53 protein-coding genes and 3 tRNA genes (1 of these 56 cut by a window edge) are annotated in these 57,475 nt (G+C 60.8%); 12 read left to right on the forward strand and 44 right to left on the reverse strand.

The annotated features are described in order from the left end of the window. From J9893_RS00765 to J9893_RS00865, 21 genes are all read right to left on the reverse strand, one after another. A partial coding sequence (locus J9893_RS00765; protein WP_231721118.1) for a GTP-binding protein occupies positions 1-194 on the reverse strand: 194 nt, incomplete at its 3' end. Between the two features lie 54 nt (positions 195-248). Next, positions 249-2,354 carry an elongation factor G gene (gene fusA, locus J9893_RS00770; RefSeq protein WP_010675948.1) on the reverse strand — a complete coding sequence of 702 codons (2,106 nt, stop codon included), beginning with the start codon at positions 2,352-2,354 and terminating at the stop codon, positions 249-251. A gap of 75 nt (positions 2,355-2,429) precedes the next feature. Beyond that, positions 2,430-2,900, reverse strand: a complete 471-nt coding sequence (rpsG, locus tag J9893_RS00775; RefSeq protein WP_010675949.1) for a 30S ribosomal protein S7 — start codon at positions 2,898-2,900, stop codon at positions 2,430-2,432. Between the two features lie 93 nt (positions 2,901-2,993). Beyond that, the gene (gene rpsL, locus J9893_RS00780) at positions 2,994-3,368 is read right to left on the reverse strand and encodes a 30S ribosomal protein S12 (RefSeq protein WP_005306278.1); all 375 of its coding nucleotides are present in this window, start codon (positions 3,366-3,368) and stop codon (positions 2,994-2,996) included. 181 nt (positions 3,369-3,549) lie between these two features. Then, positions 3,550-3,828, reverse strand: coding sequence for a sulfurtransferase complex subunit TusB (tusB, locus tag J9893_RS00785; RefSeq protein ID WP_128273695.1), 279 nt, complete (start codon positions 3,826-3,828; stop codon positions 3,550-3,552). Positions 3,829-3,835: 7 nt separating this feature from the next. Further along, complete coding sequence (gene tusC, locus J9893_RS00790) at positions 3,836-4,192, reverse strand: sulfurtransferase complex subunit TusC (protein WP_029314860.1); 357 nt, start codon at positions 4,190-4,192, stop codon at positions 3,836-3,838. A gap of 9 nt (positions 4,193-4,201) precedes the next feature. Continuing rightward, entirely contained in the window at positions 4,202-4,594 is a 393-nt protein-coding gene (gene tusD / locus J9893_RS00795) for a sulfurtransferase complex subunit TusD (protein ID WP_010675952.1), read from the reverse strand. 86 nt (positions 4,595-4,680) lie between these two features. Next, a complete protein-coding gene (locus J9893_RS00800; protein ID WP_010675953.1) occupies positions 4,681-5,061 on the reverse strand; it encodes a RidA family protein in 381 nt (126 codons plus the stop codon). 26 nt (positions 5,062-5,087) lie between these two features. Next, complete coding sequence (locus tag J9893_RS00805) at positions 5,088-5,804, reverse strand: transcriptional regulator (protein WP_143236954.1); 717 nt, start codon at positions 5,802-5,804, stop codon at positions 5,088-5,090. A 197-nt stretch (positions 5,805-6,001) separates the two neighbouring features. Further along, entirely contained in the window at positions 6,002-10,306 is a 4,305-nt protein-coding gene (rpoC, locus tag J9893_RS00810; protein ID WP_010675955.1) for a DNA-directed RNA polymerase subunit beta', read from the reverse strand. A gap of 91 nt (positions 10,307-10,397) precedes the next feature. Continuing rightward, entirely contained in the window at positions 10,398-14,426 is a 4,029-nt protein-coding gene (gene rpoB / locus J9893_RS00815) for a DNA-directed RNA polymerase subunit beta (RefSeq protein ID WP_010675956.1), read from the reverse strand. A gap of 223 nt (positions 14,427-14,649) precedes the next feature. Then, entirely contained in the window at positions 14,650-15,015 is a 366-nt protein-coding gene (gene rplL, locus J9893_RS00820) for a 50S ribosomal protein L7/L12 (RefSeq protein ID WP_010675957.1), read from the reverse strand. A gap of 51 nt (positions 15,016-15,066) precedes the next feature. Further along, complete coding sequence (gene rplJ / locus J9893_RS00825; protein ID WP_005339895.1) at positions 15,067-15,567, reverse strand: 50S ribosomal protein L10; 501 nt, start codon at positions 15,565-15,567, stop codon at positions 15,067-15,069. Between the two features lie 256 nt (positions 15,568-15,823). Next, positions 15,824-16,525, reverse strand: a complete 702-nt coding sequence (gene rplA / locus J9893_RS00830; protein WP_010675958.1) for a 50S ribosomal protein L1 — start codon at positions 16,523-16,525, stop codon at positions 15,824-15,826. Between the two features lie 4 nt (positions 16,526-16,529). Continuing rightward, the gene (rplK, locus tag J9893_RS00835) at positions 16,530-16,958 is read right to left on the reverse strand and encodes a 50S ribosomal protein L11 (protein ID WP_005306313.1); all 429 of its coding nucleotides are present in this window, start codon (positions 16,956-16,958) and stop codon (positions 16,530-16,532) included. Positions 16,959-17,092: 134 nt separating this feature from the next. Next, positions 17,093-17,644, reverse strand: coding sequence for a transcription termination/antitermination protein NusG (gene nusG, locus J9893_RS00840; protein ID WP_010675959.1), 552 nt, complete (start codon positions 17,642-17,644; stop codon positions 17,093-17,095). A gap of 9 nt (positions 17,645-17,653) precedes the next feature. Continuing rightward, complete coding sequence (gene secE / locus J9893_RS00845) at positions 17,654-18,025, reverse strand: preprotein translocase subunit SecE (protein ID WP_010675960.1); 372 nt, start codon at positions 18,023-18,025, stop codon at positions 17,654-17,656. 60 nt (positions 18,026-18,085) lie between these two features. Further along, positions 18,086-18,162: transfer RNA gene (locus tag J9893_RS00850), tRNA-Trp, on the reverse strand. 52 nt (positions 18,163-18,214) lie between these two features. Then, positions 18,215-19,399, reverse strand: a complete 1,185-nt coding sequence (gene tuf / locus J9893_RS00855) for an elongation factor Tu (RefSeq protein ID WP_005306325.1) — start codon at positions 19,397-19,399, stop codon at positions 18,215-18,217. A gap of 172 nt (positions 19,400-19,571) precedes the next feature. Beyond that, positions 19,572-19,646 (reverse strand) — tRNA-Gly (locus J9893_RS00860). Between the two features lie 38 nt (positions 19,647-19,684). Beyond that, positions 19,685-19,769, reverse strand: a tRNA-Tyr gene (locus J9893_RS00865). Between the two features lie 263 nt (positions 19,770-20,032). On the opposite strand from J9893_RS00865, the gene coaA reads away from it, so the two are divergent. Next, positions 20,033-20,971, forward strand: coding sequence for a type I pantothenate kinase (gene coaA / locus J9893_RS00870; protein WP_029314861.1), 939 nt, complete (start codon positions 20,033-20,035; stop codon positions 20,969-20,971). 76 nt (positions 20,972-21,047) lie between these two features. Here the strand turns inward: coaA and birA are convergent, their stop codons facing one another. Both birA and murB read right to left on the reverse strand, forming a co-directional pair. Then, positions 21,048-22,013, reverse strand: coding sequence for a bifunctional biotin--[acetyl-CoA-carboxylase] ligase/biotin operon repressor BirA (gene birA / locus J9893_RS00875; protein WP_010675963.1), 966 nt, complete (start codon positions 22,011-22,013; stop codon positions 21,048-21,050). Beyond that, a complete protein-coding gene (gene murB, locus J9893_RS00880; protein ID WP_143236953.1) occupies positions 22,010-23,047 on the reverse strand; it encodes a UDP-N-acetylmuramate dehydrogenase in 1,038 nt (345 codons plus the stop codon). Before murB ends, birA begins: the two co-directional genes overlap by 4 nt. Before the next feature lie 125 nt (positions 23,048-23,172). On the opposite strand from murB, the gene J9893_RS00885 reads away from it, so the two are divergent. Together J9893_RS00885 and J9893_RS00890 are read left to right on the forward strand one after the other, a co-directional pair. After that, on the forward strand, positions 23,173-23,826 hold the full coding sequence (locus J9893_RS00885; protein WP_010675965.1) for a TrkA family potassium uptake protein: 654 nt from the start codon (positions 23,173-23,175) through the stop codon (positions 23,824-23,826). Further along, entirely contained in the window at positions 23,823-25,178 is a 1,356-nt protein-coding gene (locus tag J9893_RS00890) for a TrkH family potassium uptake protein (protein ID WP_041211921.1), read from the forward strand. Before J9893_RS00885 ends, J9893_RS00890 begins: the two co-directional genes overlap by 4 nt. A 73-nt stretch (positions 25,179-25,251) precedes the next feature. On the opposite strand, the gene J9893_RS00895 is transcribed toward J9893_RS00890, so the two are convergent. Continuing rightward, entirely contained in the window at positions 25,252-27,261 is a 2,010-nt protein-coding gene (locus J9893_RS00895; protein WP_210600545.1) for a DNA topoisomerase III, read from the reverse strand. Positions 27,262-27,559: 298 nt separating this feature from the next. Between J9893_RS00895 and J9893_RS00900 the strand changes: the two genes are divergently transcribed. Both J9893_RS00900 and torA read left to right on the forward strand, forming a co-directional pair. Continuing rightward, a complete protein-coding gene (locus tag J9893_RS00900) occupies positions 27,560-28,690 on the forward strand; it encodes a NapC/NirT family cytochrome c (protein WP_210600544.1) in 1,131 nt (376 codons plus the stop codon). A 22-nt stretch (positions 28,691-28,712) separates the two neighbouring features. Beyond that, positions 28,713-31,193: a trimethylamine-N-oxide reductase TorA gene (gene torA, locus J9893_RS00905; protein ID WP_210600542.1), complete on the forward strand. Its 2,481-nt coding sequence runs from the start codon at positions 28,713-28,715 to the stop codon at positions 31,191-31,193. Positions 31,194-31,341: 148 nt separating this feature from the next. Here the strand turns inward: torA and J9893_RS00910 are convergent, their stop codons facing one another. The 4 genes from J9893_RS00910 to J9893_RS00925 form a co-directional block, all read right to left on the reverse strand. Next, positions 31,342-31,803: a hypothetical protein gene (locus J9893_RS00910; RefSeq protein ID WP_210600540.1), complete on the reverse strand. Its 462-nt coding sequence runs from the start codon at positions 31,801-31,803 to the stop codon at positions 31,342-31,344. Between the two features lie 101 nt (positions 31,804-31,904). Continuing rightward, entirely contained in the window at positions 31,905-33,251 is a 1,347-nt protein-coding gene (locus tag J9893_RS00915; protein ID WP_052816185.1) for a sensor histidine kinase, read from the reverse strand. Between the two features lie 31 nt (positions 33,252-33,282). After that, the gene (locus tag J9893_RS00920; RefSeq protein ID WP_201985307.1) at positions 33,283-33,939 is read right to left on the reverse strand and encodes a response regulator transcription factor; all 657 of its coding nucleotides are present in this window, start codon (positions 33,937-33,939) and stop codon (positions 33,283-33,285) included. Positions 33,940-34,026: 87 nt separating this feature from the next. Then, positions 34,027-34,359 carry a hypothetical protein gene (locus tag J9893_RS00925; RefSeq protein WP_210600538.1) on the reverse strand — a complete coding sequence of 111 codons (333 nt, stop codon included), beginning with the start codon at positions 34,357-34,359 and terminating at the stop codon, positions 34,027-34,029. A gap of 63 nt (positions 34,360-34,422) precedes the next feature. Here J9893_RS00925 and J9893_RS00930 point away from each other — a divergent pair, with 63 nt between their 5' ends. Next, positions 34,423-34,671 carry a PepSY domain-containing protein gene (locus tag J9893_RS00930; RefSeq protein WP_010675973.1) on the forward strand — a complete coding sequence of 83 codons (249 nt, stop codon included), beginning with the start codon at positions 34,423-34,425 and terminating at the stop codon, positions 34,669-34,671. Between the two features lie 10 nt (positions 34,672-34,681). Here J9893_RS00930 and J9893_RS00935 read toward each other — a convergent pair whose 3' ends face one another. Beyond that, positions 34,682-35,335: a protein-methionine-sulfoxide reductase heme-binding subunit MsrQ gene (locus J9893_RS00935; protein ID WP_139736490.1), complete on the reverse strand. Its 654-nt coding sequence runs from the start codon at positions 35,333-35,335 to the stop codon at positions 34,682-34,684. A gap of 91 nt (positions 35,336-35,426) precedes the next feature. Then, positions 35,427-36,437 (reverse strand): protein-methionine-sulfoxide reductase catalytic subunit MsrP, encoded by a 1,011-nt coding sequence (msrP, locus tag J9893_RS00940; protein WP_143236949.1) that lies wholly within the window; start codon positions 36,435-36,437, stop codon positions 35,427-35,429. Positions 36,438-36,808: 371 nt separating this feature from the next. Between msrP and J9893_RS00945 the strand changes: the two genes are divergently transcribed. Further along, the gene (locus J9893_RS00945; RefSeq protein WP_210600537.1) at positions 36,809-37,282 is read left to right on the forward strand and encodes a DUF1097 domain-containing protein; all 474 of its coding nucleotides are present in this window, start codon (positions 36,809-36,811) and stop codon (positions 37,280-37,282) included. A gap of 96 nt (positions 37,283-37,378) precedes the next feature. Here J9893_RS00945 and J9893_RS00950 read toward each other — a convergent pair whose 3' ends face one another. The 4 genes from J9893_RS00950 to J9893_RS00965 all read right to left on the reverse strand — a co-directional run bounded on the left by J9893_RS00950 (position 37,379) and on the right by J9893_RS00965 (position 40,936). Then, the gene (locus J9893_RS00950) at positions 37,379-38,659 is read right to left on the reverse strand and encodes a sigma 54-interacting transcriptional regulator (protein ID WP_010675978.1); all 1,281 of its coding nucleotides are present in this window, start codon (positions 38,657-38,659) and stop codon (positions 37,379-37,381) included. Between the two features lie 54 nt (positions 38,660-38,713). Next, positions 38,714-39,223, reverse strand: a complete 510-nt coding sequence (locus J9893_RS00955) for a hypothetical protein (RefSeq protein ID WP_039039694.1) — start codon at positions 39,221-39,223, stop codon at positions 38,714-38,716. Between the two features lie 105 nt (positions 39,224-39,328). Next, positions 39,329-40,741: an ATP-binding protein gene (locus J9893_RS00960; protein WP_010675980.1), complete on the reverse strand. Its 1,413-nt coding sequence runs from the start codon at positions 40,739-40,741 to the stop codon at positions 39,329-39,331. Positions 40,742-40,843: 102 nt separating this feature from the next. Further along, a complete protein-coding gene (locus J9893_RS00965; protein WP_010675981.1) occupies positions 40,844-40,936 on the reverse strand; it encodes a YnhF family membrane protein in 93 nt (30 codons plus the stop codon). 125 nt (positions 40,937-41,061) lie between these two features. Between J9893_RS00965 and folK the strand changes: the two genes are divergently transcribed. Continuing rightward, positions 41,062-41,607 carry a 2-amino-4-hydroxy-6-hydroxymethyldihydropteridine diphosphokinase gene (gene folK, locus J9893_RS00970; RefSeq protein ID WP_010675982.1) on the forward strand — a complete coding sequence of 182 codons (546 nt, stop codon included), beginning with the start codon at positions 41,062-41,064 and terminating at the stop codon, positions 41,605-41,607. Between the two features lie 58 nt (positions 41,608-41,665). On the opposite strand, the gene J9893_RS00975 is transcribed toward folK, so the two are convergent. Next, positions 41,666-42,370 carry an SDR family oxidoreductase gene (locus J9893_RS00975; protein ID WP_183149039.1) on the reverse strand — a complete coding sequence of 235 codons (705 nt, stop codon included), beginning with the start codon at positions 42,368-42,370 and terminating at the stop codon, positions 41,666-41,668. Between the two features lie 159 nt (positions 42,371-42,529). On the opposite strand from J9893_RS00975, the gene J9893_RS00980 reads away from it, so the two are divergent. Both J9893_RS00980 and J9893_RS00985 read left to right on the forward strand, forming a co-directional pair. After that, complete coding sequence (locus tag J9893_RS00980) at positions 42,530-42,934, forward strand: CBS domain-containing protein (protein WP_210600535.1); 405 nt, start codon at positions 42,530-42,532, stop codon at positions 42,932-42,934. 248 nt (positions 42,935-43,182) lie between these two features. Then, complete coding sequence (locus J9893_RS00985) at positions 43,183-43,947, forward strand: transporter substrate-binding domain-containing protein (RefSeq protein WP_042015628.1); 765 nt, start codon at positions 43,183-43,185, stop codon at positions 43,945-43,947. A 101-nt stretch (positions 43,948-44,048) separates the two neighbouring features. Here the strand turns inward: J9893_RS00985 and asnC are convergent, their stop codons facing one another. Further along, complete coding sequence (gene asnC, locus J9893_RS00990) at positions 44,049-44,510, reverse strand: transcriptional regulator AsnC (protein ID WP_005306422.1); 462 nt, start codon at positions 44,508-44,510, stop codon at positions 44,049-44,051. Between the two features lie 154 nt (positions 44,511-44,664). Between asnC and asnA the strand changes: the two genes are divergently transcribed. Then, positions 44,665-45,657 carry an aspartate--ammonia ligase gene (gene asnA, locus J9893_RS00995; RefSeq protein WP_210600533.1) on the forward strand — a complete coding sequence of 331 codons (993 nt, stop codon included), beginning with the start codon at positions 44,665-44,667 and terminating at the stop codon, positions 45,655-45,657. A gap of 228 nt (positions 45,658-45,885) precedes the next feature. On the opposite strand, the gene J9893_RS01000 is transcribed toward asnA, so the two are convergent. From J9893_RS01000 to rluD, 4 genes are all read right to left on the reverse strand, one after another. Continuing rightward, positions 45,886-46,710 (reverse strand): MBL fold metallo-hydrolase, encoded by an 825-nt coding sequence (locus J9893_RS01000; RefSeq protein ID WP_210600531.1) that lies wholly within the window; start codon positions 46,708-46,710, stop codon positions 45,886-45,888. Between the two features lie 60 nt (positions 46,711-46,770). Further along, positions 46,771-49,344 carry an ATP-dependent chaperone ClpB gene (clpB, locus tag J9893_RS01005; protein WP_210600530.1) on the reverse strand — a complete coding sequence of 858 codons (2,574 nt, stop codon included), beginning with the start codon at positions 49,342-49,344 and terminating at the stop codon, positions 46,771-46,773. Positions 49,345-49,594: 250 nt separating this feature from the next. Then, complete coding sequence (gene pgeF, locus J9893_RS01010) at positions 49,595-50,332, reverse strand: peptidoglycan editing factor PgeF (RefSeq protein WP_210600528.1); 738 nt, start codon at positions 50,330-50,332, stop codon at positions 49,595-49,597. Positions 50,333-50,451: 119 nt separating this feature from the next. After that, positions 50,452-51,432, reverse strand: a complete 981-nt coding sequence (rluD, locus tag J9893_RS01015; RefSeq protein ID WP_010675991.1) for a 23S rRNA pseudouridine(1911/1915/1917) synthase RluD — start codon at positions 51,430-51,432, stop codon at positions 50,452-50,454. Positions 51,433-51,548: 116 nt separating this feature from the next. Between rluD and J9893_RS01020 the strand changes: the two genes are divergently transcribed. Beyond that, entirely contained in the window at positions 51,549-52,304 is a 756-nt protein-coding gene (locus J9893_RS01020) for an outer membrane protein assembly factor BamD (RefSeq protein ID WP_039039695.1), read from the forward strand. Positions 52,305-52,376: 72 nt separating this feature from the next. On the opposite strand, the gene J9893_RS01025 is transcribed toward J9893_RS01020, so the two are convergent. From J9893_RS01025 to J9893_RS01040, 4 genes are all read right to left on the reverse strand, one after another. Then, a complete protein-coding gene (locus tag J9893_RS01025) occupies positions 52,377-53,684 on the reverse strand; it encodes an L-serine ammonia-lyase, iron-sulfur-dependent, subunit alpha (RefSeq protein ID WP_210600526.1) in 1,308 nt (435 codons plus the stop codon). Between the two features lie 26 nt (positions 53,685-53,710). Continuing rightward, positions 53,711-54,382, reverse strand: a complete 672-nt coding sequence (locus J9893_RS01030; protein WP_041211936.1) for a PAS domain-containing protein — start codon at positions 54,380-54,382, stop codon at positions 53,711-53,713. A 347-nt stretch (positions 54,383-54,729) separates the two neighbouring features. Beyond that, the gene (gene pntB / locus J9893_RS01035; RefSeq protein WP_010675995.1) at positions 54,730-56,214 is read right to left on the reverse strand and encodes a Re/Si-specific NAD(P)(+) transhydrogenase subunit beta; all 1,485 of its coding nucleotides are present in this window, start codon (positions 56,212-56,214) and stop codon (positions 54,730-54,732) included. Positions 56,215-56,225: 11 nt separating this feature from the next. After that, positions 56,226-57,475, reverse strand: partial view of a Re/Si-specific NAD(P)(+) transhydrogenase subunit alpha gene (locus J9893_RS01040; RefSeq protein ID WP_210600523.1) — the 3' portion only. The gene runs 277 nt beyond the window's last position; only the last 1,250 of its 1,527 coding nucleotides appear in the window; the start codon falls outside the window, past its right edge — the gene reads right to left on this strand; the stop codon is at positions 56,226-56,228.

Consider the following 57,475-nt stretch of genomic DNA (forward strand, 5'->3'; position numbering starts at 1 on the left):
GTGTTGATGGTGATACCACGCTCACGCTCTTCCGGTGCCTTGTCGATCTGGTCGAAGGCGAAAGCTTTACCACCGAAGTGCTTGGCCAGCACGTTGGTGATGGCGGCGGTCAGGGTGGTTTTACCGTGGTCAACGTGGCCGATGGTGCCGACGTTTACGTGCGGTTTATTACGCTCAAATTTTTCTTTAGACACGACGTAGTCCTTCTAGGTTAAACCCGCCTACCGTCGTAGGCGGGGAATCTTAAATTACTTGGATTTGCGCTCTTCGATCACGGCCTGGGCGACGTTGGTCGGGGCATCGTGATACTTGGCGAATTCCATGGCGTAGGAAGCACGACCCTGGGTAGCAGAACGCAGGGAGGTGGCGTAACCGAACATTTCGGCCAGCGGCACCAGCGCACGTACGATCTTGCCGGACGGGCCATCTTCCATGCCTTCGATCAGGCCGCGACGACGGTTCAGGTCACCGATCACGTCGCCCATGTAGTCTTCCGGAGTCTCGACTTCGACCTTCATGATCGGTTCGAGCAGTACCGGGTTGGCCTTCATGAAGCCAGCCTTGAACGCCAGAGAAGCAGCGATCTTGAACGCCAGTTCGGAAGAGTCGACATCGTGGTAGGAACCGAAGTGCAGACGCACACCCAGATCCATTACCGGATAGCCTGCCAGCGGGCCGGACTTCAGCTGCTCGCGGATACCCTTGTCAACACCCGGGATGAATTCACCCGGAATCACGCCACCCTTGATGTCGTTGACGAATTCGTAGGCTTTGCCTTCTTCCAGCGGGTACATGTCGATAACGACGTGACCGTACTGACCACGACCACCGGACTGCTTGGCATGCTTGCCTTCGATGTCCTTGACGGTGTTGCGGATGGTTTCACGGTAGGCAACCTGCGGCTTACCTACGTTGGCTTCTACCTTGAACTCGCGACGCATACGGTCAACGATGATGTCCAGGTGCAGCTCACCCATACCGGCGATGATGGTTTGACCAGATTCTTCGTCGGTCCATACGCGGAAGGACGGATCTTCCTGAGCCAGACGGCCCAGAGCCAGACCCATCTTCTCCTGGTCAGCCTTGGATTTCGGCTCAACGGCGATGGAGATTACCGGCTCCGGGAATTCCATACGCTCCAGGATGATCGGTGCGCTTTCGTCACACAGGGTATCACCGGTGGTGACGTCCTTCAGGCCGATGGCAGCAGCGATGTCGCCTGCGCGAACTTCTTTGATCTCTTCACGCTTGTTGGCATGCATCTGAACGATACGGCCGAAACGCTCGCGCTTCTCTTTAACGGAGTTCAGCACGGAGTCACCGGAGTTGACCACACCGGAGTAAACACGGAAGAAGGTCAGGTTGCCCACGAACGGGTCGGTAGCAATCTTGAATGCCAGAGCAGAGAACGGCTCGTCATCGGAAGCGTGACGCTCGTCCTTGGTCTCGCCATCCAGCTTCAGACCGTCGATAGCAGCAACGTCGGTCGGAGCCGGCAGGTACTCGACCACGGCATCCAGCATGGCCTGTACGCCCTTGTTCTTGAACGCGGAGCCACAGGTAACCAGGATGATTTCGTTGTTCAGAACACGCTGACGCAGAGCTTTCTTGATCTCTTCTTCAGTCAGTTCTTCACCACCCAGGTATTTTTCCATCAGGTCTTCAGACGCTTCAGCAGCGGCTTCAACCAGGTTCATGCGCATTTCTTGCGCCTGTTCCAGCAACTCAGCCGGGACGTCTTCGTAGTCGAAGGATACGCCCTGGTCAGCTTCGCTCCAGTTGATGGCTTTCATCTTGACCAGGTCGATAACGCCCTTGAAGTTCTCTTCGGAACCGATGTTCAGTTGCAGAGGAACCGGGTTACCTTTCAGACGGGTCTTGATGTGCTCAACGCAGCGCAGGAAGTTGGCACCGGTACGGTCCATCTTGTTGACGAACGCGATACGGGGAACCTTGTACTTGTTAGCCTGACGCCATACGGTTTCAGACTGGGGCTGTACGCCACCTACGGCACAGTACACCATCACGGCGCCATCCAGAACACGCATGGAACGCTCTACTTCGATAGTAAAGTCAACGTGGCCCGGGGTATCGATGATGTTGATACGGTGCGGTTGGAACTGTTTACCCATACCGGACCAGAAAGCGGTGGTCGCGGCGGAGGTGATGGTGATACCACGCTCTTGTTCCTGTTCCATCCAGTCCATGGTGGCGGCGCCATCGTGAACTTCACCGATCTTGTGACTTACACCGGTGTAAAACAGAACGCGCTCGGTAGTAGTAGTCTTACCGGCGTCGATGTGAGCGGAGATACCGATATTACGATAACGCTCAATGGGGGTTGTACGAGCCATTGTCATCCTCTTACTAGGGCGCTTGTCCCCAGATAATTAAAGGTGCGCAGAGTCATAAGACCCTGCGCAAGCGGATTACCAGCGGAAGTGAGCGAAGGCCTTGTTCGCTTCAGCCATACGGTGAACGTCTTCACGTTTCTTGACAGACGAACCCTTATTGTCAGCGGCATCCAGCAGCTCGCCAGCCAAACGCTGAGCCATTGATTTTTCACCACGTTTACGAGCGGCATCAACCAACCAGCGCATTGCCAGAGCATTGCGACGTACCGGACGAACTTCTACCGGCACCTGATAGGTTGCACCACCGACGCGACGAGATTTAACCTCGACCGCCGGACGAATGTTGTCCAGAGCGACTTCGAACAGGGCCAGGTGCTCTTTGCCAGATTTGGTGGCAATGATGTCCAGGGCGCCATAAACGATGGCTTCTGCAACAGATTTCTTACCGTCAACCATTACTACGTTGACAAATTTAGCCAGCAGCTCAGATCCGAACTTGGGATCCGGCAGGATTTTACGCTGACCAACAACACGACGTCTTGGCATTTCAAATTCTCCGTAACTTCAGGGGTTACCCAAAACTAGAAAGTTATCTAACTAGAAACGAATTAACGTTTGGCCTTACTTAACGGAGAACCATTAAGCTTTCGGACGCTTCACGCCGTACTTGGAGCGAGCCTGCTTACGGTCTTTAACACCGGCACAGTCCAACGCACCACGAACGGTGTGATAACGAACACCTGGCAAGTCTTTTACACGACCGCCACGGATCAGAACAACAGAGTGCTCTTGCAGGTTGTGACCTTCACCACCGATGTAGGAGGTGACTTCGAAGCCGTTGGTCAGACGTACACGGCATACTTTACGCAGTGCAGAGTTAGGCTTCTTCGGGGTGGTGGTGTATACACGGGTGCATACGCCACGCTTCTGAGGGCACGCTTCCAGCGCCGGCACGTTGCTTTTCACAACGAGCTTGATGCGTGGCTTGCGAACCAACTGGTTAATAGTTGCCATCAAAAGGCTCCTGATAATGACTTCATAAACGTGTGAAAAATCCTCCCCGCAGATACGGGGACGCGAAATTTTATGCCCTGTTGTCTGGGGAGTCAAGATTTATACAATTTGCACACCGAAATGGCAAATGACAGTCGAATGACATTATGCTAAGCAACTGAGATAAAAAGGAAAACCAAGCCTAACCGCCCCAGGTCTGCGGTGATCCGTGCTCGGCGATCAACCTGATCAAACCCGGCATATCGAGTTCCATCCCGATCCCGGATGACAAGCCTCTCGCTTGCAGGTCTTCCTTCATGACGTACAGGGGGACCTCTGCCAAGCGCTCGCACCACCCGGGGGCAGCCGCCGCCATCACGGCATCCTGCATCAACACCACCAGATCCCCTTCCATGCGGTAACGCAACGCCAACTCGAGATCCTGGCTCATGAAGGGAGAGTTCAATATCAGCTGTATCACGGGCACCTCAGAAGCAGATGTGGGTGGTGAAACCCGCCCAGCTACGGCGAATTTCCGCAGGAGAGAGCGGAATCACTGGGATTAGCAGATCCGCCGCCGTCAGTCCTCGCTCAGCCAGTGACACCGCACAGACATAGATCTCTTCGATGTCATACAGTTCCAGCATCTTGAAGGTCGGGGCGTAGTGACGCTGCAATATGGCGTGTGGTGATTGCTCCCTCACCAGTTGCATCACGCCATCCCCCACCAGAAAGAGTGCCAGGGACTCCGTCAATGCAGAGGTGGCCAGCAGAGCATCCAGCCCCTCCCGGCCACTCGCCGAACCATGGGGACCACGCCGTGAGATAAACGCTATTCTGGTCATTTTGTCCCCCTAGAACTGAACGAAGCGATCAGCGGTCAGTGCGGCTTCCGCCAACTGACCGAGCCCGCTCAGGCAGAATGGCGCTTCCAGATTGAAATGCTCCCGCCCCATTCCCTTGGCCTCCTGCTCATCCAGCACGCCACGGCGCATGGCCGCAGCCACACACACATCGATGCGGATACCCTGCTGGATGGCCAACTCGCGCCACAATGCCACCAGGTCGGTCTCATCGCTGGCTGGCGCATGGAGGCCATTGGCATTGCACACCCCCTCCTGATAGAAGAAGAGGTGGGACAAGCGGTGTCCCTGCTCGACCAGACTCAGGGCAAAACGATAGGCCGTGCTGGCCGTCTGGGTGCCATAGGCGGGCCCGGTGACCAGCAGAGCAAAATTCAGACTCATGATCGCACTCCTGCACAGCGGTGTATCCATTCTACCTCACAGACGCAAAAGCCCCTCCTGGGAGGGGCTTTTCCAATGAAACAGGCTCAGACGTAAGCGATGGCTTCGACTTCGACCAGTACATCCTTGGGCAGACGAGCGACCTCCACGCAGGAACGTGCCGGGGCGGACTCGCCAAAGTAGCGGGCATACACCTGGTTGAAGGCCACAAAGTTGTTCATGTCACTCAGGAAGCAGGTGGTCTTCAGCACCTTGCTGGTATCGGCCCCTGCGGCTTTCAAGACGGCAACCAGATTCTTCATCACCTGCTCTGCCTGAGCCTCGATGCCACCGGCAACGATGTCCATGGTGGCCGGATCGAGCGGGATCTGCCCGGAGGTAAAGACCAGCTCACCCAGCTTGGTAGCCTGGACATAAGGGCCAATTGCGGCAGGCGCCTTGTCGGTTGCAATCACTTCTTTAGCCATTGTTATCTATCCCCTATCTATGGCGCTTACTCGCTCTCTTCTTCACCCTGCTTGCGCTGTCGGATGTAGAGATACACGGTATGTTTGGAAATATTCAGCTTGTCGGCGACCAGGTTGATCGAGTCCTTGATATCAAATATGCCCTTCTCGAACAACTGGGTCACGATAAAACGGTTCTTGGCATTATTGGCCACGGAGGGATCACGATTGATCTCGTCGATGGTGTTGTCCACCGTCTGGGCAACCAGCTCTTCGACGCTGTTGGCGAAGGTCTCCGGTGATTGCCGCTCCACCTGCTGTGGCGTCGGGAAGAATTCGGCCACGAACTCGTGGAAAGGTGCATTGATGTGCAGGTTGATGCAGATAAGGCCGATCACCTGCTTGTCGCGGTTACGGATGGCGATGGTGCTCGACTTCATCAAGGCACCGGTCCGACTGCGGGCAAAATAACTCTGGGTGTGATCCTGACCCGTGCTCTCGATGTCCTTGAGCATCCGCAGGGCGAGATCGGTGATCGGCGCCCCCAGAGTTCGACCCGTATTGAAACCATTCGAGATTTGGATCACGGACTCATGCAGATTTTCCAGGGAGTGGAGCACCACCTCGCAGTGCTTGCCGAACAGATCGGCCAGGCCTTCGATAAGGCCCCCATATGAACGCAACAGCTCCCTGTCTTCGTCTGTAAAAGCGCGACCGCTCAGTTGCTCTTCGGGAAGCAGTACTTCCTCGATACCGACAGCCATGTTCTACCCCTGTAATACCCATTCAACTTTCCCGAGTTTTCAGTTGCGACGGGGCAATGTCAACTTTTTTTGATTTTTTGCTCTATAACCTTGCACTGGATCATCCCCCTGCCCCAGCCCAGTGCACGCTGGGCGCCGGATGGGAAATAAAAAAAGGGCCCCTAGAAGGGGCCCTTTTCGATCACTGCTGCGGAAGATTACTCTTCGTCAAAACTGCCGGCTGCGTTGAGCAGATCCGCCAGGTTTTGCTGAGCTTCATCGGCAGTCACCTGCGGCACACCGACAGCACGAGCTGCGGCGGCACGCTGGTTGATGCGGCTGTGGTGGTAGGCAAAGCCGGTACCAGCCGGGATCAGACGACCCACGATCACGTTCTCTTTCAGGCCGCGCAGTTCATCACGCTTGCCACCAACGGCTGCTTCGGTCAGCACGCGGGTGGTCTCCTGGAAGGAAGCCGCGGAGATGAAGGACTCGGTGCTCAGAGATGCCTTGGTAATACCCATCAGGATATGACGGTAGGTAGCCGGGGTCTTCCCTTCGGCAACCAGTTTACGGTTGGCGATCTTCACACGGGCCACTTCAACCTGTTCACCTTCGATCAGGTCGGTGTCGCCAGCGCTCAGGATCTCGCACTTGCGAAGCATCTGACGCACGATGACTTCGATGTGCTTGTCGTTGATCTTAACGCCTTGCAGACGGTAAACGTCCTGCACTTCGTTGGCGATGTAGTTGGCGACCGGGCTGATACCGCGCAGACGCAGGATGTCATGAGCAGACTCGGGACCGTCCGCCAGCACTTCACCCTTCTCAACTTTTTCACCTTCGAACACGTTGAGGTGACGCCATTTCGGAATCATCTCTTCATAGATCTCGCCACCATCGGTCGGGGTGATGACCAGACGACGTTTGCCCTTGGTCTCTTTCCCGAAGGAGATGGTACCGGAGATCTCGGCCAGGATGGCCGGCTCTTTCGGCTGACGTGCTTCGAACAGATCCGCAACGCGCGGCAGACCACCGGTGATGTCCTTGGTACCACTGGACTCTTGGGGGATACGCGCAACCGCGTCACCCACGCCCACGTTGGCACCATCTTCCAGGTTCACGATCGCCTTGCCCGGCAGGAAGTACTGGGCGGGAACGTCGGTGCCCGGGATCATCACATCCTTGCCATTCAGGTCGACCAGTTTCACGGTCGGACGCATCTCTTTACCGGCGCTCGGACGTTCGTTGACATCCAGCACGACGATGGAAGAGAGACCGGTCAGCTCGTCGGTCTGACGAGTGATGGTCACACCGTCGATCATGTGTTCGAAGTGCAGGCGACCCGCCACTTCGGTGATGATCGGGTGGGTGTGCGGGTCCCAGTTCGCGACGGTATCACCGGCGTTCACCGCTTCGCCATCCTTCACTTCCAGCACGGAACCGTAAGGCAGCTTGTGGCTTTCCTTGGTACGGCCCATCTCGTCCATGATGGTCAGCTCGGTAGAACGGGAGGTGATAACCAGCTTGTCAGAGTTGTTCAGAACGAACTTGGCGTTCTGCAACTTGATGCTACCGGTGTTCTTCACCTGGATGCTGCTCTCGGCAGCCGCTCGGGATGCGGCACCACCGATGTGGAAGGTACGCATCGTCAGCTGGGTGCCCGGTTCACCGATGGACTGAGCGGCGATAACACCGACAGCCTCACCCTTGTTAACCAGGTGACCACGGGCCAGATCACGGCCGTAGCAGTGAGCACAGTTACCGAAGTCGGTCTCACAGGTGATGGCAGAACGTACCTTCACGCGGTCGACGGAGTTGCGCTCCAGCAGGTCACACAGCTGCTCGTCGAGCAGGGTGTTGCGCGCTACCAGCACTTCATCCTCGGTACCCGGCTTGATCACGTCTTCGGCCACCACACGACCCAACACGCGCTCACGCAGCGGCTCGACCACGTCGCCACCCTCGATCAGCGGAGTCATCCACAGACCGTCGGTAGTGCCGCAATCGTCCTCGGTGATCACCATGTCCTGGGCCACGTCAACCAGACGACGGGTCAGGTAACCGGAGTTCGCTGTCTTCAGTGCGGTATCCGCCAGACCTTTACGAGCACCGTGAGTGGAGATGAAGTACTGCAGTACGTTCAGACCTTCACGGAAGTTCGCCACGATCGGCGTTTCGATGATGGAGCCATCCGGCTTCGCCATCAGGCCACGCATACCGGCCAGCTGACGGATCTGGGCGGCGGAGCCCCGCGCACCAGAGTCGGCCATCATGAAGATGCTGTTGAAGGAGGCTTGCTCTTCCTCATCGCCCAGGGAGTTGACGTTACGCTCCTTGGAAAGGTTGTCCATCATGGCCTTGGAGACGCGATCGTTCGCGCTGGCCCAGATATCGATAACCTTGTTGTAACGTTCGCCCGCGGTTACCAGACCGGACAGGAACTGGTCCTGGATCTCGGCAACTTCGGCTTCTGCAGCAGCGATGATGTCTTTCTTGGCATCCGGGATGACCATGTCATCGATACCAACAGAGGCACCGGACAGGGCCGCGTAGTGGAAACCGGTATACATCAGCTGGTCAGCGAAGATGACGGTATCCTTCAGGCCCTGCTTGCGATAGCAGGTGTTCAGCAGACGGGAGATGAGCTTTTTGCCCAGCGCCTTGTTGGAGACGCACTTGATCCAGTTCTGCGGGTTGGCGTCCAGGTCAGCCTGCTCTGCAGCAGTCAGTACCTTGGGCTCGTCAATCAGCGCGTACTCCATGCCTTTGGGCAGGATCAGGCTCAGGATCGCACGACCAACGGTGGTGTTCTTCATCTCGGTCTTGGCAACCAGCTCACCGGCTTCGTTCTTCACGTACTCGGTGATGCGGCACTTGACGCGAGCATGCAGGTCGGCCAGACCGGCACGGTAGACCTTCTCGGCCTCTTTAGGACCGGACAGCACCATACCTTCGCCTTTGGCGTTGATACGGGCACGGGTCATGTAGTACAGACCCAAAACCACGTCCTGAGAAGGAACGATGATCGGCTCACCGGAGGCAGGCGACAGGATGTTGTTGGTGGACATCATCAGGGCGCGCGCTTCCAGCTGGGCTTCCAGGGTCAGCGGTACGTGGACCGCCATCTGGTCACCGTCGAAGTCCGCGTTATACGCAGCACAAACGAGCGGGTGCAGCTGGATGGCCTTCCCTTCGATCAGGGTCGGTTCAAACGCCTGGATACCCAGACGGTGCAGGGTCGGCGCACGGTTCAGCAGAACCGGGTGTTCGCGGATCACTTCGTCCAGGATGTCCCAGACGACGGCTTCTTCGCGCTCCACCATCTTCTTGGCGGCCTTGATCGTGGTCGCCAGACCGCGGGATTCCAGCTTGCCGTAGATGAAGGGCTTGAACAGCTCAAGTGCCATCTTCTTCGGCAGACCGCACTGATGCAGACGCAGGGTCGGACCTACGGTGATAACGGAACGACCAGAGTAGTCGACACGCTTACCCAGCAGGTTCTGACGGAAACGACCTTGCTTACCCTTGATCATGTCGGCCAGGGATTTCAGCGGGCGCTTGTTGGAACCGGTGATGGCACGACCACGACGGCCGTTGTCCAGCAGGGCATCCACGGACTCTTGCAGCATGCGCTTTTCGTTGCGCACGATGATGTCCGGCGCAGCCAGATCCAGCAGACGCTTCAAGCGGTTGTTACGGTTGATCACGCGACGGTACAGATCGTTCAGATCGGAGGTCGCGAAACGACCGCCGTCCAGCGGTACCAGCGGACGCAGGTCCGGCGGCAGCACGGGCAGCACTGTCATGATCATCCACTCCGGCTTGTTGCCGGATTGCAGGAAGGCTTCCATCAGCTTCAGACGCTTGGTGGTCTTCTTGCGCTTGGTCTCGGAGTTGGTCTGATCCAGCTCCTCACGCATGGCTTTGACTTCGCCTTCCAGATCGATGGCGCGCAGCAGAGCCAGAATGGCCTCGGCACCCATCTTGGCGTCGAATTCGTCGCCCCACTCTTCCAGTGCGTCCAGATAGTTCTCTTCGGAGAGCATCTGGCTGCGCTCGAGGTTGGTCATGCCGGGTTCGATCACTACATAGGATTCGAAATACAGCACGCGCTCGATGTCACGCAGGGTCATGTCCAGCAGCAGACCGATACGGGACGGCAGGGACTTCAGGAACCAGATGTGGGCAGTCGGGCTGGCCAGCTCGATGTGGCCCATGCGCTCACGACGGACCTTGGTCTGGGTCACTTCTACACCGCACTTCTCGCAGATCACACCACGGTGTTTCAGGCGCTTGTACTTGCCGCACAGACACTCGTAGTCCTTCACCGGTCCGAAGATACGGGCGCAGAACAGACCATCACGCTCCGGCTTGAAAGTCCGGTAGTTGATGGTCTCAGGCTTTTTGACCTCACCGAATGACCAGGAGCGGATCATGTCAGGAGAGGCCAGACCGATCTTGATACTGTCAAACTCTTCGGTCTTGGTCTGAGCCTTCAAAAACTTGAGTAAGTCTTTCACGTGTTTCCCCTGTCAGGAGTCTAACCTCGGCGCCCCGGCTGCCGAAACAGCGGGGCGCCCACGTCAATTCTCGAACAATAAGAGCGAGCTCTTACTCTTCGTCCAGCTCGATGTTGATACCCAGAGAGCGGATTTCCTTCAGCAATACGTTGAAGGATTCGGGCATGCCCGGCTCCATACGGTGGTCGCCATCCACGATGTTCTTGTACATCTTGGTACGGCCGTTCACATCGTCAGACTTGACGGTCAGCATTTCCTGCAGGGTATATGCCGCACCGTAAGCCTCCAGGGCCCACACTTCCATCTCACCGAACCGCTGACCACCGAACTGCGCCTTACCACCCAGCGGCTGCTGGGTAACCAGGCTGTAGGAACCGGTAGAACGCGCGTGCATCTTGTCGTCTACCAGGTGGTTCAGCTTCAGCATGTACATGTAACCCACGGTGACCTTGCGCTCGAAGGCGTTACCGGTACGACCGTCGAACAGGGAGATCTGACCGGATTCCGGCAGATCGGCCAGCTTCAGCAAGGCTTTGATTTCGCGCTCTTTGGCACCATCAAAGACAGGTGTAGCCACCGGCAGACCCTTACGCAGGTTACCCACCAGGGTACGCACGTCGTCGTCAGACAGTTCAGCAATGTTCACTTGCTGGGAGTCCTTCTCGCCCAGGTCATAGACCTGTTGCAGGAACTCGCGCATCTCGTGCAGCTCACGCTGTTCTTTGATCATGCGGTCGATCTTCTCGCCGATGCCCTTGGCCGCGAGGCCCAGGTGCACTTCGAGGATCTGACCGATGTTCATACGAGACGGTACACCCAGCGGGTTCAGTACGATGTCGACCGGACGGCCGTACTCGTCATGGGGCATATCCTCGACCGGACAGATCTTGGAGATAACACCCTTGTTACCGTGACGGCCCGCCATCTTGTCACCCGGCTGGATGCGACGCTTGACGGCCAGATAGACCTTGACGATCTTCAGTACGCCCGGCGCCAGGTCATCGCCCTGGATGATCTTGCGACGCTTGTTCTCGAATTTCTTGTCGAACTCGGCCTTCAGCTCAACGTGCTGTTCAGCGATCTGCTCCAGCTCGATTTGCTTGGCTTCATCTTCGATGGCCAGCTCAAACCACTTGGAACGATCAAGCTTGTTCAGACGATCTTCGCTGTAACCGGCGGCCAGCAGCAGGTTGCGGGAACGGCCGAAAATGCCGTCTTCCAGGATCTTGAACTCTTCGGTCAAGTCCTTCTTCGCTTCCTTCAACTGCATCTCTTCGATTTCTTTGGCGCGCTTGTCTTTTTCCACGCCATCGCGGGTAAAGACCTGCACGTCAACCACGGTACCGTACACACCGTTCGGCACTCGCAGGGAAGAGTCCTTCACGTCGGACGCCTTCTCACCAAAGATGGCGCGCAGCAGCTTCTCTTCCGGGGTCAGCTGGGTTTCACCTTTCGGAGTCACCTTGCCGACCAGAATGTCGCCGCCCTTCACTTCGGCACCCACGTAGACGATACCGGACTCGTCCAGCTTGGACAGAGCGGCTTCACCCACGTTCGGGATGTCAGCAGTGATCTCTTCCGGACCCAGCTTGGTGTCACGGGAGATACAGGCCAGTTCCTGGATGTGAATGGTGGTCAGGCGATCTTCCTGAACAACACGCTCGTTCACCAGGATCGAGTCTTCGAAGTTGTAACCGTTCCACGGCATGAACGCGACGCGCAGGTTCTGACCCAGCGCCAGTTCACCGAGATCGGTGGACGGGCCGTCAGCCAGTACGTCGCCAGCCATCACCGGCTCACCCAACATCACGCACGGACGCTGGTTGATACAGGTGTTCTGGTTGGAACGGGTGTATTTGGTCAGGCTGTAGATGTCGATGCCGGCTTCGCCAGGCAGCAGCTCATCTTCGTTGACCTTGATAACGATACGGGAGGCATCGACATAGTCGATCATGCCGCCACGCTTGGCCACTACGGTCACACCGGAGTCAACGGCCACTGCGCGTTCCATACCGGTACCAACCAGCGGCTTGTCGGCGCGCAGGGTCGGTACAGCCTGACGTTGCATGTTTGAACCCATCAATGCGCGGTTCGCGTCATCGTGTTCCAGGAACGGGATCAGGGCCGCTGCCACAGAGACGATCTGTTGCGGGCTCACGTCCATGTACTGGATCTGGTCGGCGTTCATAAAGGTGGATTCACCTTTGTGACGGCACGGGATCAATTCATCTTTCAGACGGCCATCTTCGGTGGTCGCGGCGTTGGCCTGTGCGATCACGTACTTGCCTTCTTCAATCGCAGACAGGTAATCCACTTCGTCGGTGATCACACCGTCGATCACCTTGCGGTACGGGGTTTCGAGGAAACCGTACTCATTGGTGCGGGAATACACGGACAGCGAGTTGATCAGACCGATGTTCGGACCTTCCGGCGTTTCGATGGGGCACAGACGACCGTAGTGGGTCGGGTGTACGTCTCGAACTTCGAAACCGGCACGCTCACGGGTCAGACCGCCCGGGCCCAGCGCGGAGATACGGCGCTTGTGGGTCACTTCGGACAGCGGGTTGTTCTGGTCCATGAACTGGGACAGCTGGCTGGAACCGAAGAACTCTTTGACCGCGGCGGAGATCGGTTTGGCGTTGATCAGATCCTGCGGCATCAGGGTGTCCAGATCGCCCAGAGACAGGCGCTCCTTCACCGCACGCTCGACACGGACCAGACCGACACGGAACTGGTTCTCGGCCATTTCACCGACGGAACGAATACGACGGTTACCAAGGTGGTCGATATCGTCCACTTCGTCGTTACCGTTACGGATGTCGATCAGGCGCTTCATGACCTCGACGATATCGTCCTTGGTCAGCACGCCAACGCCAGTCTCGTCTTCACGACCCAAACGGCGGTTGAACTTCATCCGACCTACGGTAGAAAGGTCGTAACGCTCGGAAGAGAAGAACAGGTTCTCGAACAGCTGCTCGGCCGCTTCGCGAGTGGGCGGCTCGCCCGGACGCATCATGCGATAGATCTCGACCAGGGCTTCCAGGCGGCTGGAGCTGGAGTCGATACGCAGGGTCTCGGACATGTAGGCACCGTGATCCAGTTCGTTGGTGAACAGAACCTCGAAGTGCTTGAAGCCGGCTTGGGACAGGTTGGCAACCGCTTCCAGGCTCAGCGCCTGGTTGGCAGTGACAACCATTTCACCAGTCTGCGGGTGCGCGTAGTTCTTGGCTGCAACTTTGCCAACAACATACTCTACCGGCACCTCGATCTGGGTGATGCCGTCTTTTTCCAGCTGACGGATGTGACGGGCAGTGACACGACGACCGGTTTCAACCACCACGGCGCCATTGGCAATGATGTCGAAGGTCGCGGTCTCGCCACGCAGGCGCTCGGGCACCAGATCCATCATCAACTTGCCATCCTTGACTTCGAAACCGATGGTCTCGAAGAAGGTGGCCAGGATTTCTTCGGAACTGAAGTCCAGGGCGCGCAGAATAATGGAGGCTGGCAGTTTACGACGACGGTCGATACGGACAAACAGGTTGTCTTTCGCATCGAACTCGAAGTCCAGCCAGGAGCCACGGTAGGGGATAACGCGAGCGTTATAAAGCACCTTACCGGATGAATGTGTTTTGCCTTTATCGTGGTCGAAGAAGACGCCCGGGCTGCGGTGCAGCTGGGAGACGATGACCCGCTCGGTACCATTGATGACAAAGGTGCCGTTTTCGGTCATGAGCGGGATTTCGCCCATGTAAACTTCTTGTTCCTTGATGTCTTTGACGGTGCCGGCAGCTGCTTCACGGTCGTACAGAACCATACGAAGCTTGACACGCAGCGGCGCGGAGTAGGTCACTCCACGGATCTGGCATTCTTTTACGTCAAATACCGGCTCACCCAGGCGATAGCTGACATACTGAAGCTCAGCACTACCGGAGTAACTGGTGATCGGGAAAACGCTACGGAAGGCGGCTTCTAGGCCGTACTCACCTTCCGGGTCAGCCTCGATGAACTGCTTGAAGGAGTCCAGCTGAATGGACAACAGATAAGGCGTGTCCAGTACCTGGTCTCGCTTACCGAAGTCCTTACGTATGCGTTTTTTTTCGGTATAAGAGTAAACCATAGGGTTCCTCAGCTCGCTGATAAGTGACCCACTCTGTCCCCACGGGACAGCTCTGTCTCAACACCGTTTTGTGTTGGCCCGGACGATGAGGCGGTCCGGATTGCTGGTGCACCGAGAGTCGTGAACGGTGTGAAATACTCTCAGTCTACAGCGCAAAAAGGCTGGTGAATAAAGATTCACCAGCCTTAGCCTGTTTTATCAGGCTAATCTACATAAATGCAGATTATTTGATCTCAACAGAAGCACCGGCAGCTTCCAGCTCTTTCTTCAGAGCTTCAGCTTCGTCCTTGGACACGGCTTCTTTCAGATTGGTCGGAGCAGCTTCTACCAGGTCCTTGGCTTCTTTCAGGCCCAGACCGGTAGCGCCACGAACGGCCTTGATGACGGCAACTTTGTTGGCGCCAGCAGCAGTCAGAACTACGTCGAACTCGGTCTTCTCTTCTACTGCTTCAGCAGCAGCCGGGCCGGCCATGACGGCAGCAGCGGCAGAAACACCGAACTTCTCTTCCATAGCTTCGATCAGCTCAACAACTTCCATTACGGACATGGAAGCAACGGCTTCGATGATTTGGTCTTTAGTGATAGACATGACAAAAATTCCTGATGTTGAATAAACTCAAACAGCCTAGATAGGCGAGAATCAAGCAGCAGCTTGTTTCTGGTCGCGAACAGCAGCGATAGTACGAACCAGCTTGCCAGCAGAGGCTTCCTTCATGGTAGCCATCAACTTCGCAATTGCTTCTTCGTAAGTCGGCAGCGTGGCCAGACGATCAATTTGTGCTGCGGCGATAAACTCACCGTTAAAAGCGCCAGCCTTGATTTCGAACTTTTGGTTCGCTTTGGCAAACTCTTTGAACAGACGAGCGGCAGCGCCCGGGTGTTCGTTAGAGAAAGCAATCAAGGTAGGACCGGTAAATGCGTCGTTCAGGCACTCGTATTCGGTACCTTCTACCGCGCGACGCAGCAGGGTGTTACGCACAACGCGCATGTACACACCAGCTTCACGAGCGGTCTTACGCAGGACGGTCATCTTGTCTACAGTGACGCCGCGAGAATCGGCTACAACTGCAGAAAGAGCGCCTTTGGCAGCTTCGTTGACTTCAGCAACAATTGCCTTTTTGTCTTCGAGTCCCAATGCCATTGGCTTAACTCCTGGATTGAATCCGGGTCTGTTGACCCAGTACTGACACATCCCCCCTACCTTTACAACAGAGGGGAACGATGCGGTAGCAGGATTCCAGAAGAGAAAGAATCTTTCTCGCTGGGTTTCCGGCACCGTCTACGCAGGAAGAATTAAGGCTTTGCGGCCTCCTGCGGTCTTGGACGGAGGTCGAAACCCCCAACCAATCAAGGCGCAAAATTATAGATTAAATTTTGCGCCTTGTAAAACCCATCAATTAGGCCTGAGCTTCCAGGGAAGCTTGGTCTACGGCAACACCGGCACCCATGGTGGTGGAGATGCTGACTTTCTTGATGAATACACCCTTGGCGGAGGACGGCTTGGCCTTCTTCAAGGCAACCAGCAGCGCTTCCAGGTTTTCTTTCAGCTGAACTTCGTTGAAAGAGACCTTGCCCAGAGTGGTATGAATGATACCGTTCTTGTCGTTACGGTAACGAACCTGACCAGCCTTGGCGTTCTTGACGGCTTCGGCTACGTTCGGAGTGACGGTACCCACTTTCGGGTTCGGCATCAGACCGCGCGGGCCCAGGATTTGACCCAGTTGACCAACAACACGCATGGCATCCGGGGATGCGATGACGACGTCGAAGTTCATCTCGCCTTTCTTGACCAGCTCGGCCAGGTCGTCCATACCAACCAGTTCAGCACCGGCAGCCTTGGCGGCTTCGGCGTTGGCACCCTGGGTGAACACGGCGACACGGATGTCACGACCGGTACCGTGCGGCAGTACAGTTGCACCACGTACGTTCTGATCGGATTTACGAGCATCGATACCCAGGTTAACGGCAACGTCAACGCTTTCAACGAACTTGGCAGTAGCCAGTTCTTTCAGCAGGGCAATGGCTTCGTTGATGGAGTACTCTTTGGTACCGTCAACTTTTTCGCGAATAACGCGCATACGCTTGGACAGTTTAGCCATTGTCTTACTCCTCCACTACCAGGCCCATGGAACGAGCGGAACCGGCGATGCAACGTACTTTTGCATCCAGATCGGCACCAGTCATATCCGGCTCTTTGGTCTTGGCGATTTCTTGCAGCTGAGCCACAGTCACCTTACCAACCTTGTCTTTGTTCGGCTTGGCAGAACCAGACTGGATACCAGCGGCTTTCTTCAGCAGGAAGGAAGCGGGCGGAGTCTTGGTTTCGAAGGTGAAGGAACGGTCGCTGTAAACGGTGATCACGACCGGAGTCGGAGAACCTTTTTCCAGCTTTTCTGTACGGGCGTTGAACGCCTTACAGAATTCCATGATGTTCACGCCGTGCTGACCCAGAGCGGGACCAACGGGAGGGCTGGGGTTAGCACTGCCAGCCTTAACTTGCAGCTTGATATAAGCTGTGACTTTCTTAGCCATTACAAAAATACCTCAAAAATGGGTTCTAACGCCTCGGAGACATGCTCCTGCAAACGGCTCCCCAACAAATAAAGGGGCAGCGAATTATAGAGATAATCGCTGCCCCTGACAACCGTTAAACGTACAGAGATTAATCAGCCTTTTTCGACCTGACCAAAATCCAGTTCTACCGGCGTTGAGCGGCCGAAGATCAGTACGGAGACCTTCACGCGGCTCTTTTCGTAGTCCACCTCTTCAACGGTACCGTTGAAGTCGGCGAACGGACCATCGGCAACCCGGACCATCTCACCCGGTTCAAACAGGGTTTTCGGACGCGGCTTGTCGTGGGCATCTTGCAGACGATTGAGGATGGCATCCGCTTCCTTATCGGAGATAGGAGCAGGGCGATCGGAGGTACCGCCGATGAAACCCATTACACGTGGTACATTGCGTACCAGGTGCCATGTGGTTTCATCCATCACCATCTGGACCAGGACGTATCCCGGGAAAAATTTGCGCTCACTCTTGCGCTTCTGGCCAGCACGCATCTCGACCACTTCTTCGGTCGGGACCAGCACTTCACCAAACAGCTCTTCCATGCCATGCATCTTGATATGTTCACGCAGGGATTTGGCAACACGGCCTTCGTAGCCGGAAAATGCCTGCACGACATACCATCTCATACGCTGTTCACGTTGTTCAGTCATGGCTTATCCTTACACACCGGTAATCAGGTTGACCAACCAGACCAAGGCGCCGTCCAACACGAACAGCAGCAGCCCCATCACGGCAGTCACCGCCAGCACAATCAGGGTTGTCTGAATGGCTTCCTGACGGGTCGGCCATACGACCTTGCGGACTTCCAGGCGAGACTCACGGGCAAACGCCAGTGTTGCCTTGCCCTTGGTGGTTTGCAGGGCCACTGCACCGGCAGCAGCGATGACAACGACCACACCCAGGGCGCGGACGGCAGCAATAACGTCGCTCAGCAGGTAATTGCCCACTACAGCGGCCGCCAGGATGATGAAAACCAGGCCCCAAAGCAGGGTATCCTTGCTTCCGCCCTGACCCTCAGAACTAACACTCATACAACCCACCTGTATCTGACGTAACCAAAGACACAAAAGCCCCGTACGAGACGAGGTATATGGCAGGGGCGGCAGGACTCGAACCCGCAACCTTCGGTTTTGGAGACCGCTGTTCTACCAATTCGAACTACGCCCCTGCATAAGAAAGCCCCTATTATAGGGGCTTTGCTTTATTTATGTAAGCCAAGATTAAGCGATAACTTTGGCTACAACACCAGCACCTACGGTACGGCCACCTTCACGGATGGCGAAACGCAGGCCGTCGTCCATCGCGATCGGGGCAATCAGGGTAACAACCATCTTGATGTTGTCGCCCGGCATGACCATCTCTACGCCTTCCGGCAGTTCGATGGTACCGGTCACGTCGGTAGTACGGAAGTAGAACTGCGGACGGTAGCCCTTGAAGAACGGAGTGTGACGACCACCTTCTTCCTTGGACAGCACGTACACTTCAGATTCAAACTTGGTGTGCGGCTTGATGGTGCCCGGCTTGGCCAGTACCTGACCACGCTCTACGTCTTCACGCTTCACGCCACGCAGCAGTGCGCCAACGTTCTCACCTGCACGACCTTCGTCCAGCAGTTTGCGGAACATTTCAACGCCGGTACAGGTGGTCTTGGTGGTATCTTTGATACCAACGATTTCCACTTCTTCACCAACCTTGACGATACCGCGCTCTACACGACCGGTAACTACGGTACCACGGCCTGCGATGGAGAATACGTCTTCGATAGGCATCAGGAACGGCTGGTCAATGGCACGCTCCGGCTCCGGAATGTAGGTGTCCAGGTGGCCAGCCAGTTCCAGGATCTTCTCTTCCCACTGAGCTTCGCCTTCCAGCGCTTTCAGTGCGGAACCACGGACTACCGGCAGGTCATCACCCGGGAAGTCGTACTCGGACAGCAGTTCGCGAACTTCCATCTCGACCAGTTCCAGCAGCTCTTCGTCATCTACCATGTCGCACTTGTTCATGAACACGATGATGTACGGAACGCCTACCTGACGACCCAGCAGGATGTGCTCACGAGTCTGCGGCATCGGGCCGTCAGTCGCTGCTACTACCAGGATTGCGCCGTCCATCTGGGCAGCACCGGTGATCATGTTTTTAACGTAGTCGGCGTGACCCGGGCAATCTACGTGGGCGTAGTGGCGGGTTGCAGTGTCGTATTCTACGTGGGAGGTGTTGATGGTGATACCACGCTCACGCTCTTCCGGTGCCTTGTCGATCTGGTCGAAGGCGAAAGCTTTACCACCGAAGTGCTTGGCCAGCACGTTGGTGATGGCGGCGGTCAGGGTGGTTTTACCGTGGTCAACGTGGCCGATGGTACCCACGTTAACGTGCGGTTTATTACGCTCAAATTTTTCTTTAGACATGATCGTCCCTCTAAACTAACGCTGAGTACGCGGTGGCAAGCTAACCACAGAACAGTTTATATGATGGATTTGAATCAAGGGGAGTAGAGAGGTTGGTGCTGACAGGCTGGTTCGATTGCCGAACTCACCCTAAGGTGTGGCTCTCAGAATTACCTGAGCCATATCAGCATCTTGGAGCGGGCAGCGGGAATCGAACCCGCATCATCAGCTTGGAAGGCTGAGGTAATAGCCATTATACGATGCCCGCATTTCTCTAACCCAAAGAACTCAAACCGCAGAGAAATATGGTGGAGGGAGAAGGATTCGAACCTTCGAAGGCAGAGCCGTCAGATTTACAGTCTGATCCCTTTGGCCGCTCGGGAACCCCTCCAGTTGCATAAATGCCACAACGGTAATTCTGCTTGCACCCGTTGTTTTTGTCGCTTTTGCTGGGCAAATAGACGACAGACATCCAAGCGTCGCGCATTTTATGGTAAGGATTTTGGGGATGCAACCATTGCACCTTGCAAAATGTGCATTTATGCCGGGATCCAGGCAAAAAAACGCTCCTTCTCCGTCCCGACCGGACGCGTCCCTTGTCGCTCCCGATCCCTTGGTGTATGGTCGCCCTGCCCAAGAAACAGTGATGACACCATGACGACAGAGCATAACCCCTATTTGCAATTCACCCGCGAACAATGGGCGTTATTGCGCGATGCGGTCCCCCTGACCCTGACCGAGCACGATCTGCAGACCCTGCGCGGGATCAACGAGAAGGTGTCATTGCGGGAAGTGGAAGAGATCTATCTGCCCCTCTCCCGTCTCCTCAATCTCTACGTCAAGGCCAAGCAGCGCCGCAGCCGGGTGCTGGAGCAGTTTCTCGGTCAGTCCCGCGGCAAGGGCACCTATATCATCAGCATCGCCGGCAGCGTGGCGGGGGGAAAGAGCACCACGGCCCGTATCCTTCAGGCACTGCTGGAGCGCTGGCCGGAGCACCCCAGGGTGGAGCTGGTCACCACCGACGGCTTCCTGTTTCCCAACAAGGAGCTGGAAGCCCGTGGCCTGATGCGCCGCAAGGGGTTCCCCGAGTCTTATGACATCCGCCATCTGGTGGAGTTTGTCGCCAATATCCGCGCCGGCCACGAGAAGGTCGAGGCCCCCGTCTACTCCCACCTCATCTATGACATCCTGCCCGACGAGAAGAAGGTGGTGGAGCAGCCGGACATCCTGATCCTGGAAGGGCTCAATGTGCTGCAAAGCGGCATGGACTATCCCCAGGACCCTCATCGCGTGTTCGTGTCGGACTTCGTCGACTTTTCCATCTATGTGGATGCCGATGCCGAGCTGCTGCGCACCTGGTACATCGATCGTTTTCTCAAATTCCGCAGCGGCGCCTTCTCGGATCCCGACTCCTATTTCCACCACTACGCCAAGCTGGCCGAAAGCGAGGCGACCGAGATCGCCAACAACATCTGGCAGGATATCAACTACCTGAATCTGCAAGAGAACATCTTGCCGACCCGGGAGCGGGCCAACCTCATCCTCACCAAGGGCAACGAGCACGCCATCGAGCAGATCAAGCTGCGCAAGTGACCACTGTCGCAGTGCATACATGAAAGAGGGGGCCCGCAGGCCCCCTCTTTCATTCAGTCGTCATGAGCGTATGGGCTCAGTCCCCCCGCCGCAAGGAGAGTTCCCCTCCCAGATAGAACTTGAGCCCCTCTTCCGTCTCCAGACGCAGGGCTCCGCGTTCGTCGATCCCCCGGGCAATCCCGCGGATCACCTGCTCTCCCATCAGCAGCTTCACCGGCTGGCCGGCGAAGTGGTCGAGCCGGTTCCAGCTCTCGACGAAACTCGCCAGTCCCGTCTGTTCGAAGGTCTGCATGGCCTGCTGCAGGTGCAGCAGCACGCAGGCGGCCAGCTCGTTGCGATCCACCAGCTCGGGCTGGATATGGCGCAGCTCGGACCAGGCCTGATCGATCTTCTCCCCCTCCCGACTCGGCATCGCCAGATTGAGGCCGACCCCGATCACCAGATGGCAGCTGGCACCCGCACTGCCGCTCATCTCCACCAGGATGCCCGCCAGCTTGCGGCCCTGGTAATAGAGGTCGTTCGGCCACTTGAGCTCCACCCCGGGATAACCGAGGGACTCCAGCGCCTCTACCACCGCCACGCCGACCGCGAGACTCAGTCCCATGGCGGCCGCCATGCCCTGCTCAAGCCGCCAGTACATGCTCAGGATCAGCTGGCAACCGAAGGGAGAAACCCAGGGTTTGCCACGACGTCCCCGCCCGGCGGTCTGGCACTCGGCCAGACAGCTTTCCCCGGAGCTCAGGGTGTTGACCCGCTCCAGCAGGTACTGGTTGGTGGAATCGATGACAGGGAAGCAGTGCACCGGTGCCATCGGTGCCTCTGCCTGCAGCCGCCCCTCGTCATAGAGGGCCATGGGCACCGCCAGCCGATAGCCCTTGCCGGTCAGGCTGAAGAGATCCAGCCCCAGATCCTTGAGCGCGGCCATGTGTTTGCTCACCGCCGCCCGGCTGATGCCAAGGCGCTCACCCAGCTGCTCACCGGAATGGAACTGGCCGTCGCTGAGCAGGGTGATCAGGGTCTGTCTGACGGGGGTCAGGGTCATGCCAGTACCTCGTCGAGCCAGGTTTCACCGCTGCGCCCCATGAAGCGCACCTCATGTTCCAGCACCACACCGAACTGGTGTTCCACGCTGTCGCGGACATGGGCCGCCAGCGCGATGAGCTCCATGGCGCTGGCGCCCCCCAGATTGACCAGCACCAGCGCCTGCTCCTGATGGACGGCGGCACGACCGATGGCAAACCCCTTGAGACCGCACTGATCGATGAGCCAGCCAGCCGCCAGCTTGGCCTGCCCTTCTGCCGCAGGGTAGCAGGGCATCTGCGGGTATTGCTGTTTCAGGGTCTCGGCCAGGGCGGCGGGCACCACAGGGTTTTTGAAGAAACTGCCCGCGTTGCCCAGCACCGCCGGATCCGGCAGCTTGGCCATGCGGGTGGCACAGACGGTGTCGAAAATGGCCTGTGGCGAAGGGGCATCCCCCAGCGCCGCCAGCGGGCCATAGCCGGCGACCGGGCGCCATGCCTTGGGCAGGCGCAGACCGACGGCGATGATGAAGTGGGAGTCCTGATAGTCGTGCTTGAAGATGCTGTCACGGTAACCGAACCGGCAGTCGGCCGCCGCGATGCGCTCAACCTCGCCACTCTGCCAATTGAACGCCTCCACGTAGGCACAGACGCTGGCCAGCTCGACCCCGTAGGCACCGATGTTCTGTACCGGGGCCGCCCCGACCGTCCCGGGAATGAGTGCCAGGTTCTCCAGCCCGTGCCAGCCCTGTTGCAGGGCGTGACATACCAGCTCGTGCCAGTTTTCACCTGCCGCCACGTGTAGCAACCAGTGCTCGGACTCCTCGTGCAGCGTGATCCCTTTCAGGCCGTTGTGGACCACCAGACCGGCAAAGTCATCGCAGAACAGGATGTTGCTTCCTCCTCCCAGCACCAGGCGCGGCAAGGTGGCCAACTCCGGGTTGGTCCGCAGTTGCGCGAGATCATCCGGTCGGGTCACATCGGCCAGCCAGAGGCAGTGTGCGTCCAGGCCCAGAGTATTGAGGGTCGACAGGGAGGCGTGGGGGGTGAGTTTCATCTGTGTGTTCCGACAAGGACAAGGGCGCAGTTTACCCCAGATCCCCCGGGACAAAAAACCCGGACACTTTTCGGACTCAGGGCTCTGGAGTAGAGTAACCCCTTCATCCCGCTGAGGAAGCATGCATGAACAATCAATTCGCCGTCATCGGCCTGGGCCTGTTTGGCAGCGCCTTGTGCGAAGAGTTGCAGCGCCAGAATGCCGAGGTACTGGCCATCGACATCGATGAGAGCAAGACCCGCCAGATAGCCACCCTCTGCAACCACGTCATCGTGGCCGATGCCACCGACGAGGCCACGGTCGCCGAACTGGGCCTGGCGAATTTCGACATCGTCTTTGTCGCCATCGGCGACAACCTGGAGACCAGCATCCTGACCACGCTGGTGCTGAAAGAGGCGGGCGTGAAGAAGGTCTGGGTCAAGGCCCGCGACAAGTTCCACGCCAAGATCCTGCAGAAGGTGGGCGCGGACAAGGTGATCAACCCGGAGTGGGACATGGGCCGCCGGGTGGCCCAGAGCATGCTGGACAACCGGCTGTTCGACTACCTGGAGCTGGGTCACGACATGGTGCTGACCGAGTTCGTGATCGGCTTGCAGCAAAACACCCGCACCCTGGCCGACTTGCGCCTGCTGCAGCAAAGCGATTTCCAGCTGTTGGCCATCAAGCGGGGTGAGGTGCTGCACAACGTCCTGACCGGCAAGATGGAGCTGCAACTCGGTGACATCCTGATCCTGGCCGGCAACAAGCACGCCATCGATCACTGGCTCGACACCCTATGATCAACTGGCGCAGCAACTACGCCTTCACCCTGCATCGGGAAGACAACTCCCGCTGGAGCGAGGCCAAGCTCATCCTGGGCAGTTTCCTCATCATCCTGCTGGTTGGCACCCTGTTTCTGGTCCAGCCCTCCAGCCACAAGGGTGAGGTCACCGTCATCAACGCCCTGTTCACCGCCACCTCCGCCATCAGCGTGACCGGCCTCGGGGTGGTAGATACCGGCACCGCCTTCACCCTGCAGGGGCAGATCATCCTGTTGATATTGATGGAGATTGGTGGTCTCGGCCAGATGACCATGACACTGCTGCTCATCGCCATGTTCAGCAAGCGGGTCGGGCTGCGCCAGCAGGTGCTGGCCAAGGAGGCGCTGGGCCAGGAGGGATCCGTCAACATCGTCCAGCTGGTGAAGCGCATCGTCCTGTTCGCCCTGATTGCCCAGCTGATCGGCACCGCCATCATGGCCATTCGCTGGGTGCCCGACATGGGCTGGGGCCACGGCCTCTACGTCAGCTTCTTCCACGCGGTGTCAGCTTTCAACAACGCCGGCTTCTCGCTGTTTGCCAACAACCTCATGGACTACCGGGATGACCCCATCATCAGCCTGACCATACCGGCCCTGCTGATCCTGGGGGGGGTAGGCTTCACCGTCATCGTCGACCTGGTGCGCAACCGCCGCTGGCGCAAGCTGAAACTGCACAGCAAGCTGATGCTGCTGATGACCCCTGCCCTGCTGCTGCTGGGGACCCTGATGTTCTGGCTGCTGGAGCACAACAACCCGGGCACCCTGGGCAACGCCTCCTTCGGGAGCCAGTGGCTGGCAGCCTTCTTCCAGTCGGCCACCGCGCGCACGGCGGGCTTCAACACGGTGGATATCGGCCAGATGGTGCCGGCCTCCTTGCTGTTCATGATGATGCTCATGTTCATCGGTGCCGGGGCAACCTCGACCGGGGGCGGTATCAAGGTCACCACCTTTGCCGTCGTCCTGCTGGCGACCCGGGCGTTTCTGACCAAGCGCCCCCATGTCACCGCCTTCGGCCGCACCCTGTCACCCCAGATAGTGACCCGCTCCCTGGCCATCATCATCGTCAGTACCATGGTGCTGATGCTGGCGATGTTCCTGCTGATGCTCACGGAGTCGCAATCATTCGACAAGATCATGTTCGAGACCATCTCGGCCTTTGCCACCGTGGGACTGTCCACCGGCATCACCGCTTCTCTGAGCGAACCGGGCAAACTGATCCTGGTGCTGGTGATGATCTGCGGCCGTCTGGGACCCCTCACCCTGGCGATCATGCTGGCCCGCCCGGTGGAGACCCGCATCCGTTATCCGGAAGAAAGCGTCTACACGGGGTAAGCCGCTCCATCCATGTAAAGAGGGGCCACTGGCCCCTCTTCTTATTTTTATGTGATCACAGCGCTCGCCGGCCTCAGGCCGCCTTGCCCCTGGTCGTCCCCTTGCCAGTGCTCTTTCCAGGGCTCTTCCCCGCACGAGCACTCTTGCCCGTGCTCGTACGGGGGCGTGCGGCGGTGGACGCAGTCCGCTTGCGGCGGGCAAATCGCTGCTTGCTGTCACCGGGCGCCGCCTTGGGCAGTGCGCTGAAGCTGGCGCCGGAATCCTGCCGGGCCCCCTCGATCAGGCCGTTGAGCTGCTCGGTGAGCGGCCCCATGAACTGCTGGTAGCTACCGTTACGTTCGGCGATCTGACCCAGACTCTGCTCCCACAGTGCCGTCATGTCCGGTGTCGTGGCGGTCGCGGGCAGCGCCTGGACCAGGGCTCGCCCGGTCGGGGTGGCCTTGATGCTCTTGCCCTGGCGCACCAGGAAGCGGCGCTTGAACAGCAGATCGATGATCCCGGCCCGGGTCGCCTCGGTGCCGAGGCCATCGGTCTCCCGCAGGGTCTTGCGGATCTCGGGATCCTGCACATAACGGGCGATGCCGGTCATGGCGGCCAGCAGGGTGGCATCGGTAAACGGCTTGGGGGGCTGGGTCATCTTCTCCAGCAGCTCCCCCCGCTCGCACAGCAGTTCCTCCCCCTCTTTCAGGGCAGGCAGGGTTCCCGCCTCCTCCTCGTCATCCTCTTCCACTCCGAGCAGCGCCTTCCAGCCCGCCTTGAGGATGCGGCGCGCCTTGGCCTGGAACAGCCCTCCGGCGATGCGCAGCAACACCTTGCTGTCGTTGTACTCGAACGGCGGGTAGAACTGCAGCAGATACTGGCGGGCAATCAGGCCGTACAGCTTCGCCTCGTCGGCCACCAAGCTCCCCTCGTTCCCCCTCTTCTCGGTGGGAATGATGGCGTGGTGGGCATCCACCTTGCTGTCGTTCCACGCCTTGCTGCGGATCCTGCCATCCGCTTCGGCGACCGCCCTGGCCAGCGCAGGGGCCGTGCTGGCGATAGCCTCCCGCACCTGGCCGGCCCGGTTGAAGTGCTCGCTCGGCAGATGGCGGCTGTCGGATCTGGGATAGGTGATGAGCTTGTGCCGCTCGTAGAGGCTCTGGCAGATATCTAGCACCCGCTTGGCATCCATGCCAAAGCGCTTGGCCGCGTCGATCTGCAGGCTGGAGAGGTTGTAGGGGAGCGGCGCCGCCTGCCTGCGCGCCTGTTCCTCCACCGCCTCCACCTGGGCGGGTTGCCCCTGGATCCGCTCCACCACCTTGGCTGCCAGCGCCCGGTTGAGCACCCGTCCCTCCTCATCCTGCCAGGGCAGACAGGCCTCCGATGGCAGCCACCTGGCGGTGAAGCGTTCGTTGCCCTGGGTCAACAGATGGGCCATCACCTCGTAGAACGGCTTGGGAACGAAGGCCTCGATCTCGAGATCCCGACGCACCACCAGACCGAGCAAGGGGGTCTGTACCCGACCCACCGACAGCAGTTCGCTGCAGCCCCCCTTGCGGCCAAGCAGGGTATAGGCCCGGGTCATGTTGATGCCATAGAGCCAGTCGGCACGGCTACGGGCCAGCGCCGACACCGCCAGCGGCACGAACTCCTTGTTGTCCCTGAGCTTGTCGAGGGCGCGGCGCACGGCGGGGGGATTGAGATCGCTGATGAGGCAGCGCTGAACCGGTTTGGTCTTGGGATAGCCGAGAAAGTCGATCACCTCGTCCACCAGCAGTTGCCCTTCCCTGTCCGGGTCACCGGCGTTGACCACGCAGTCCGCCTGCTTGATGAGCCCCTTGATGACGGCCAGCTGGGCCTTGGTCTTGGGTTTGGCCACCAGCTGCCACTGGGTCGGGACAATGGGAAGGGATTCCATGCGCCACTGCTTGTAGGCGGCATCGTAGGCATCGGGCTCGGCCTGCTCCAGCAGGTGGCCGATGCACCAGGTCACCACGTCTCCCTGCGCCGTCTCGATGAAACCCTCCCCCTTCTTGTGCGGTTTGGGGAGGACATCGGCGATGGCGCGGCCAAGGCTGGGTTTCTCGGCGATAAAGAGTCGCATGATGGATACACCTGAATACTGTATATGTTAACAGTATACAATCCTCTCGCCACAAACCCCAAGCCCCGGGGGGGCGTACTGCCTCCTCGCCCCGGCTTGGGCATCGCTCCCACCACAGCACATCCCGCTCCCGCTGTATGGGAAAAATGCGATTTAAATTCAATAAATCATGACAAAACAAATAACAAAACCAAAAATAAATTATATGACGAAATAAAAATCATGACCGGGGTCAACCCTTTGAATCCTGGGACTACTACTATATTGGTAATACCCGAATTCGAAGGACACCGTCACCATGCTTGGAAAACTGTTGAGAAAGACCTGGTTCTGGCTTCTGCTGCTCGGGGCCCTGCTGGGTGTCGCGGCACTGGGTGTCACCGTGACCGTGCTGCACAAGACCAGCTCCACCGAATTCTGCGTCTCCTGCCACTCCATGCAGACTCCGCTCGCCGAGTATCAGGGCAGTGTCCACTTCCAGAACACCAAGGGGATCCGCGCCGAGTGCGCCGACTGCCACATCCCGGGCGACCCCACCTCCTACCTGTGGACCAAGATCCGCGCCGTGAAGGATATCTATCACGAGGCGATCGGCACCCTGGATACCCCGGAAAAGTATGAAGCCCACAAGCTGCGGATGGCCCAGTCCGTCTGGGACGAGCTGAAAGCCAACGACTCCGCCACCTGCCGCAGCTGCCACAGCTACGAGGCGATGGATATCCTGGCCCAGCGCCCCAATGCCCGTGCCGAGCACCCGGTCGCCATCAAGGAGGGCCAGACCTGCATCGACTGCCACCGCGGCGTCGCCCACATCATGCCGGACATGAGCGGCCTGGCCGCCGCCGGTGCCAGCGAACTGGCCGCCGCCGCGGCCCAGACCCCGGCAACCGTCACCACCCGCTATGCCATCGCCACCACCCCGCTCTATCTGGATGCCGGCGCCAAGACTGATGAAGGCACCCTGATGCCCTCCACCCAGGTGGAAGTACTGGCCAACGACAACGGCCGCGCCCGGGTGCGTATCGACGGCTGGCAGCAGGACGGTGTGAGCGAGGTGTTCTACGCCGCCCCCGGCAAACGGATCCTGAGCGTGCTGGTCGGCGAGGCCGCCAGAAAAGCCCTCGTGACCGGGAAGAGCGAGACCGACAGCGCCACCAACCTCACCTGGCATCAGGTCAGCCTGACCGCCTGGGTCGACCAGAGCCAGCTCATCGGCGACCAGGGCAAGCTGTGGCAATACGCCTCCACCCTGATGTCCAACAACTGCACCGGCTGTCACGGCCTCACCGCGCTGGATCACTTCAACGCCAACCAGTGGATCGGCGTCATCAAGGGGATGGAGTCCCGTACCTCCCTCACCCCGGAGCAGGCGCGCATGCTCACCCAATACGTGCAGAAACATGCCAGCGACATGAGCGCGGCCCATTAAGGCAGGAACAGAGGACTCTCCCATGACTTTTTTCAATGACCAACAGACCAACCTCTCCCGCCGTACTCTGCTCAAGGGGCTGGGGGCCTGTGCCGCCCTGCCCCTGCTGGCTGGTCTCTTCCCGAAAAGCGCCCTGGCCAAGGCCGTCAGCACGGCCCTTGAGCAGTTCCCCACCCTGGTGCCCGCCCAGAAAGGCATCCTGACCGGCGCCCACTGGGGGGCCTTCGAGGCCATCGTCTCCGAGGGCCGCATGGTGCGGGTCCAGCCGGTGGCCGACGATCCGGCACCGAATGACCTCATCGACATGGCGCCGTTCCAGGTCCACGCCAAGAACCGCATCAAGTACCCCATGGTGCGCAAGAGCTGGCTGGAGCACGGCCCGGGTGCCAGACCGGAGCTGCGCGGTGCCGACGAGTGGGTGCGAGTGAGCTGGGAGAAGGCCATCGAACTGGTAGCCGGCGAGATCCAGCGCGTCCAGTCTGATTTCGGCCCGCAGGCGATCCACGCCGGATCCTACGGCTGGAAGAGCGTGGGCATGTTCCACAACAGCCGCACCCTGCTGCACCGCCTGATGAACCTGGCCGGGGGTTTCACCGGCTATGCCGGGGACTACTCCACCGGCGCGGCCCAGGTGATCATGTCCCACGTGATGGGCTCCATCGAGGTGTACGAGCAGCAGACCGCCTGGCCCAACGTGGTGGAGAACGCCGAACTGGTGGTGCTCTGGGGGGTCAACGCCCAGGTCACCCTGAAGAACAGCTGGAACATGCCGGATCACGAAGGTCAAGTGGGCTTCAAGGCGCTGAAAGAGAAAGGCACCCGCGTCATCAGCATCGATCCGGTATACAACGAGACCGCCAAGCTGGTCGGCGCCGAGTGGATTGCGCCGAACGCCTACACCGACGTGGCCATGATGCTGGGGGTGGCCCACACCCTCTACAGCGAGAAGAAGCACGATCAGGCCTTCCTCGATCGCTACACCGTCGGCTTCGACAAGTTCCTGAACTACCTGCTCGGCAAGGATGACGGTCAGCCGAAGAGCGCCGAGTGGGCGAGCACTGTCTGCGGCGTCGATGCCAAGGTGATCCGCCAGCTGGCCCTCGACATGGCCGCCAAGCGCACCATGATCATGGCCGGTTGGGGCATGCAGCGTCAGCAGCACGGCGAACAGCCGAACTGGATGCTGGTCACTCTGGCCTCCATGCTGGGCCAGATCGGCCTGCCGGGCGGCGGCTACGGCTTCAGCTACCACTACTCCTCCGGTGGCAGCCCCACCGCCAAGGGCGGCATTCTGGCCGGCATCTCCGCCGGCAACGCACCGAAGAACAGCCCGGCACCGATCCCGGTGGCGCGCATCGCCGACTGCCTCGCCAACCCGGGCAAGACCATCGACTTCAACGGCCGCAAGGTGACCTATCCGGACATCAAGCTGGTCTACGTGGCGGGCGGCAACCCCTTCCACCACCATCAGGACACCAACAACCTGCTGCAGGCGTGGCGCAAGCCGCAAACCGTGATCGTCCACGAGCCCTACTGGACGGCGACTGCCAAGCACGCCGACATCGTGCTGCCGGTCACCACCAGCTACGAGCGCAACGATCTGGAGATGGGCGGCGACTACTCCCAGCGCTATGTGTTCCCTATGCACCAGTGCGTGCCGCCGCAGTTTGAAGCCCGCAATGACTTCGATATCTTCAGCGCTATCGCCGCCAAGCTGGGCGTGCAGGAGCAGTACACCGAAGGGAAGGACGAGATGCTGTGGCTCAAGCAGATGTACGACGGCATGGCGGCGCAGGCCCGCGGTGCTCGCGTGGCGCTGCCGCCGTTCAACATGTTCTGGGAGTCCAACAACTACATCCGCTTCCCGATCCCGGAGGCCAACCGCCAGTGGATCCGTCACGCCGATTTTCGCGAGAACCCGCTGCTCAACCCGCTCGGTACTCCGTCCGGCAAGATCGAGATCTTCTCCAACACGGTGGCGGGGATGGGTTATGCCGACTGCGCCGGCCATCCCAAGTGGTATGAGCCCAAAGAGTGGGTGAAGAGCGAGGTGGCGGCGCGCTATCCGCTGTCGCTCAACACCTCCCACCCGACCCAGCGGCTGCACTCCCAGCTCGACAACACCCCGCTGCGGGACAAGTTCGCCATCGCCGACCGCGAGGCGATCCTGATCCATCCGGACGACGCCAAGGCTCGCGGCATCGCCCAAGGGGATCTGGTGCGCGCCTTCAACGAGCGCGGCCAGATTTTGGTGGGGGCCCTGCTCTCCGAGGATGTGCGCCAGGGGGTGGTGCGGATCTGCGAAGGGGCCTGGTACGACCCGGCCAAGCCGGGCGAAGCGGGCAGCATCTGCAAAAACGGCAACGTCAACTGCCTCACCTTCGACGAGGGCTCGTCCAGTCTGGCGCAGGGCAACTGCGGCCACATGGCCCAGCTGCAGATCGAGAAGTACACAGGCCCGGTGCTGGCCAACACCGCCCACGCGGTTCCGGCCAACGGCTGAGTAGAGGGCTGAGCAACAAAAACGGCGCCATCAAGGCGCCGTTTTCTTATCGCAGTTTGTGGTGTGGCTCAGAATCACAAGTCACCCTCAACCATATACTCTTCCGCATACTCCACCCGCCTTGCAGCCAGGGTGCTGGCAAGGGGGATCAGAAGTCGCCCTCAACCATATATTCTTCCGCACACTCGACCAGCTGGGGCCAGAGATCTTCCGGCACCCAGGCCTCTGGGTCATCCTCGTCACCGTCATACTGGCTCCAGAAGAAGGCACGCAGCCCGCTTGCGAAATCGTCGCTCAACTCCGCCAGTTCGGAGAGGGGCCCCAGCCAGGCAATACGGCGCAGGCCGGAGGCGAGATCGTTGATGGCATCCATCAGGGTGCGATCATCCAGGCTCTGCTCCACCAGCAGGGTGAAGCGCTCGCGGGCGCTCTCGGTCTGATCCTCGTCCAGCTCGCCCACGTCGGCCAGCAGGTCGACAAAGTCCTCCAGCAGGAACTGGATCAGGGCATCCCTGTCCTCGAACCACTGGATCTGGGACCCCTTGGTACCCAGCACCGAGGCATCGAACGAATCATCGAGATGGCACAAAGCCCAAGGATCGTCAGTCATTGCTACCCTTCCTACACCTGAAACAAGAGACGTATCTTATGCCGGGTGCCGCACCCTTGCCAGCACGGCGGCACAAAAGGGGCCCCCGACGGGGAGCTCCGTCACTCGACCCTGGCCACCTTGGGCAGGGAGAGGGAAGCGGCGAGCCCCCCCAGCTCGGCCCGCCCCATGATGAGGCTGCCGCGATAGGCTTCCGCGAGATCCGAGACGATGTTGAGGCCAAGGCCCGAGCCCGGCACCTTCTCGTCGAGGCGCACCCCCCGCAGCACCGCCTTGGCGATCTGATCCTCGCTCATGCCGGGACCGTCGTCCTCGATGCGCAGGGTGATCCAGCCCCCCAGCTCGGCGCTGGAGATGCGCAGCTCGCTGGCGGACCACTTGAAGGCGTTCTCCAGCAGGTTGCCCACCATCTCGTCGAAGTCCTGCTCCTCCACCCCGACCGCCAGATTGACCGGCACCTGCAAGTCCACCGTCTTGCCGGGATAGAGGCGGGAGAAGGCGCGGCAGATGTACTCCACCCGGGCCCGCACCGGGGTCGACACCCCGAGGATCTTGGCGGCGCCGGTCACCCGCGCCTTGCCGAGGTGGTAGTCGATGTGGCGCTGGATCTGGTCGAGCTGCTCGCCGAGGGCGGCCTGATCCTCCGGCGGCAACTGGGTCACCTGGTTGCGCATGATGCTGAGCGGCGTCTTGAGGGCGTGGGCCAGGTTGCCGGTGTGGGAGCGGGCTCGTTGCAGCAGCTCGCCATAGTGGTGCAGCAGGCGGTTGATGTCCTCCACCAGCGGCTGGATCTCCAGGGGGTAGCGCAGCCGGAACCCCTCCTGATGACCCTGATGGACGCGGCTCAGCTCGCGGCGCAGCAGGTGCAGCGGGCGCAGGCCGTAGAGGATCTGGAACATGAAGCCGAGCACCAGGCCGGTGGCGGCGAAGCCGAGGCCGAGGAACAGGCTGATACGGGTCTTCTTCAGGGTCTGGGTCAGGGCGCTGCTGTCCTTGGCCATCACCAGGGTGAAGACCCGATCAGACCCCGGCAGCAGCACGGTACGGGTCATGATGAGCAGGGGCTCCTTGTTGGGCCCCTTGCCGACGAAGAGGTCCGGATCGCCGAAGGCCGACTTCAGGCCGTGGGCGCTCAAATGGGCATCCCACAGGGAGCGGGAGCGACTGACCACCGTCTCCCCCAGCTCCAGTTGCCAGTAGTAGCCGGAGTAGGGCTGGCGATAACGGGGGTCGGCCATAGGCTCGGTGACCACGGGCAGGCCGTCCGGCTGGATCTCGAGGCGGGAGAGCAGATCGTAGAGCTGCAGGCGCAGGCCATCGGCCTCCGCCTCCTGCCAGTAGTTGCGCATCATGGTCTGCAGGCTGAAGCCGGTGGCGAACAGGAAGAGACCGCACCAGACCATGGCGATCACCACCAGCCGACCTCGCAGGGTGCGTACCAGCCTCATTCAACCCACCCCGCCATCGGTTGCGAGGGTGTCATTCGTTGATCCGGTAGCCGAGGCCGCGCACCGTCTCGATGAGATCGGCGTGGGTCTTCTTGCGGATGCGGCCGATGAACACCTCCACGGTGTTGGAGTCGCGATCGAAATCCTGGGCATAGATGTGGTCGATCAACTCACTGCGGGACACCACCTTGCCCCTGTGCTGCATCAGGTAGCCCAGCACCCGGAACTCGTGGGCGGTGAGCTTGATGGGGGTCCCTTCGTACCACACCTGGGAGGCCGCCATGTCGAGACGCACGCCACCGATCTCGAGGATGGAGCTGGCGTTCCCCGCCGCCCGGCGCACCAGCGCCTGCACCCTGGCCACCAGCTCCGCTACCTGGAAGGGTTTGGTGAGGTAGTCGTCCGCCCCGGCGTTGAGCCCTTCAATCTTCTCGTGCAACTGGCCACGGGCGGTCAGCACCAGCACCGGGGTATCCATCTCCTTGCTGCGCCACTCCTTCAGTACGCTCAGGCCGTCGCGACCGGGCAGGCCGAGATCCAGGATGATGGCGTCATAGGGTTCGGTCTCGCCGAGAAAGCCCGCCTCGTTGCCATCGTGGCAGAGATCGGTGACGAAACCGGACAGACGCAGCTGTTCCGCCAGCTGGCCCGCGAGGATCTTTTCATCTTCAACTATCAGAATGCGCATACATGGGTATCCAAAACAGGGTTGTGCCAGCACCGGCAACGGTTGGGGGGACGAACCGGACGGCGGTAGGTTCGCGGACTCACGCCGTTACTCCTCTTCCGGGGGCGGGCGCGGAGCGAACAGGCGCTCCAGATGGTGGCCCTTGAGCCACGCCATCTCCAGGTTGTCAGCCCGGTAGCCCACCTTGATGACGCTGTTCTCTTCGTCGATGAGCCTGAGCTCGTAGAGCCAGACGCCATCCTCCTCACCCAGATCGACGCGCAGCACGCGCACCGGCAGGCGGGAGGCCACCTCCATCAACTCATGAAAAGGGCGGACCCGCCCCTCGCTGACCGCTTGTTGCAGCAAAGCCTCGTTCGGCTGGGCCGCCTGAACCAGCATCGGCAGCAGCAATCCAAGCAGGGGCAGCGCGCTATTCATGGGTGATTCATCTCTCAAAACCTAACATAATGCCGTTTATAGTGTGCCAACCATGAATCCGGAATGAATATGATCCCACGCAGTATCCTGCTGATCTTGTGCCTCTTTTCCACCTTTGGCTGGGCGGCGCAGACACGTCTCGACATGGCCGGACTGGTCAAGTTGTTGCTGGCACAAGGGTATCACGACATTCGGGAAGTGGAGCTGGAAGGGGACAAATTCGAGGTCGATACCCTGAATGCCGACGATCAGCGCGTCCAGTTGCAGGTCGACGCCAACACCGGCGAGATCACCAAAAAAGAGGCCGAATAGGCCTCTTTTGCTATGGGCGTGACGGCTGTTGCGCCGCCCCCCTCCCGGCCACTTGCGGGCGCCTGCGCCAGGTGCGCAGCAGCTTCTCCCGACGGGGCCACAGCAGGGCGCAGGCCAGCACCAGATAGATGAGCGGCTCCTGCCACCCGCTCTTGACCGACCACCAGTAGTGTACCGGCACCAGCAGAGCCACCCCGTAGATCCAGTTGTGCAGCTTCTGCCAGGCCGGCCCCATGCGTCGCAACAGGGCCGGGATCGAGGTGATGCCGAGCGCCAGCAACAGCAGCAGCGCCACCATGCCCACCACTATGTAGCTGCGCTTCACCAGCTCGCCGCCAATCAGCCCCCAGTCGAACTGCAGATCCAGCCCCAGCCAGACCATGAAGTGCAGGGACGCCCAGGCGGCGCACCAGAGCCCGAGGGGGCGACGCAACTTGATGAGCTGCCCCTGGCGCCAACGCTTGGCGAGCGGCGACACCAGCAGGGTCAGCAACAGCAGGTGGAGGGCCCCCTTGCCAAGGTAATGGGTCAGCCCCTGGACCGGATCCCCCCCCAGCAGCCCGGCTGGCACGGCATAGCCCAGCCAGAGCAGAAAGCCGAGCGAACCAAGGTGCACCAGCGCCCGCAAGCCGTTGACATGGGCTGTTTTCAGTCTCGGCGTCATATTGCAGTTCCCGTCATGTTTTTCCCGCTTCTCATCCCCTCTCCCACCAGTGGAGAAGGGGGCAAGAGATCAGTCGGGCAGAGCGTCAGTCTCAATACCATTTACGCAGATCCATCCCCTGATAGAGGGACGCCACCTCGTCGCCGTAGCCATTGAACATCAGGGTCGGCTGGCGCTTGGCCCCGAAAATGCCCCCCTCGCCGATGAAACGCTCGCTCGCCTGGCTCCAGCGCGGGTGATCCACGCTCGGGTTGACGTTGGCGTAGAAGCCATATTCGTTCGGCGCAAGCAGGTTCCAGGTGGTGGGGGGCATCTCCTCCATCAGGCGGATGGAGACGATGCTCTTGATGCTCTTGAAGCCGTATTTCCAGGGCACCACCAGCCGGATGGGAGCCCCGTTCTGGGCGGGCAGGGTCTTGCCATAGAGCCCCATGGCGAGGAAGGAGAGGGGGTGCATGGCCTCGTCGAGGCGCAAGCCCTCCACATAGGGATAATCGATGCCGCCCCCCAGGGCACGGGAGGCCTGCCCCGGTAACTGTTCCGGATCATAGAGCGTCTCGAAGGCCACGAACTTGGCGCGACTGGTGGGCTCGGCACGGCGGATCAGATCCGCCAGCGCAATGCCGCTCCAGGGCAGCACCATGGACCAGGCCTCCACGCAGCGCAGCCGATAGATGCGCTCCTCCAGCGTGCTCTTGTTGATGAGATCCCACACATCCAGGGTGAAGGGTTTGGCCACCTCCCCTTCCACCTTCAGGGTCCAGGGCTCGGGCCTGAGGTAATGGCCGTTGCGGGCCGGGTCCCCCTTGTCGGTCCCCAGCTCGTAGAAATTGTTGTGGGTGGTGGCCTTCTCCTCCGGGGTGAGGATCAATCCCTCTGGCCGGGTCGCGGCACGGATGTCGAGGGGTCTGGTGGGGGCCACGGTGGCCGGCTTGTCCGGTGCGAAGAGATCCAGCAGGCTGGCCTTCACCGGAAACGCCAGGGTGGCGGCACCGACGCCCAGGCCCAGCCCTTTCAGAATGCGGCGACGATCCTGATAGACGGTTTCCGGCGTGACATCCTGTTCGGTGGGGTGATGAGAAGTACGGCGCTTGATCAACATGAAAAAACTCCCGGGACGATGAGGTTGACAACCATAAGACCCGCCCCGGCCGAGTTTTATTTCACACAGAATTACATGAGTTGGTAAAGGGGCAGTGCCTTGGCCATGGTACCGGCCAGGAAGAGCACTACAAACACCAGCAGAGGAACGATCACGTTTGGCACCATCAGACTCACTCCATGAGCAGGACAGGGCCTCTAACTATGGAACAAGGTCTGCGGCGCCTCCAATGAATTTTTTTCGCGAGCGCAAGCGTATTCCAGAGTTGCAAAGAGTGATCGGGATCACACACGATCCGGCCCCCGCTTGCTGCCGCTCTACCGCGGAGTAGGCTGCCTCCTTTTCCGGATTCAACCACTGAGAGTCACGCCATGAGCCCACTGTTCGCCATCGCCATCACGACCGGGATCCTCTCCGCCGTCTGGGGTGGACTGGCCGCCGCACTCGGTCTCATCTCCTGGGTCGGCTTCCTCGGCTGCACCAGCTACTTCGCCTCGAGTGGCGGTTACAAGGCGCTGTTGCAGACCCTGCTGTGCAACACCACCGGCATGCTGTGGGCACTCCTGCTGATCCACGGGGAGACCTGGTGGGGGGCCGGCATGGCGGGTTATCTGATGACAGGGGTGGTGGCCACCCTGATGTGCGTGCAGGCCAGGCAGCAGTGGCTCGCCTACATTCCCGGCACCTTCGCCGGGTGCTGTGCCACCTTCGGCGCCGCAGGCGAGTGGCGGCTCATTCTGCCCTCCCTCATCATCGGCGCCCTGTTTGGCTATCTGATGAGGGCGAGCGGCCTCTGGCTCTCCCAGAAGACCCTCTCCACCGGCGGCGTCAGCGACCCGGCCTGAGCCTGAGCCTGAGCCTGAGCCTGAGCCTGATAAGGTAACCGATTCGGTCGGAAACCAGAGGGGCGGCCCGTCATCGACGGGCCGCCCCTCTGTCATTTATCCCTTCGACTTGAAGTTGGCCGCCTCGATGCCGTGCCGATTCAGCAGCTTGTAGAAGTCGGTGCGGTTTCTCCCTGCCATGTTGGCCGCCAGGGTCACATTGCCTTCCGTGGTGCGCAGCAGGCGGATCAGGTACTCCTTTTCAAACTCGGCCCGCGCCTCGTTGAACGAGGGAATGCCGCCACCGCCGCCACTCAGGGCCGACTCCACCATGGCCGCGCCTATCACCGGGCTGCAGCAGAGGCTCGCGAGCTGCTCCACCACCCCGCAGAGCTGACGCACGTTGCCCGGCCAGGCCGCGGCGGCCAGCAGGGCCAGCGCCTCCGGCGAGAAGCCGAGGGCGGCGCAATCGGGGTGACGGTTGCGGTAATCGTCCAACGCCTGACGGGCCAGCAGGGGGATGTCCTCGCTGCGGGCGCTCAGAGGCGGCAGGGTGATGTTGGCCACGTTGAGGCGGTAGAAGAGATCCTCGCGAAAACGCCCCTCTTCCATGGCGGTCACCAGATCCTGATGGCTGGAGCTGATGACCCGCACCTCGGGGGTGCCCTGACCATACTCCGCCAGCACCTGGAGCAACTTGGCCTGGAGTGACTCCGACAGATCCCCTATCTCGTCGAGGAAGAGGGTGCCGCCTTTGGCCTCGGCAAACAGGCCGGACTGGCCATCCTCGCCGAACAGCTGCAAGTCCAGCGCGGGCCAGGGCAGAGCCGCACAGTTGATGGTATGCAGCGGCTTGTCGCGACGGTGGCTGGCCTGGTGCAGCGCCTGGGTCATCACCCCCTTGCCGGCGCCGGAGGGACCCAGGATCAGCACGGGCACGTCCATGGTGGCGATGCTGCTCGCCTGGATCAGCAATTGCTCCATCTGCGGGTTGCGGGTCTGGATGAGGGACTGCCACTCCTGCTGCTGCTTCGGACGGGTCAGGCTGAGAGCATGTTCTATGGTGACCAGCAGCTCGTCCTTGTCGATGGGCTTGGTGAGGAAGCTGAACACCCCGGAGCGGGTCGCCTGGATGGCGTCGGGAATGGTGCCGTGGGCGGTCATGATGATCACCGGCATGCCGAGCCACTGGGACTGGATCCGCTCGAACAGCGCCAGCCCGTCCATGCCCCCCATGCGCAGATCGCTCAGCACCAGGTCGGCCCGTTGCTGGCGCAGCCTGTCCAGCGCTCCTTCGGCGCTGTCGGCGGTATCTACCTCGTAACCCTGGCTGCGCAGGCGCATGCTCATCAGCTTGAGCAGGCTGGCATCATCGTCCACCAGCAGAATACGGCTCATCCTCTCACCCCCTCTTGGCGAAAAACGCGGTCATTGCGGCGCGGTCCGGAGCTGTCATGGCTGACCTCCCCCATTGAGCTTACGCTGGTTGAGCTGCTCGTCGATGGCGGAGAGCTGCTCTATCTGCTGGCGCAGACGCTTCACCTCCTGACTCTGATCGTCGCGGCGGCTGTCTCGCACCAGCAGCTCCTCCCCGAGGGCGATCCAGCTGCGCAGGAAGGCCTGGGCATCGAGACCGAGCTCCGGCAACAGAGCCTTCAGCTGATCCAGCCCGGCCCGGCGGCTGGCCACCGATTCGGACGGGTGGGTGTTGACCATGGCCAGGCTGACCCGGCTCTCGAGGTCGGTGGCGCCGGCCAGTCGCTGGCGCTCCTGCATCCGCTGCTGGGGATGGCTGGCCAGCAGCCAGTCCGAGTATTGCAGGCGCACCTGCATCTCCTTGTTGGCAAACTCCATCCGCCTGGCGATCGCCTCCTGGGAAGGCTCGGTGAGGCTGGTAGAAGGCAGCAGGGAACAGCCAGCGAGCAGGCCTATCATCAATACGGGAATCACAAATCGTTTCATCTTGAATGTCACTTCAGATCCTGGTGGGGAACAGGCACCTGCCCGCTCCTCTCAATATTCGGTGTCAAGGCGCCACCCGCACCTGCGGGGTCGCCGCCACGCCCGTCAGCTCGGGCGCACGTTCAAATCCAGCCGGAAACAGACATCCGCCTGGGCATCCTCGATCAGCCTGAGCTCGCCGCCCAGACTCATGGCAGACTCCCGGGCAATGGAGAGGCCCATGCCGGAGCCTTTCAGCAATCCCTGGCGCACTATGCTGCCCTGTTCAAAGGGCTCGAAGATGCGCTCCCGCTCGTCTGGCGGGATGACAGGCCCTTCGTTGGCCACCTCCAGCCAGCCGCCGCCCGCTCCCGCCCCGGCGCGGATCCAGATCTGTCCGCCCCTGGCGCCATAGCTGACCGCGTTGGAAAAGAGATTGTCGAGGATGAGTCGCAGGCGGTAGGGCTCTGCCCGCAGGCTGATGGGCTCGGGCGGCAAGTGTACACTGATTTGCTTGGATTCCAGCGCGAGCCGGTACTCTTCGGACAAGTCTGACAACAAGGGCGCCAGGGGCACCTCGGACAGGGTGAACACCTCCTGCTGGCTGAGGCGATTGAAGTCGAGCAGCCGCTCGATCAGGGTCTGCAGACGGCGGCTGTTCTCTTCCAGCATCTGGCAGATCTCCTGCTGATCCCCGTTGAGGGGCCCCACCAGCTGCTCCGAGAGCAGATCAGCCCCCTCCCGCAGCACGGCAAGGGGGGTTTTCAGCTCGTGGGATACGTGGCGCAGGAACTGGTATTTCTGCTGTTCCAGCTCCTTGAGCTTGTCGTGCAGCCAGCTGATCCGCTCCCCCAGCAGCACCAGTTCGGCCGGGCCGTCCACCGGGCGCTGATCCGGCTCGACGCCTGCGCCCAGGCTCAGGATCCGCGACTCAATCTGACGTACCGGGTGAATGATGAGGTAGGTAAAGAGCAGTACCAGCAGCAAGCTGAGCCCGGCCACGAAGCCGCTGACCCACCAGATCTGCTGCTTCAGCTCCACGATGGCGCCCCGCATGCGGGTCACGTGATCATCCACCTGGCTGCGGGTAACCACTTCCAGTTGCTGGTTCAGTTCGTTGAAGTCGGTGAAACGGGGGCTGGTCGCCTCCTGCCTGGCCTTGCGCAGATCCTGCAGGCCGTCGAGCCAGACCAGCGTCGCCTCGAGATCTCCGTAGACCTCGGCATCCGGAATGGAGTCCTGATGGGTCGCGAGCAGTTCCCGGTAGCGCACCAGCTGCTGCCGATAGCTGGCCAGGATGCGGTCATCACCCAGGACCGCATAGCGGCGCAGGGTGCGCTCCAGATCGATGGCCTGGGTGGAGAGCAGCGTCGCCCGGCGAGTGTCCCGCACCGCACGTTCCATCTCGTCGCTGGTGAGCTGGCCCAGGTGGGAGAGAGCCTGACTGTCGTGCCAGATCATGCCCCCCAGGGGCATCAGCACCAGCACGAAGCCCATCAGTACTACCTGGAGCAGGGAGCGGGGCCGAACCTTGGTCATCTTCTGCGGTCTCGATTCGTCATGGGGGAGCCAGCATATCCGCACTGCCCCAAAAAGCAAAACCGGCCATAAAGCCGGTTTGATTGCTCACCGAGGCCGGATTCACGCCAGGCCGACGGACGCCACACAGATGACAATGATCATGGCAAGGGCCCCTGACGCGGCCAACAGTGCCCATTTCATTTCTACGCTCATGCAAACCTCCTTTCTGCCAATCAGCGTTGGATCACAACAGATAACGACATGTTAATTCATAGTGAATCCCATAACCGTGAGCTGCGTATATATTTCAGACGAGCCCAACCCAAGGAATGGAAAGCATGTTTTACCTCTGTAGCATTGGATCCAATCTCGACCCCGCCCTGCACGTCAGTCAGGTCGTCGCCGAATTGCTGGCCCGCTTTGGTCGCCTTCACCTGAGTTCCGTCATCCAGACCAAACCCGTGGGCATGCATTCGCGCCACGACTTCCTCAACTGCCTGTTCGTCGTCCAGAGCGACCTCTCCCCCGTCCAGCTCAAGGCCGAGTTTGTCACCATGGAGCTGGCCCATGGCCGGGATCGCAGCAACCCCCTGTGCAAGGTGGCGGACAGGCCACTGGACATCGACATACTGGCCTGCGGCGAACGGGATGACTTCGCCGAGGCCGGGGTGGATGCCTACCTGGGGGATCTGCTGGCGGAGATGTATCAGGGCGGCAGTGTGGACTCCGGCAAGGTGACCCTCGGCCTGCCGGGCAGCAAGGTGTTTGCGAAGCAGCGCATCGGCCAGGCCCCCATCCATCTCTGCCAGCAAGACGAGGCCCTGCTTCCCGGCAACGGCCACCCCGGCCCCCCTTCCCGGCACGCCGCCATCCGGCACCCTTGAGCCGTTCACACACATGAGGCGCCCAAAGGCGCCTCATGTCATGGCGGCCCGCCTTGCCCTAGATGACGGCGAGGGCGCGCCCCCCGTCCACCCGGATGCTGGCCCCGGTCATGTAGTCGTTCTTCATCAGCATCTGTACCGCCTGCCAGATGGGCTCCAGACCCCCTTCCCGCGCCAGCGGCGTCTTCGCCAGCACCTGCTGGCGCCAGTCATCCCCGTGCTCGTCGAGAAACAGGATGGGGCCAGGCTCTATGGTGTTGACCCGCACGGCGGGTGCCAGTTCGCGGGCAAAGCTCATGGCCAGGGAATGGGCTCCCGCCTTGGTGGCCACGTAGGCGGCAAACTGGGGCGCCGGGGCATGGATGTAGATATCGGTGATGTGGATGATGCCCCCGTTGGGCTGGCGAGCAAGGGCGGGGGCCAGCGCCCGGTTGAGCTGGAAGGGAGCCGCCATGTGTACCCGGTAGAACTGATCGAACTGGGCCAGCTGCACCGCAGGATCCGCCGCCTGGGGCTCGAAGGCGGAGGCATTGTGGATGATCAGGGCAAGATCCTCATGGGCCGCCAGCGCCGTCACCACGGAGCCTACCTCCTCTTCCCGGGTGAAGTCCGCCTGTACCAGCTCGACGCCCACGTCTCGCAGACGATCCAGCTCGGGCCGTTCGCTGCGATAGCTGCCCGTCACCTGCCAGCCAGCGGCCACCAGCTGCTCGCACAGATAGAATCCCAGGCGACGGCCACAGCCCGTTACCAATGCACGCATACCCTCTCCTTGTGGTTGTCGCCCTCCCCGATCCATGCAGGATCGCACGGAGGGCCCATTCATCGGCCATGACCTATCGATGTCCGAGGCAAAACCCATTGGCCCCCTGTCACAGCCACCGGGCATAGTGGCCCCATCGACCCCCATGGAGCCACCATCATGCTACAAATTCGCGATCATATGCAGCCATTGACCCACTCACTGCACCCCGGCCTCGGTCTGGCCGAGGCGCTGGACAGACTCCATCGGGCAAACCTGGGGGGCCTGCCGGTACTGGATGACCATCAGCACCTCGTCGGATTTCTCTCCGAGCAGGATTGCATTCCCGCCCTGCTCACGGGCAGCTATCACTGCGACACCCGAACTCTGGTCGAAGATCTGATGAGCCGGATCCCGCTGTTCGTCTCTCCTGATGACAACATCGTGGATCTCGCCCGCCAGATGGCCGGGGCCAGACCCAAGGTCTATCCAGTGATGGAGGGAGGCAAGGTGACGGGCATCATCAGCCGTCGTCAGGTGATGCAGGCCCTCAACACCCAGATGAAACAGTGTCAGGCAACCTGAGGCAGGCAACCTCGCACACGTGTCATGCCGACCCCCCTCCCGTCCACAGCCGGCGAGTGGCTGGTCCATCCCGCCCGACTCTGCCACGGGGCGGCCTGTCGAGGCAGCCCGCCCCCCTCCCACCGGTACCGTTCGTTTGTCCCCTCCCCATTTCAGGGTTTGCCATCCGTGGTTGTCTCTAGTTAGATAGGTGCCGGTCACAGTCCCTGCCGGATGCGACCCCGTCCCGAGTGCTCAGGAGATGTAACGTGCGACGCTTGCTCGTATTCTGCTTGCTGCTGCCCTGCTGGCTGTCAGCCAGGGAGCTGGTCATTGGTGGCATCCTGGAGCCCCCTCTCAAGTGGCTGGATGCACAGGGACACCCTCGCGGGCTGGATGTTGATCTCGTCACCGCCATCTTCGGCACGCTCCATACTCCCATCAGGATTGAGCTCATCGATTCGGGGGCCAGGCTCACCCGCAATGCCGAAAGCGGCTTCTATGATCTGCTGCTGACCCACTCCTACAAACCGGAGCGGGAGGCCTATCTGCTCTACCCCAAACAGGCCCATATGCTCCATAGCTGGCACTTCTTCATACGCAAGGAGTCCGCAGGCCGGATCCATTATGACCATCTGACGGATCTCAAACCCTGGCGCATCGGTGTCACCCGGGATTTCTCCTATACCCCCGAGCTCGCGGCGGCCATGACAGACCCGAGCTATCACTTCCAGGAGATCCCCATCAACCAGCTGCAACTGCGCAAACTCATCGCCGGTCGCATCGACGTGGTGCCCATGTCCCTGGTCACCGCCTTCACCCAGATAAGAGAGGAGGGACTGGAAGGCAAGCTCGACTACCTGCCAAAACCCCTCAAGACCAGCCCCTACTTCAATGTCTGGACCCGTTCCCGGGCCAATGCCGACACCCCGGCCCTGATGGCCGCCTATGATGCCGAACTGCTGCACATGAAGCGGGACGGCCGGCTCAAAGCCCTCTACGACAAATACGGCATCCCCTATATCGAACCCTGATCCACCGTTCAGGGTGTCATCTCCCGCAGGGTCGAATTCTGCTGCGCGAACAGGGTCTCGCACGGGATAGGGATCTCTACACCCCCCTCAGACCACCCGACTCAAGGCTTCACATCCCGCAGGATCGGGTTTTGCAGCGAAATCAGCGTCTCGGTGGACTGGATCTCGTCGATGGTCTGGATCTTGTGGATCAGTACCGTCTGCAACTCGTCGATGGAGCGGGTCATCACCTTCATGAAGATGCTGTAGTGGCCCGTGGTGTAGTAGGCCTCCACCACCTCGTCCAGCGCCTGCAGTTTGGCCAGGGCCGACGGGTAATCCTTGGCGCTCTTGAGGTTGATCCCGATGAAGCAGCAGACGTCGTAGCCCAGCTTCTTGGGGTTCACCTGCACCCGCGTTCCCTCGATGATGCCCGCCTGCTTCATCTTCTCTACCCGCACGTGGATGGTGCCCGGGCTCACCAGCAGTTGTTTGGCCAGCTCGGCGTAAGGCAGGCGCGCATTCTCCATCAGGGCGGTGAGGATGGCCTGATCGAGATTATCGATCCGATAATTTTCCGGCACTTTTTTGCGCTCCTTTTAATGATTCATCATTAATTGATGGCCTATTTTGAAGAAAAAAACACACAAAGCCTATTTCAATTATCGAATATTGAATTTAGTTGGCATTCTGTTGAAGAATCACCGCATTCAAGGGATTCACGACAGGTAATTCAGCATGAAACAGCACTACATCCGCAGCCAACAGCAGATCAGCTTCGTCAAAGAGATGTTCTCCCGCCAACTCGCACTGCAACTCGGCCTGATGGAGGTACAAGCCCCCATTCTGAGCCGGGTCGGTGACGGCACCCAGGACAACCTCTCCGGCTGCGAGCATGCAGTGCAGGTCAAGGTGAAAACCCTGCCGGAGCACAGCTATGAGGTGGTCCACTCCCTGGCCAAGTGGAAGCGCCAGACTCTGGGTCGCTTCAGTTTCGGCCCGGGTGAAGGCATCTACACCCACATGAAGGCACTGCGTCCGGACGAGGAACGTCTCAGCCCCATTCACTCCGTCTACGTCGACCAGTGGGACTGGGAGAAGGTGATGCCGGGCGAGCGCCGGGATCTGGCCTATCTGCAGGAGACGGTGCGCGGCATCTGGGCCGCCATCAAGGCCACCGAGCGCGCGGTCTGTGCCGAGCACGACCTGACCCCCTTCCTGCCGGCGGATATTCAGTTCCTGCACAGTGAAGAGCTGCTGACCCGCTACCCGGACCTCGATGCCAAGGGACGCGAGCGCGCCATCGCCAAAGAGCTGGGGGCGGTCTTCCTCATCGGCATCGGTGGCGCCCTCTCCCACGGCGAACGCCACGACGTCCGTGCCCCGGACTACGACGACTGGAGCAGCGAGAGCGAGCTCGGGCTGGCGGGTCTGAACGGTGACATCCTGGTGTGGAACCCGGTGCTGGAAGACAGCTTCGAGATCTCCTCCATGGGGATCCGGGTGGACGCAGAGGCCCTGCGCCGCCAGCTCGCCATCACCGGGGACGAGGATCGCCTGCAGTACGACTGGCATCAGGATCTGCTGGCAGCACGGATGCCGCAAACCATCGGCGGCGGCATCGGCCAATCCCGTCTGGCCATGCTGCTGCTGCAAAAAGAGCACATCGGTCAGGTCCAGGTCGGCGTCTGGCCGGCCGAGATGAAGGCCGCCATTGCGGACATGCTGTAACGAATTGATTTGATTGCCTCTGTCCTCCTATCGCGGCAACACGGCGCGGGACAGACGCGATAGCGAAGCTGGTCAGCCGGGGTGGAGAGCGTATCCCGACTGACTGTAAGGCGGGCATGGTCGCTGACTGTGCCTGCCGACCCTGGGGCTTGCCCCTGCGATCCGCTCAACCCACGTCAGATCGCATCGAATACATTCCTCCCGGCAATCTTCGGATTGCCGTTTTTTTTACGCCGAAAAACTGTGCTCAAAACCCGCCCCGATCTGGTGCTGGCGCGGCAACCCCGCCTTTCTGCTGCCGGTGCAGTGGCAGGCAAACAACCGCTCCACCGCCTCTTCCTGCAGATAGGCTCCGAGCGCCACTGCCCGCTCTGGGCCGGAAAACTTCAGGTGCAGGCCGCCGATGACGGCGTGGATCCGCTCGTCGCCACACACCTCCTTGGCCCACTCGATGATGTTCTCGACCCCGGCGTGACCACAGCCGATGAAGACTATCAGACCCTGCTCGCTCTTGTAGACCAGCGCCGAATCATCGCTGATGAGGTCTTTCTCCACTCGCCCGCCCCGCACCATGTAACCAAGCAAGGAGGGTTTGGCCTGCTCCCGTCGCAGTATGGATCCCAGGAACACCAGCCGCTCGGACAGCCATACCGGCTCGGCCGAACAGTGAGGGAGCAGCCCTCTCGTCGCCAGTTGTCGCGGATCCAGGTCGCCCGAGAGGCGGTAGAGGTTGTAGCGTCGGGGCAGCAACGGCAGGAAGTAGCCCCGCTCATTGAACACATCCGGACAAACGATCAATGGAATGGGATCGGAATAGATGGGCAGGGAGCCGATGCCTCCCACATGGTCGTAATGACCGTGAGAGCGCACCACATGGGTGAGAGAGGCGAGATCGATCCCCATCACGGCGGCGTTGTGGCACAGCGCCCGGCCACGGCCGCTGTCGAACAGCACCCTGAGGCCGTCACACTCCAGCAGCAGCGCCAACCCTCGCTCGGGCAGACAGCCAGGCAGATGAACGTCGTCATCCACCAGCACGGAAAACGTCAGCATCTCAATCCCTCAGAAAACAAAACGCAGGCACGAGGCCTGCGTTTTTCATCGACAATCCCATTACTGGGTCATGGTGAGGCCGTTGCTGTCGGCCCCCAGCCGCAGTGTCTTGCCCGGGATGACCCGACCGCTGAGCAGGGCCTGGGCCAGCGGGTTCTCGACCTTCTGCTGGATCGCCCGCTTGAGAGGGCGCGCCCCGTAGACGGGATCGAACCCGGCATGAACCAGCTTGGTCAGCAGCTCCTCGCTCACCTCCACCTCGAAGCCCTGGGACTCCAGACGGCTCATCAGGCTCTTGAGCTGGATGCGGGCGATGGACTTGATGTGCTCCTCACCGAGGGGGTGGAACACCACGGTCTCGTCGATCCGGTTGATGAACTCCGGGCGGAAGCTGCGGGTCAGCACCTCCATCAGCATGGCCTTCATCTCGTCGTAATCCTTCTCGGAGTGGTGCTCCTGGATGAGATCAGACCCGAGGTTGGAGGTCATGATCACCACGGTGTTGCGGAAGTCCACGGTACGCCCCTGACCGTCGGTCAGGCGGCCATCGTCCAGCACCTGCAACAGGATGTTGAACACGTCCGGGTGGGCCTTCTCCACCTCGTCCAGCAGGATCACCGAGTAGGGGCGACGGCGCACCGCCTCGGTGAGATACCCCCCTTCCTCGTAACCCACGTATCCCGGAGGCGCCCCCACCAGACGGGCCACGCTGTGTTTCTCCATGAACTCGGACATGTCGATCCGCACCATGGCGTCCTGGGTATCGAACAGGAACTCGGCCAGCGCCTTGCACAGCTCGGTCTTGCCCACCCCAGTGGGGCCGAGGAAGAGGAAGGAGCCGATGGGGCGGTTCGGGTCGGACAGCCCGGCACGAGAGCGGCGAATGGCGTTGGAGACGGCGTCCACCGCCTCTTCCTGGCCGATCACCCTGCTGTGCAGCTGATCCTCCATCCGCAGCAGCTTCTCCCGTTCCCCTTCCAGCATGCGGGCCACCGGAATGCCGGTCCAGCGGGCCAGGACGTCGGCGATCTCCACGTCGGTGACCCGGTTGCGCAGCAGGCTGGTCTCCTGCATCTCGGCCTGGGTGGCGAGATCCAGCTGTTTCTCCAGTTCAGGGATGCGGCCGTACTGCAACTCGGACATGCGGCCCAAGTCCCCTGCGCGGCGCGCCACCTCGAGATCCTGACGGGCCTGCTCCAGTGCTGCCTTGATGTGCTGGGTCCCGGCGAGGGCAGCCTTCTCGGCCTTCCACACCTCTTCCAGCTCGTTGTATTCCCGCTCTTTTTCCGTCAGCTCCTGATTGAGCAGATCGAGGCGCTTGCGGCTGGCGTCATCGTCCTCCTTCATCAGCGCCTGCTGCTCCAGCTTGAGCTGGATGATGCGCCGCTCGAGCCGGTCCAGGGATTCCGGCTTGGAGTCGATCTGGAGCCGGATGCTGGCCGCCGCCTCGTCGATAAGGTCGATGGCCTTGTCAGGCAGCTGGCGATCCGCGATGTAGCGGTGGGAGAGCTGGGCCGCCGCGACGATGGCGGGGTCGGTGATCTGCACATGGTGGTGCAGCTCGTAGCGCTCCTTCAGGCCACGCAGGATGGCGATGGTGTCCTCCACCGAGGGCTCCTCCACCAGCACCTTCTGGAAACGGCGCTCCAGCGCGGCATCCTTCTCCACGTACTGCCTGTACTCATCGAGGGTGGTGGCCCCGACGCAGTGCAGCTCGCCGCGGGCCAGGGCGGGCTTGAGCATGTTGCCCGCATCCATGGCACCCTCGCCCTTGCCGGCACCGACCATGGTGTGCAGCTCGTCCACGAAGAGGATGACGCTGCCCTCCTCCTTGGCCAGATCGTTCAGAACCGCCTTGAGCCGCTCCTCGAACTCGCCGCGATACTTGGCTCCGGCCACCAGGGCCCCCATGTCGAGCGACAGCACCCGCTTGTTCTTGAGCCCTTCCGGCACTTCGCCATTGATGATGCGCTGGGCCAGCCCCTCGACGATGGCGGTCTTGCCGACGCCGGGGGCACCGATCAGCACCGGGTTGTTCTTGGTGCGGCGTTGCAGCACCTGGATGGTGCGGCGAATTTCGTCATCCCGGCCGATCACCGGGTCGAGCTTGCCGAGTTCTGCCCGCTCGGTGAGATCGATGGTGTACTTCTCCAGCGCCTGGCGATTCTCCTCGGCGTTGGCATCCTCCACCTTCTTGCCGCCACGGACCTTGTCGATGGCTGTCTCGAGTTTTTCCTTGGTCAGCCCCTGGGCACGCAGCAGCTCGCCCAGCGTCCCCTTCTCGTCCAGGGCCGCCAGCACGAACAGCTCGGACGAGATGAACTGATCCTTGCGCTGCTGGGCCAGCTTGTCGCAGACGTTGAGCAGGCGGCCGAGGCCGTTGGAGAGCTGTACGTCCCCTTCCACCCCGCTGACGCGGGGCAGGCGATCCAGCTCCTCGCCGAGGCGCGAGCGCAGGGTATTGATGTCGAGCCCGGTCAAGGTGAGCAGCGGACGAATGGATCCGCCGTCCTGATTGAGCAAGGCGCTCATCAGATGGACGGGTTCGATGAATTGGTGGTCACGACCCAGTGCAAGAGACTGGGCATCGGAAATGGCAATCTGGAATTTGCTGGTCAGGCGATCGAGGCGCATTGCACTCCCCCTTCAAGACAGACGCCGCATGCGCGGCAACAACATCGCTTTCTGACAAGGAAGATGTGGTCTTGAAGGGCAATTTCAAGGGGTGGCTGTTTATTTTTTCCTCAATAGCAATGACCGAGGGAAAACGACCTCGCAATGGCAGCCTGTACCCTGAGCCTGCTCGGCAGCAAGACATGGCCGCCAAAGGGCCATCACCAGGGAGTGAAGAGGCGCTTGCGGCCACTCGCGAGCGCCTCTTCGGCTATTTTTCCAGCCACACAAGGGAGGCCATGCGACCCGTCTGCCCGTCGCGGCGATAGGAGTAGAAGCGCTCGCTGTCGCTGAAGGTGCAGTATTCGCCGCCATAGATGGCGGTGACGCCGGCGCGAGCGAGGCGCAGTCGGGCCAGCTGGTAGATATCCGCCAGCCATTTCCCTTCGTTGAGGGATGGCACGAATGCAGTCGCTGCTTCCGCCTGCTCCGTCATGAAGGCCTCACGCACTTCGCCACCCACTTCGAACGCGGCGGGACCGATGGCCGGGCCCAGCCAGGCCAGGATCTCGCCAGGCTCGCAGCCCATGGCGGCGATGCTTGCCTCCAATACGCCCCCCTGCAGTCCGCGCCAACCGGCATGGGCCGCCGCCACTACGGTGCCTGTCCGATCACAGAACAGCACCGGCAGGCAGTCGGCAGTCATCACGATGCAGGCCTGCCCCGCCTCATGCGCACAGGCGGCATCGGCATCCGGTACGCGCTCATAACGGTCGCTCACCGGATGGACGGCGATGCCATGTACCTGGTTGAGCCAGTTGAGAGTGCCGGGGATCCCCGCTACCTGCTGCAGCCGGGCGCGGTTGGCCTCGACCCTGGCCGGTTCATCGCCCACATGGGCCCCGAGGTTCAGGCCGGCAAAGACCCCTTCGCTGATGCCGCCGTCCCGGGTGGTCGAGAGAGCCCTGACATTGCCCGGTGCGGGCCAGTCGGGTGCGATCCAGTTCATCTGTGGCTCCTTTCGTTCATATGAAAACGGGGCCCCTTGGCTGCAACCAGTCAAGGGGCCCCGCATCAGATCATGGAGGGCAGGTTACGGCAGGAATCGTCGCAAGGCTGCCCTCGGGATCAGTTCCAGACCAGATCGTCCGGATTGGCCAGGGTATCCGCCCGCAGCACTTCCATCAGCGCCACCATGTCCTGCGGCGTGGGGGAGTGCCACTCCATCACTTCACCCGTGATGGGGTGCGCCAGCTTCAGCATGGTGGCGTGCAGCGCCTGACGGTGGAAACCTCGCAGGGCCTCGGTCAGTTCGGGGGTGGCGTTGCGCAGCAGACGCAGACGACCGCCGTAGGCGGGATCCCCCACCAGCGGATGCTTGATGTGGGCCATGTGGACACGGATCTGGTGGGTACGGCCGGTCTCCAGCCGCAACCGCAGACGGGTGTGACCACGGAACTTCTCGTGCACCCGGTAGTGGGTGACGGACTCGCGCCCGTTGGGCACCACGGCCATGTGGGTACGCTGGGTCGGGTGACGACCGATGGGGGCATCGACGGTGCCGCCGGCGGTCATGTGACCGATGGCAATCGCCTCGTACTCACGGGTGATCTGGCGTGCCTGCAGGGCTTCCACCAGGTGGGTCTGGGCGGGAATGGTCTTGGCCACCACCATCAGTCCCGTGGTGTCTTTGTCCAGACGGTGCACGATACCGGCGCGGGGGACCTCGGCGATGCCGGGGTAGCGGTGCAGCAGGGCGTTGAGCACGGTGCCGTCCGGCGTACCGGCGCCCGGGTGAACCACCAGGCCGGCCGGCTTGTCGATCACCAGGATGTGTTCATCTTCATAAACGATGTTCAGCTCGATGTTCTGGGCATCCCAGCGGGTGTCGTCTGCCAGTTCCACATTCACATGTACCTGCTGCCCGGCCACCACTTTCTCGCGCGGGGTATTGGCAACCTGACCATCCAGGGTCACTCTGTCCTGTAAAATCCACTCCTTGATGCGGGTCCGGGAGTAGTCGGGAAACAATTCGGCCAGGGCCTGGTCGAGTCGTTGCCCGAATTGGTGATCCTGAAATTCGCCTGTCAGTTCAATATGCTGGCTCATGTATGGTCTCTTGAGCGGGGGTATCAATTCGAAATAATCCGGGTATTCTAGCTTTTCTTTTAGCCAAGCATAACGGATACTTTGCCAATTTCGTGGAAATGGACCGGATGTTGTTGATGGGAAAGAAGTCTCACCTGCTGATGTCGCTCGCCTTGGTCGCTACTCTGATCACTGGCTGTTCCAGCACCAAACCCAAGGTTCCCGACGAACCGCCGGAAGTTCTGTACCAGAAAGCCCGCATCAAACTGGATACCGGCAACTACCTCAATGCCATCGAACTGCTGGAAGCGCTGGACTCTCGTTACCCGTTCGGTGCCTACTCCAACCAGGTTCAGCTCGATCTCATCTATGCCTACTACAAGCAGGATGATACCGCCCAGGCGATCGCCAACATCGACCGTTTCATCCGCCTGAACCCGGCGCACAAGAACATCGATTACGTCTTCTATATGCGCGGCCTGACCAACATGGCGGCGGATTACAACTTCTTCCAGGATTTCCTCGGCATCAATCGGGATGACAAGGACCCCTCCTACGCCCGTCAGGCCTTCCAGGACTTCAAGACCCTGCTGCAGAACTACCCCAACAGCAGCTATGCAGCCGATGCCCGTGCCCGCATGATCGGTCTGAAGAACCGTCTTGCCCGCTATGACTTGGGGGTAGCCGAGTACTACGTCAAGCGTGACGCCCTGATCGCCGCCGCCAACCGCGCCAAGCTGATCGTCGAGACCTATCCCGACACGGTGGAAACCGAGAAGGCGCTGGAAATCATGGTCAACGCCTATGACACCCTGAAGATGCCGACCCTGGCCCAGCATGCCCGAGAAGTGCTGGCCAAGAACTACCCGGACAACCGTCTCGGTCGCGGCTGAGTAGCGAACGGACAATGAAAAACCGGAGCCACTGGCTCCGGTTTTTTTATGGCCGACGGCGGCACTCCGGGGTCACTGGTGCTTACCCTGCTGCTTGGCCCGCATGATGTTGATGATCTCGATGTCGGTGTCCAGCATCCCCTGCTTGGAGAGGCGCCCCAGGTTGGCGATGGTCTGATCCACGTCGTCGGAGACGATCCCCTCGCTCTGGGGCACCCGCAGGTTGTTGATAGCCATCAGGGACGACTTCACCGCCACCGAGGTGGAGGTGGAGACCTTCATGGAGCAGGCGCTGCCGGCGCCGTCGCAGATGATGCCGGAGACGTCGCCAATCATGTTGTTGATGCAGTGGCTGATCTGCTCGAACTGGCCGCCGAGTAGCCAGGTGATGGCGGCCCCCGAGCCCATGGCGGCGGTGCTGGCGGCGCACAGGGCGGAGAGCTTGTTCTGGTACATCTTGATGTAGATGGCCACCAGGTGGCTCATCACCAGCGCCCGCGCCAGCTGCTCATCATCGGCCTCGAGGAAACGGGCGGCCGCCACCACCGGCATGGTGGCGGCGATGCCCTGGTTGCCGGAACCCGAGTTCGACATGGCGGGCAGCATGGCGCCGTCCATCCGCGCATCGGAGGCCGCAGACGACAGGCGCATGGCCAGCGTCATCAGATCGTCGGACAGCAGCTTGCGCTCCACCTGTTCCGTCAGGATCTTGCCGATGCGCAGGCCATAGCCCTGCAGCCCCTCGTCCGCCAGCGCCTGGTTCATGCTGGCCGCCTCGCGGATGAAGTCTATCTCGGCCAGGGGCGCCTGCAGGGCGAAGTCGACGATCTCCCGCAGGGTCATGGCGGGCTTGTCGAACCTGGCGGGCTGGATCTGCACGCCCGGGGCGCTGTCCTGCGCCAGCAGCACCTCGCCATCCTTCTCCATCAGCACGATGCGGGTGTGGTCGGTGCAGATCACCACCCGGGCGCTGTGGCCGTCCACCTCTGCCAGCACCTCGGCGTAGAGCACGTCAGGCACGTCCTTCACATCCACCTGGATGATGGGCAGCAGCCCCTTGGCGGCCTCCACCTGGGCCGGCGTCAGGGCCTTGAGTACCTCCAGCCCGGCGTCCGGGTTGCCCCCCGTGAGGCCGACGGCCGCCGCCACCGGCAGGCCTATCATGCCGGTGCCCGGCACCCCCACCCCCATGCCGTTCTTGAACAGGTTGCCGCTGACCCAGACGCTCACCCGGGTCGGCACCTGCCCCAGCAGCCTGCGGCAGTTGGCCGCCGCCAGGGCCACCGACATGGGTTCGGTGCAGCCGAGGGCCGGCACCACTTCACGCTTGAGCAGGGTAATAAAGTCGGTCCATTGTGCGTTCATTGCGATGTGTCTCATGTTCATGACGCCCGCATGCGGGCTCGTCATTGTTGTTCGGCCAGTTCCGCCTTGTGATTGCGGATATGCAGGTAAACGGTATGGCGGGAGATGCCGAGCAGCTCGGCCACCAGTTGGGCGGCATCCTTGATCTCGAAGATGCCCATGTCGTAGAGCCGGTGCACGATCGCCTTGTTGCGCACGCTGCTGCCCAGCCCGGGATCCCTGTCCACCTTGGCGATCACCTGCGCCACCAGATCATCCACCGAGCTGGCGAAGGTTTCGGTGCCGTGGGCAGGGGGCACTGCGGGCGGGGCAAAGGTGTCGAGCAGGCTGCCAAGGGGCGTGTCCAGACTGAAATTCACGCACAGCATACCGATGGGTTTGCCCTCGCGGTTGCTGATGGTGATGGATGAGGACTTCAGCAGGGAGCCCTCCCGGGTGCGGGAGAAATAGCTGCTCCACTGGCTGCCGGCGGCACTGTGCAACTTGTCGAGCGCAAAATCGGTGACCGGCGCTCCCTCCTGGCGGCCGGTAATGTGGCCGTTGGCAATCTTGATGACGGAGGCGTGCAGGCTGTCAAAGGCGTGCAGCACCACCTCGCAGCCCGGGCCAAACAGGGCGGACAGCGCCGCCACCGCAGGCTCGAAGCTGGCAATCAGATGGCGCTCTTCATCGGTCAGTGTGCTGGCGTCGCGCAAGGGAGCTACCTCGGTCATGGGGTCATCCGGTCAACGTTGGGTAAGGATATTCGAAACGGACTCAAATAAAATTGAGAAAATCCGCTTTTTGCGCGGGCATTATGCCCGACTGGTGAGACAACACCACAAAATGTGAGCAAAATCACGACTGAAATGACAAAAAGGCCCCATGAGAGGCCTTCAAGATGGTTTTTTGGTGCTTTTGCTCAACTTTAATTGAGCCAGGGCTCGTCAGTCAGTCCGGACAGACAGACAGACAGACAGACAGGCAGGCACCACCGTCTGTCTGTTCCCTGCCACGGTCATCCACTCTGGTCATAAAAAAAGGGGGCCGAAGCCCCCTTTTTGTCTCATCCGGTCAACGCTTACAGCGCCTTCAGGATGGCCTCGACGCTGGCCTTGGCATCGCCAAACAGCATCTGGGTGTTCTCCTTGAAGAACAGCGGGTTCTGGACACCGGCGTAGCCAGTGTTCATGGAGCGCTTGAAGCCGATGACATTCTGCGCCTTCCACACTTCCAGCACCGGCATGCCGGCGATGGGGCTGCCCGGATCTTCCATGGCGGCCGGGTTGACGGTGTCGTTGGCACCGATCACCAGCACCACGTCGGTGTCGGCGAAGTCATCATTGATCTCGTCCATTTCCAGCACGATGTCATAGGGGACTTTCGCTTCCGCCAGCAGCACGTTCATGTGACCAGGCAGACGACCGGCCACCGGGTGGATGCCGAAGCGCACCTTGACGCCGCGATCACGCAGCTTCTGGGTGATCTCGGCCACCGGGTACTGGGCCTGCGCCACCGCCATGCCGTAGCCCGGGGTGATGATGACGGAGCTGGCGTTTTTCAGCATGTCGGCCACGTCTTCGGCGTTGGTCTCGCGGTATTCGCCCAGCTCCTGCTCGGCGGTGGAGGCCACGCCGTCGGAGCCAAAGCCTCCTGCGATCACGGAGATGAAGGAGCGGTTCATCGCCTTGCACATGATGTAGGAGAGGATGGCACCGGAGGAACCCACCAGGGCACCGGTGACGATCAGCAGGTCATTGGAAAGCATGAAGCCCGCCGCCGCCGCCGCCCAACCGGAGTAGGAGTTCAGCATGGAGACCACCACCGGCATGTCCGCGCCACCGATGGAGGCGACCAGGTGCCAGCCGAAGGCGAAGGCGATCAGGGTCATCACCAGCAGGGCGAAGGTGGAGCCACCGGCGTTGACGAAGTGGATCATCAGCGCGATGGAGACCACCACGGCCAGCAGGTTCAGCTTGTGGCGGTGCGGCAGCATCAGCGGCTTGGAAGAGATGAGGCCACGCAGCTTGCCGAACGCCACCACGGAACCGGTGAAGGTCACGGCACCGATGAAGACGCCCAGGAACACTTCCACCAGGTGGATGTTCAGCATGGCGCCGGAGAGGTGCTCGACCTGGGCGACGCTTGCCGCCTGCTCGAACGCCGCCCGGGCGGCTGCCAGGGTCGCATCCAGGTTCGAACCGACGGAGACCACCACTTCAGCGGGGGCGGAGGGGTGCAGATCGATGAAGCTGTTGAAGCCCACCAGCACCGCTGCCATGCCCACGAAGCTGTGCAGCACGGCCACCAGCTCCGGCATCTCGGTCATCTCGACCTTGAGGGCCAGACGCACGCCGATGGCGCCACCGATGGCCATGGCCAGGATGATCCAGTGGACGCCACTGGTTTCCGGGTTGAAGACGGTGGCGAGCAGGGCGATGGCCATCCCCGCGATACCGAACAGGTTGCCATGCTTGGCCGTTTCTTGCTTCGACAGTCCCGCGAGACTGAGGATGAAGAGCACGGCGGCAACGATATAGGATGCTGTTACCAGTCCTTGAGACACGTTAAACCCCCTTAATCCTTACGGAACATCTTCAGCATGCGCTGAGTGACGGTGAAGCCACCGAAGATGTTGATACTGGCAATCAGCACGGCGACAAAGGCCAGCACGGTGACCAGGGTCGACCCTTGTCCAATCTGCAACAGCGCACCGACCACGATGATGCCGGAGATGGCATTGGTGACCGACATCAGCGGCGTGTGCAGGGCGTGAGAGACGTTCCACACCACGTAGTAACCGACCACGCAGGCCAGGATGAAGACGGTGAAGTGGGAGAGGAAGGCGGCAGGCGCCACGGCGGCCACCCAACCGAAGGCGGCGATGCCGAGGGCACCGAACACGAACTTCTTGTTGGAGGGCTTGGCCTCTTCCTTCTTGGCCGCCGGTTTGGCGGCAGCGGGTTTCTGCGGGGCGGCAGAGACGGAGATGGCGGGGGGCGGGAAGGTCACTTCACCGGCCTGGACCACCGTCATGTTGCGCTGCACCACGTCTTCGAAGTCGATGGCGACGTTGCCGTCCTTCTCCTTGCACATCAGCTTCATCAGGTTCACCAGGTTGGTGCCGTAGAGCTGGGAGGATTGGGCAGGCAGGCGGCCCGGCAGATCGGTGTAACCGATCACCTTGACGCCGTTGTCGGTGACATGCAGTTCACCCGGTACCGTGTATTCGCAGTTGCCGCCGGCCTGGGCCGCCATGTCCACGATGACGGAGCCCGGCTTCATGCTGTCCACCATTTCCTTGGTGATGAGCTTGGGTGCCGGCTTGCCCGGGATCAGGGCGGTAGTGATGATGATGTCCACTTCCTTGGCCTGCTGGGCGAACAGCTCCATCTCGGCCTTGATGAACTCTTCGCTCATCACCTTGGCGTAACCGTCGCTGGAAGCGCCATCTTCGCCGCCGAAGTCCAGCTTGAGGAATTCCCCACCCATGGACTCGATCTGCTCGGCCACTTCCAGACGGGTATCGAAGGCACGCACGATGGCACCGAGGGAACCGGCGGTCCCGATGGCGGCCAGACCGGCCACACCGGCACCGATGACCAGCACCTTGGCGGGCGGTACTTTACCGGCGGCGGTGATCTGGCCGGTGAAGAAGCGACCGAACTGGTGCGCGGCTTCCACGACGGCGCGATAGCCACCGATGTTGGCCATGGAAGAGAGGGCGTCGAGGGACTGGGCACGGGAGATCCGCGGCACCATGTCCATCGCCATCACATTGATGTTGCGCTCGGAAAGCTTCTTGACCAGCTCGGGGTTCTGGGCGG

Origin of the sequence: Aeromonas sp. MaB10011B (assembly GCF_017939325.1) — a bacterium.
Taxonomy (GTDB): Bacteria; Pseudomonadota; Gammaproteobacteria; order Enterobacterales; family Aeromonadaceae; genus Aeromonas; species Aeromonas caviae.

Bases quoted from the DNA above. Each gene is read 5' to 3' on its own strand.
- J9893_RS01030 (WP_041211936.1), bottom strand. From the start codon at position 54,382: ATGACCGAGGTAGCTCCCTTGCGCGACGCCAGCACACTGACCGATGAA.
- clpB (WP_210600530.1), bottom strand. From the start codon at position 49,344: ATGCGCCTCGATCGCCTGACCAGCAAATTCCAGATTGCCATTTCCGAT.
- J9893_RS00910 (WP_210600540.1), bottom strand. From the start codon at position 31,803: ATGACTGACGATCCTTGGGCTTTGTGCCATCTCGATGATTCGTTCGAT.
- J9893_RS00895 (WP_210600545.1), bottom strand. From the start codon at position 27,261: ATGCGACTCTTTATCGCCGAGAAACCCAGCCTTGGCCGCGCCATCGCC.
- rpsG (WP_010675949.1), bottom strand. From the start codon at position 2,900: ATGCCAAGACGTCGTGTTGTTGGTCAGCGTAAAATCCTGCCGGATCCC.
- J9893_RS00975 (WP_183149039.1), bottom strand. From the start codon at position 42,370: ATGCGTGCATTGGTAACGGGCTGTGGCCGTCGCCTGGGATTCTATCTG.
- J9893_RS00885 (WP_010675965.1), top strand. From the start codon at position 23,173: ATGAACAATCAATTCGCCGTCATCGGCCTGGGCCTGTTTGGCAGCGCC.
- rluD (WP_010675991.1), bottom strand. From the start codon at position 51,432: ATGAGCCAGCATATTGAACTGACAGGCGAATTTCAGGATCACCAATTC.
- J9893_RS00900 (WP_210600544.1), top strand. From the start codon at position 27,560: ATGCTTGGAAAACTGTTGAGAAAGACCTGGTTCTGGCTTCTGCTGCTC.
- J9893_RS00915 (WP_052816185.1), bottom strand. From the start codon at position 33,251: ATGAGGCTGGTACGCACCCTGCGAGGTCGGCTGGTGGTGATCGCCATG.
- J9893_RS00920 (WP_201985307.1), bottom strand. From the start codon at position 33,939: ATGCGCATTCTGATAGTTGAAGATGAAAAGATCCTCGCGGGCCAGCTG.
- rpoB (WP_010675956.1), bottom strand. From the start codon at position 14,426: ATGGTTTACTCTTATACCGAAAAAAAACGCATACGTAAGGACTTCGGT.
- J9893_RS00945 (WP_210600537.1), top strand. From the start codon at position 36,809: ATGAGCCCACTGTTCGCCATCGCCATCACGACCGGGATCCTCTCCGCC.
- J9893_RS00950 (WP_010675978.1), bottom strand. From the start codon at position 38,659: ATGAGCCGTATTCTGCTGGTGGACGATGATGCCAGCCTGCTCAAGCTG.
- J9893_RS00955 (WP_039039694.1), bottom strand. From the start codon at position 39,223: ATGAAACGATTTGTGATTCCCGTATTGATGATAGGCCTGCTCGCTGGC.
- coaA (WP_029314861.1), top strand. From the start codon at position 20,033: ATGACGACAGAGCATAACCCCTATTTGCAATTCACCCGCGAACAATGG.
- J9893_RS00965 (WP_010675981.1), bottom strand. From the start codon at position 40,936: ATGAGCGTAGAAATGAAATGGGCACTGTTGGCCGCGTCAGGGGCCCTT.
- rplJ (WP_005339895.1), bottom strand. From the start codon at position 15,567: ATGGCATTGGGACTCGAAGACAAAAAGGCAATTGTTGCTGAAGTCAAC.
- J9893_RS00805 (WP_143236954.1), bottom strand. From the start codon at position 5,804: ATGGCTGTCGGTATCGAGGAAGTACTGCTTCCCGAAGAGCAACTGAGC.
- fusA (WP_010675948.1), bottom strand. From the start codon at position 2,354: ATGGCTCGTACAACCCCCATTGAGCGTTATCGTAATATCGGTATCTCC.
- tusD (WP_010675952.1), bottom strand. From the start codon at position 4,594: ATGAGTCTGAATTTTGCTCTGCTGGTCACCGGGCCCGCCTATGGCACC.
- asnA (WP_210600533.1), top strand. From the start codon at position 44,665: ATGAAACAGCACTACATCCGCAGCCAACAGCAGATCAGCTTCGTCAAA.
- murB (WP_143236953.1), bottom strand. From the start codon at position 23,047: ATGAAACTCACCCCCCACGCCTCCCTGTCGACCCTCAATACTCTGGGC.
- J9893_RS00935 (WP_139736490.1), bottom strand. From the start codon at position 35,335: ATGACGCCGAGACTGAAAACAGCCCATGTCAACGGCTTGCGGGCGCTG.
- birA (WP_010675963.1), bottom strand. From the start codon at position 22,013: ATGACCCTGACCCCCGTCAGACAGACCCTGATCACCCTGCTCAGCGAC.
- J9893_RS00800 (WP_010675953.1), bottom strand. From the start codon at position 5,061: ATGGCTAAAGAAGTGATTGCAACCGACAAGGCGCCTGCCGCAATTGGC.
- J9893_RS01020 (WP_039039695.1), top strand. From the start codon at position 51,549: ATGGGAAAGAAGTCTCACCTGCTGATGTCGCTCGCCTTGGTCGCTACT.
- tuf (WP_005306325.1), bottom strand. From the start codon at position 19,399: ATGTCTAAAGAAAAATTTGAGCGTAATAAACCGCACGTTAACGTGGGT.
- rplA (WP_010675958.1), bottom strand. From the start codon at position 16,525: ATGGCTAAACTGTCCAAGCGTATGCGCGTTATTCGCGAAAAAGTTGAC.
- rplL (WP_010675957.1), bottom strand. From the start codon at position 15,015: ATGTCTATCACTAAAGACCAAATCATCGAAGCCGTTGCTTCCATGTCC.
- J9893_RS01000 (WP_210600531.1), bottom strand. From the start codon at position 46,710: ATGCTGACGTTTTCCGTGCTGGTGGATGACGACGTTCATCTGCCTGGC.
- tusC (WP_029314860.1), bottom strand. From the start codon at position 4,192: ATGACCAGAATAGCGTTTATCTCACGGCGTGGTCCCCATGGTTCGGCG.
- J9893_RS00930 (WP_010675973.1), top strand. From the start codon at position 34,423: ATGAATATGATCCCACGCAGTATCCTGCTGATCTTGTGCCTCTTTTCC.
- J9893_RS00925 (WP_210600538.1), bottom strand. From the start codon at position 34,359: ATGAATAGCGCGCTGCCCCTGCTTGGATTGCTGCTGCCGATGCTGGTT.
- J9893_RS00960 (WP_010675980.1), bottom strand. From the start codon at position 40,741: ATGACCAAGGTTCGGCCCCGCTCCCTGCTCCAGGTAGTACTGATGGGC.
- msrP (WP_143236949.1), bottom strand. From the start codon at position 36,437: ATGTTGATCAAGCGCCGTACTTCTCATCACCCCACCGAACAGGATGTC.
- torA (WP_210600542.1), top strand. From the start codon at position 28,713: ATGACTTTTTTCAATGACCAACAGACCAACCTCTCCCGCCGTACTCTG.
- rplK (WP_005306313.1), bottom strand. From the start codon at position 16,958: ATGGCTAAGAAAGTCACAGCTTATATCAAGCTGCAAGTTAAGGCTGGC.
- nusG (WP_010675959.1), bottom strand. From the start codon at position 17,644: ATGACTGAACAACGTGAACAGCGTATGAGATGGTATGTCGTGCAGGCA.
- J9893_RS00890 (WP_041211921.1), top strand. From the start codon at position 23,823: ATGATCAACTGGCGCAGCAACTACGCCTTCACCCTGCATCGGGAAGAC.
- J9893_RS01025 (WP_210600526.1), bottom strand. From the start codon at position 53,684: ATGAGACACATCGCAATGAACGCACAATGGACCGACTTTATTACCCTG.
- secE (WP_010675960.1), bottom strand. From the start codon at position 18,025: ATGAGTGTTAGTTCTGAGGGTCAGGGCGGAAGCAAGGATACCCTGCTT.
- rpsL (WP_005306278.1), bottom strand. From the start codon at position 3,368: ATGGCAACTATTAACCAGTTGGTTCGCAAGCCACGCATCAAGCTCGTT.
- J9893_RS00980 (WP_210600535.1), top strand. From the start codon at position 42,530: ATGCTACAAATTCGCGATCATATGCAGCCATTGACCCACTCACTGCAC.
- pgeF (WP_210600528.1), bottom strand. From the start codon at position 50,332: ATGAACTGGATCGCACCCGACTGGCCCGCACCGGGCAATGTCAGGGCT.
- folK (WP_010675982.1), top strand. From the start codon at position 41,062: ATGTTTTACCTCTGTAGCATTGGATCCAATCTCGACCCCGCCCTGCAC.